Genomic DNA, 45,096 nt, shown 5'->3' on the forward strand with positions numbered 1-45,096 from the left:
GAATTCGGCACGCGCATTGCCGAGGGCGTGCCCGAGGAAGTGCAGAAGAACCCCGCGGTGCTGGAAGCCTACCTCGGCGGCGTTGAGTAAGGAGCAACGATGGATGCAATTCTTGAAGTGAGCGACCTGCGTGTTTGCTACGGCAAGGTCGAGGCCGTACACGGTGTGAATCTGCGCGTGGAAGCAGGCCAGATCGTGACGGTCATCGGACCGAACGGTGCGGGAAAGTCTTCCACGCTCAGTGCGCTGATGGGTGCATTGCCCGTCAACGGGTGGGCAGGCGGGGGCGTCCGCTATCTCGGGCAGGAGATGTCCGGTCTGCCCGTTGAGGCCCGCGTCGCGCGCGGCATGTGTCTGGTTCCCGAAAAGCGCGAGCTGTTCGCGACCATGAGTGTCGAGGATAACCTGTTGCTAGGCGCGTTTCGGCGCAAGAAGGCCGGAGAAAAGCACTACCTTGACCAGATGGATGTGGTGTACGACCTGTTTCCGCGCCTGAAAGAGCGGGCGAAGCAGGCGGCGGGGACGATGTCTGGTGGCGAGCGGCAAATGCTGGCTGTAGGCCGGGCACTGATGGCCAAGCCGAGTCTGCTGATGCTGGACGAGCCAAGCCTGGGACTGGCGCCCCTCATCGTCAAGGAAATCTTCCACATCATCAGCAACCTGCGCAAGACCGGGGTCGCCACCCTGCTCGTCGAGCAGAACGCCCGTGCGGCACTGCATGTTGCCGACTATGGCTACGTCATTGAAACCGGCGATCTTGTGTTGGAGGGGCCGGCAAGCCGCCTGTCGGCTGACCCTCGAGTTATCGAGACATACCTTGGGCTGGCAAGGATGGCAGCCTGACGCCTTATTGCTCACACGTGTGGAGCGTGCGGATTCACGACCAGAATCGAAAGCTGGTGTGCGTGTCGCGCGCGACCCTCGCGGTGTTGGAGCGTCCTTCCAATTACTAGCTGTGGATTGAGCCAGGTAGGACATGAGTCAATGTCCTTCCTCGATATTGAGGATTCTCCCCAAGCCCAGAAAATAGTTCGCAAAGGCAAGCACGCTAGCGGTCACGGCGATATAGACGACTGACAGCGCGGCCAGCGTCGGATCGGCAAACTCCCGGACATAGTTGTACATGGAAACGGGCAGTGTCTGCGTGTCTTGCGTTGTGACGAAAAGCGATGCGGTGAATTCACTGAACGACATGATCGCCGCAAACAACCAGCCGCCAAACAGCCCCGGCGCGAGCAGCGGAATCGTAATCGTGAAAAGGACCTTCAGCGGCGACGCGCCGAGGCTTGCTGCCGCCTGTTCCAGCCTTGCGTCCAGGTTTTCCATGGAGACATAGACGCTCTTCAGCACGAACGGCAGCACCAGCATCACGTGACACAGGATGACGACGTCATATGAGCGGTGTATGGAGGCCTGTGACACCAGGATGAGCAGGCCCAGCCCCAGCGTGAAGTGCGGCACCACGAGCGGAGAATGCAGGATGGCCAGCAGCGTCTGCTTGCCGGGGAATTCCAGCCGCTTGACGGCAATCGACAGGCAGGTCCCGATCACCAGCGCAATGAACGAGGACCATCCGGTGATGACGAGGCTGGCGCGGAATCCATCCCGAAAATCCGGATAACTGAAGACGCGTGCAAACCATGTCAGCGAATAGGATTCAGGCGGGAACGTGATGATCGCCTTTTCATTGAAGGCGGCGATCGTCACCACCACGACCGGCAGCAGCACGAATGCAAGCAGGATGGCGACGAGCAGCGGGCCCGCGACACGCAGCGGCAAAGGCAAAGCGCTTTTGATTCTCATCTTAGTGTCCTCCAACGGCTTTCAGTCGCTTGGTGAACAGCCCCAGGGAAAAGAGCGCTGCGGCCGTCAGCAGCAAGCCCATCACACTCAGGCTGGCCGCCAGCGGGAAGTTCATGGAAGCAAAGCCAAGCTGGTACACCAGCGTCGAAACCGTCGGCACGCGGCCTCCGCCAATCATCTGAGGCGTCGCAAAGGCGCTGAAGGTCCAGGCGAACGCAGTTGTGATGCCAGCCAGAATACCCGGCATCGAAAGCGGAAGCGTGACCGTGAGGAAGGTCCTGACCGGGCCGGCACCCAGGCTCTGGGCCGCTTTTTCGTAGTCCCGGTCGATATGCGAAATTGCCGTGGCAAGCATCAGCACCACGACGGGAATCGTCACGTGCACCAGCGCGACCAACACGCCCAGGTGTGTGAACATGAGTTCCAGTGGCCAGTCGATCAGGCCGAGCTTTCGCAGCGTGCCATTGATGAAGCCATTGCTGCCCAGGACGGCGATCCAGGAGTAGGTACGGACGATTTCCCCCAGAAACAGGGGCGTGATGGATACCACGAGGATAAAGGACTTGAGCGCCCGGCTCCTGACGCGCACCAGGGCATAGGCCAGCGGGTACGCAACGAGCAGCGAAAACACGGTCGTCTCCACGCTCAGCCACAAGGTGTTGGAGAACGCGTCGAGATAAATCGACTTGGTCAGGTCGCTGAAGTTGGCGAACGTGAATCCCCCGACATCGAGGGAGCCGGGCACATACGCCCGGAAGCTGAACTGCAGGACCGCAATCAACGATACTGCGATGCACAGCGCGACAAGTACTGCCGGGGAGACCAACCAGGCTCGTGAATCGGGGCGCATTCTTAAACCTTATTCCAGATGCTCAATCGGCGAGGGAGGATCGGCGCGGTGCATGGCCGCGGCGACCCTCCCTCAATACTCTTACTATCGGGTTCAGTTCATGACGTTTTCAGTGAACCACTTGCGCCATTCCGCAGTCTTCTCGGCGCGCAGCTTGTGGTCCACGAGGATGGCCTTGTCCCACTGCTCCTTCGTCGTGAACACGCCGGGCAGCTTGGCGTCTTCAGGCGAAACCTTGGCGTCGTCGACGACAGGGCTGGCCTTCTTCAAGGCCACGATCTTCGACTGGACTTCCGGGGACAAGGCGATGTTCATGAACTTGTAAGCCAGATCGGCCTTGGTGGAGCCCTTCGTGATGGCCATGGTATCGATGCCGAGCACCGCGCCTTCCTTGGGCGTGACCAACTTGACGGGCACACCCTGGCTGATCATGTGATAGGCGTTGATCGACAGGATGACCTGCACGGGCGTTTCGCCGGTGGCGATCAACTGCTGCGCATTGGCGTCATTGGTATAGAACGCCTTGAAGTTGGGCTTGAGCGCCTTGAGCTTGTCCTGCCCCTTTTCCCAGCTTTGCGCATCGCCACCCGACAGCATGGCGGAAACCGCGACCACATGGCTCGGATCGAAGTCAGGCACGCCGATCTTGCCTTTCAGGGCCGGGCTCCACAGGTCGTTCCAGCTCTCGAACTTGACGCTGGGCGGCACCAGGTCGGCGCGATAACCGATGGTGTAGACATAGGCCCAGCTGCCGATGTGATACGGGCTGATCCTGGCGCGCTCGACAAGATGCTTGTAATTCGGAATCTTGCTCGTATCCAGCTTTTCAAAGAGATTGCCGTTGGCGTAGAGCCAGCCGACGTGGGAAGTCGTGAAGGTAACGTCGCTCTCGGGCTTGGAGGCAAGCTTCGCCTTGTTCAGGCGGTCGATGGTGCCGCCCGTGATGTACTTGACCGGCACGCCGGTTTGCCGCGTGAATTCCTTGCCGATGCTTTCCTCGATGAGGTCGCGGAAACTGCCGCCCCAGGTGCTCACCACCAAGGCTTCCTGGGCCCATGCCGCCGTACTGCCAAGCGTCGCGGAGAGCGCGCAAAGTGCCAAAAGCTTGCGAATCGTCATTTACTAACCCCCAATCGAAAAGATAAACATCTGATAGAACTGGAAATACGCTTGAACGTGCCACCGGGAAATGCAATCACAAGCAGCGACGCGTTGCTGACGCAACGAGGTTGACGCAATGACTTCGAATTACGGAGCCTATGATGTGAAAGTCGTACCAGGCGGCCAAGTCGGCTTTTTCGTAGGGGTGCCTCACATTTCCCGATGGGGTTGTGGATGGTTCCGCCGTCTGGAGCAGGTTAGCGGCCGTGTGAGGTTCGGTGGTATTCGGAAATTCCTAAACGGCCGGCAGGAAAATACAAATGGCGCCGCCAGCGGCTGCACATGACCATGCAGTCGGGTGCATCGCCCCCAATCTCCCGCCACCTGCCGAATCGATCCGAATCGACCATGAAGCATACCCGCATCCGCACCTTCAACACCAAATTCACCTACCCAGAACAGAACCTGGACAACGACCTTTGCCAGGCCGTTGTCGCGCGAGGCCGTACCGTTTTTCTGCGAGGGCAGATCGGCCAGAACCTCGACACCTCGGAGAGCGTGTGCATCGGGGACGTCGCCGGACAGGCGGAGCAGGCCATGGCCAATATCGCAATGCTGCTCAAGGAAGCCGGCGGCGAGATCGAGGACATCTGCAAGATCACGATCTACATCATCGACCCGCGCTACCGCGAGGCGGTCTATCGCGTCGTGGGCCGCTGGCTGAAGGGTGTCTTCCCGGTCTCGACCGGCATCGTCGTATCGGCTCTGGCCCGCCCCGAGTGGCTGGTAGAGATCGACGCCACCGCTGTCATCCCCGACTGAGCTGCCATGACCTTTTCCATCATTGCACGGTGCGCCGCCACCGGCCAGTTCGGCGCCGCCGTGGCGTCGTCGTCACCGGCGGTTGCCTCGCGCTGCATCCGCGGCCGCAAAGGGGTCGGCGCAGCCGCGAGCCAGAACATTACTGACCCGGATCTGGGGCCCCTCGCCCTGGACCTGATGGCCAGCGGCCTGACGCCGGAACGCGCCCTCGCGGAACTGCAGAAGCGCCCCCATATAGAGTATCGCCAGCTCATGGCCATCGACGCGCACAACCCGCCAGTGGTTTTCACGGGTGCCAAGGCGCTCGGCACCCTGGCAAGCGTGGTCGGCACCCATGCCGCATGCGCGGGCAACATGCTGGCGACGCGTGAAGTGCCCCAGGCCATGCTGTCGGCCTTCGAGCAGACCGAAGGCGCGCTCGCGGAACGGCTGATGCAAGCCATGCTCGCCGGCCAGGCCGCAGGCGGCGAGGAGGGTCCGGTGCACTCGGCAGGCCTGTTGGTGTACGACGCGCAAAACTGGCCTGTCGTGGATCTGCGCCTGGACTGGGTAGAAAGCGATCCGGTCGAGGCCCTCCATGCCGCCTGGCAGATTTACGCGCCGCAGCTGAAGGACTATGTCAAGCGGGCGCTCGATCCCCGTGCGGCGCCCAGCTTCGGCGTTCCCGGAAACCTGTGACCTGACCGACGCATCGAATGACAGCGGACAGCGCCGGTCAGGCGGCCGGCACTCGAAAAGGCAAACCTTCTCCAGTACACTGGACCGTTCCCCTTTTCCTGATCTCGACATGCTCAATCGCATTTCCCTGCGCCAGATGGAGTATTTCGTCGCAACGGCGAAGCATGGCAGCATCGCCGCAGCGTCGACGCAAATCCATATCTCCTCTCCCTCGATCTCCGCAGCGATCGCCCATATCGAGGCCGAACTGGGCGTGCAGCTGTTCGTGCGCCATTCTTCCAAGGGCATTGGACTGACCACCATCGGCAAGCTGGTCCTGCATCACTGCGAAGACATGCTCGGACGGTCGTCCCGACTCTATGAAATCGCCTCCGATTCGAGCGACGTCATCCAGGGCACCTTGCGGGTGGGAAGCTTCCAGTCGCTCACGGCAATGATTGCGCCCGAGGTCATCTTCGGCTTTTCGCGCGCCTTCAACAAAATCGAGCTGCAGATGGTCGAAGGCGATCAGGAAGTCTTGATGAACAAGCTCCATGCGCTTGAGATCGACGTGGCGATCACCTACGACTTGCATCTTGAGGACGACATCCAGTTCGAGAGCCTGGCGACGATGCCGCCCTATGTCCTGGTGAGCGAGGTCCATCCGCTGGCGCAGCAGAAAGTCGTCTCCTTCGAAGAGCTGGCGCCCGAACCCTACGTCCTGCTCGATATGCCGATGAGCCGGGACTATTTCACCTCCCTGTTTGAAAAGGCCGGCGTGACGCCGAACATCGCGGCGCGTTCGCAGTCCACGGAAGTGGTCCGGTCCATGGTCGCCAACGGAATTGGCTACGCACTCTTCAATGTGCGCCCCAAATCTGATCAGTCGCTCGATGGAAAGCGCATGGTGCGGGTCCGCCTTGCCGGTACCCATCGGCCCATGCTGCTCGGCCTGGCGACTTACAAGCCGATGAAACAGTCAAGATTGACGAGAATCTTCATGGAACGCTGCCGCGCTTATATCTCCGACCAATACATCCCCGGAATGAGCGCTCCAAGTTTCTTCGATCCCCATATAGCAGCGCCGCTGAAATCGGCGTCCTGAAGCGCCAGCCGCATCGGTCATGCCGTTGTTTCGGCAATGCCCCTTGACATCCTCCCCTCCCTCAGCCTGCGGCCACCGCCTGACGGCGGAAAGGGAGGGGATTCCTTCGGCGCTACGCGATGAGTTGCGCAGTCGCTGCGGTGGGTTCCTGCTTCACCGAGCGGCCCGACTGCACCGACTCTCCACAGGCTGCAACGCGGTGTCCCCGCGCCAGAATGTTGATCGCTCCGACCACATCCGCGTTTTCCTCGAATCCGCACTCGACGCAGCAGAATCTTGCCTGCGTCGTACGGTTCTGCGCCGACACCTGACCGCAGCGCGGACACGTCCGGCTCGTGTTCTGCGGTTGCACAGCGATAAGCCAGCCCCCGTTCCACGCCAGCTTATATTCCAACTGCCGGCGGAACTCGTACCAGCCTGGTCGAGAATGGACTTGTTCAGGCCGGACTTGGCCCGAACATTCGCGCCTGGGCTTTCGCCTGTGCCCGCCGCCGACCTGGACATGTTCCGTACCTGCAAGTCCTCGATACAGACCATCGCGTGGTTTTTGCTGATCATGGTCGTGGCCTTGTGCAGGTAATCGCGGCGGGCGTTGCCGATGCGGGCGTGGATGCGCTGGACTCTGGCTTTCGCCTTCCTCCAGTTGGTGCTGAACTTCGTCTTGCGACTCATCGCTCGCTGAGCGCGGCGCAGTCTGGCTTCGTGCCTTTTGAAACTGTTGAGCGGAGCGAGGAAGGTACCATCGCTGAACGTAGCGAATCGGGTGATGCCAACATCGATGCCGACTGCGCTGGTTGCTTGCGGCACGGGCTTTTCCACCTCACGCGCGGTCTGGATCGAGACAAACCACTTGCCCGCATGCAGAGATACCGTGGCGTTGCGCACCTCGCCAAGCACATCCCGGCTGCTGCGGTAGCGAATCCATCCGAGCTTGGGCAGAAAGATGCGACTGTTGGCCTGATCCAGCTTGATCTGCTTCGGGTCGGGGTAGCGAAAGCTGTCGCGCTGGCTCTTCTTCTTGAAGCGAGGATGTGCGGCCCGTCTAGCGAAAAAGTTCTTGTAGGCTCGCTCCAGATCCTTGAGCGCATGTTGCAGCGGGTGCACCGGGGAGTCCTTGAGCCAAGGTGTTCCAGGTCCATTGCGCCACTCGGTGAGACGCTTTGCCATCGCCACGTAGCTGATGAACTTGCCGCCAGCCCTGTAGTTTTCGATCTGTAGCGCCAGCGCCTTGTTGTAGACGAACCGGCACGATCCGGCGAATCGGCGCATGTCGCGCTGCTGCTCACCGCGCGGCATCAGTTCGAACTTGAAGGCCTGGAGTCGTTGCATCTGGCCAATGTACAGGTAGCCGAAGAGCCCAAACGTGAAACTCTGTAAGGTCGCCACTGTGTCTGTACTGTCGCACGATCTCGATGATTGCTCCGCCACAACTTCCGGCGAAGTGGGAGGGCGACCATAGCGCATCACCGCACAGTTTCCGGCGGATACGACATCGAGCAGAAGAGGATGCCACATTAGACTGCTACTGCGGCATTGAGCCGCCTCACCGTCGCGCTATCCTTCCCCGCCATGAAGGGCGGAGTATGCCGCGCATCTCGATCAAAAAGGGCCAGAGATGGAAAATCAAGCCTCCTCAGCAAGCGTCTCTCTCCTGGAAACGCTCATTTCTTTCGCATCGGTTTCCCTGACGCCAAACATCGCGCTCATCCACAAGGTCCAGGACATCCTGGCGGAAGCCGGCATCGAATCGATGCTCGCGCCCGACCCGCAAGACCCCGGCCGATCCAATCTGTTTGCGACGGTCGGTCCGGTGGGCGTTCCGGGCGTCCTGCTCTCCGGCCATACCGATGTGGTGCCGGTGGAAGGCCAGCCCTGGACTTCACCCCCTTTTGAGGCAACGCACCGGGATGGCCGCATCTATGGACGCGGCACAGCCGACATGAAGGGCTTCGTGGCCTGCGCCGTGACCGCCATGGTGGCAGCCGCCCGGCAGCCGCTCCAGCGCCCCTTGCAGCTAGCGCTGTCCTTCGACGAGGAAATCGGCTGCGTTGGCGTGCGCCACCTGCTGCGCCGCCTGGAGAACAGCCTCCCCGCACCCTACCTGTGCATTGTCGGCGAGCCGACCCTGATGCGGATCGGCACCGGTCACAAGGGCAAGGCTGCCTACCGGGCGGTCTGCTGCGGCCAGGCCGGCCACTCAGGCCTGGCGCCCAGGTTCTTCAACGCCATCCACATGGCCAGCGACCTCGTCGCATCCCTGCGGGACGTACAGCGTGAACTGGCGGAAAGCGGCCCGCGCGAGGAGGGCTACGGCGTGCCCTACAGCACGGTCCACGCCGGCGTCATCCACGGCGGCCGCGCCTTGAACATCGTGCCCAGCGAATGCGAAGTCAGCTTCGAGATTCGCAACGTCTCGGAAGATAAACCCGAGGAGATCCTGAAGCGCGTCCTGGAACGCCTGGCCGAGCGCGTCAAAAAAGAGGCGCTGGATCCTGCGGCGCCCCTACCAGAAATCCAGATGACGAACAGCTATCCCAGCCTGAACACCCGCGAGGATTCGCCTGCTGTCGGCCTGCTCGCCTCGCTGCTCCCCGCGGGCACCCCATGCGCCAGGGTGGACTATGGCAGCGAGGGTGGATTGTTCCGGCAGAGCTGGAACGAAACGCCAGTGCTGATCTGCGGGCCCGGGAGCATTGAAGTCGCACACAAGGCCGACGAGTATGTGGAGCTGGCGCAGATCGAAGCCTGCGACCGCATGCTGGCCGGCCTCGTCGAGTTTCTCTGTCAATAAGTCCTGGCGTCCTGGGCGGCTTCGGCCCGGGCGCCTCAGGGGCGCTGTCAAAATGAAGTCAGCAGGATGCTGCGGTCGACCGACTGGATATCCGTCTTGCCGCAAAACGCCATGGAGAGATCGAGCTCGTTCTGAATGATGTTCAAGGCAGTGGTCACGCCTTGCTCGCCGAGGGCGCCCAGGCCATACATCATGGCGCGACCGATATACGTGCCACGCGCCCCGAGCGCGATGGCCTTGAGCACGTCCTGGCCCGAGCGGATGCCGCCATCCATATGGACTTCCACCCGATCCCCGACCGCTTCCACGATGCGCGGCAATGTGGAGATCGATGACGCGGCGCCGTCCAGCTGGCGCCCGCCATGGTTCGACACGATGATGGCATCGGCGCCGCTTGCCAGCGCCAGCCGCGCGTCCTCGGGGTCCTGGATGCCCTTGACGATCAGCTTCCCATCCCACCGCTTCTTAATCCATTCAATATCCTGCCAGGACAGACGCGGATCGAATTGCTCCTGAGTCCACTCCACCAGCGACCCGATATTGTCGACGCCCCTGGCATGCCTGACGATATTGCCGAACTGACGGTGTCTGGTACCCAGCATGCCCATGCACCAGCGCGGCTTGCTCGCCATGTTCACAAGGTTGCGCAGGGTCGGCCTGGGCGGCGTGGACAGACCGTTCTTCTTGTCCTTGTGCCGCTGGCCGAAGACCTGCAGGTCCATCGTGACCACGAGCGCCGAACAATTGGCATTCCTGGCACGGTCGATCAGGCTTTCGACAAAGGTCCGGTCGCGCAGCACATATAGCTGGAACCAGAACGGATGGCGCCCGGTCGCTTCCGCCACCGCCTCGATCGGGCAGATGCTCATGGTGGACAAGGTGAACGGGATGCCGTGCCGCTTCGCCGCGCGCGCGGCCAGGATTTCTCCATCGGCGTGCTGCATGCCGGTCAACCCGGTGGGCGCGACCGCCACCGGCATGCTGACCGGCTGGCCCACCATGGTGCTGGCGGTGCTGCGCTCGGTAATGTCCACTGCCACGCGCTGGCGGAATTCGATACGCTGAAAATCCGCCTCGTTGGCACGGTAGGTATATTCGGTCCACGAACCGCCGTCGACATAGTCATAGAACATGCGCGGCACGCGCTTTCTCGCCAGCCTGCGCAGGTCTTCAATGCACGTCATCTCGGCCATGGGAACTCCCTTGGAAAAAAACAAAAAGCTGCCGGATCACCCGATCCGGCAGCTCGTCCGTGCAACCTCGTTACCAATGACAGGTCACCGTGCAGCCTCAAGACCAGGCTCAAGACCGCTCATACGTCATATAGCCGTTCTGGAGCACGATATGGTCAGCGATGTATTTCGCATCGTGCCAGACGCCATAGATGAAGGACGACGCCCGGTTGACCAGATTCGGCAGGCCCAGGAAATAGATGCCGCCTTCTGCGGAGATGCCTCGCTTGTGGAACGGATCGCCCTTCTCGTCGAAGGCATTCTTCACGTTCAGCCAGTTGAAATCAAACTTGAAACCGGTCGCCCAGAGAATCGTGGTGATGCCGGCTTCAGCCAGGTCGAGGCTGAGGATCGGGTGCTTGAGGCATTCCGGGTCCGGCAGCAGCTCCCAGGCGTCAGGTTCCGGCGGAAACGGCAGGCCATTCTCTTCGATATAGGCATCCGCTTCGCGCAGCACGTCGAAGTAGGCGCGGTCGCCTTCGGCGATGTTCTCGGGCAGGCCTGGCTCGAACGTCATGACGCCATCCTTGTAGGATTGGGTCAGGCCAACCAGGTTGATGCCCGCGTGCGCCAGGCGCCGGAAATCGACGGTCTTGCCGCCTTCATAGCCGCTCACGGCGAAAGCAACGTGCGCCTTCTTGGGCCGGATCCTCACTTCATCCCACAGGCCGAGGGCGCCCAGCCACCAGCAGTAGTCACGGCCACGGTACGCGCGCGGCGGGCGGTAATGCTCGCCGACCGAGAGATAAACCGTCTTGCCGGCCTGGCGCAGCTCTTCGGCGATCTGCGAGCCGGAAGCGCCCGCGCCCACCACGAGCACCCCGCCTTCCGCCAATTGGCCCGGATTCTTGTAGGCCGAGGAATGCAGCTGCCGGATGTTTTCGCTCTCAGGCACGATCTTCGGATAGGCCGGCGTCTGGAACGGGCCGGTTGCGGCAACGACGTTGTCTGCCTCGATGATGCCGTCGGAAGTCGTCACCCTGAAGCCGGGACGCCCTTGATGCCGTTCCACCTGCCTAACTTCCACGCCGGTACGGACCGGCGCCTTCAGCATGGCGGCGTAGCTCTCGAAATACTGGGCCATGCGCTCTTTCGACGGAAAGGTCTCCGGCGAAATGCCCTCGAATTTCATCCCGGGAAAACGGTCATGCCAGGCCGGTCCATTCGCGACCAGAGAATCCCAACGTTCCGAGCGCCAGCGTTCTGCGATTCGGCTGCGTTCCAGCACGGCATGCTGCACACCCATGTGCGCGAGATGCTCACTCATCGCGATGCCCGCCTGGCCAGCACCGACCACCACGGTGTTGATTTTTTCCACTGACATTTGAATTTCCTAAGAATAATCGCCCCGGTCAGTCGCCCCGGCACGGAAGCTTCGACGGCAAGGCGTACTGGCGCCCTGGAGACATCGCTCATCGACGGTGGCCAGTTTGATGAAGCCCACCTCGTTTGAAAATCACGTTTTTCAAACTCAGGACTTAGGAAAAAGTAAAGCGCCGGCCTGAGGGTGCCGCAGCGCCACCCCGCACCCGTGCACCACAAGGCGTTCCCGGCCATCGCATCCGCGCCGCCTGCGCCTGAAAACGGGCATTTCGTTTTTTCCGAGGGACCGCATCAGTTTCGGCAAAGTCACGATACTGGCTGTTTGACTTATCCTGCTTGCCAGTACCAGCTCGGCCTCGATGTCATTGGGCCCAAGCCTGGAGCACGGCATACTCCTCAATCTCTGTACACCTATGAACGTAGCCAACTCCGAGCCTGCCGCACAGCAACACAACGCACAGCCCGATACCGCAGTCAGCCTGGAACGTGTGGTCAAGAAGTATCACGACCACACCGTGCTGCACGAGCTCTCGCTGAAGATACGACGCGGGGAATTCCTCACCCTGCTGGGCCCGTCCGGCTGCGGCAAGACGACGCTTCTCAACCTCATCGCCGGCTTTGCGGAAGCCGACACTGGCGAGATCTTCATCGATGGCCAGCCGGTGACCTGCGAGCCGCCGCACAAGCGGCAGATCGGCATCGTCTTCCAGAACTACGCGCTCTTTCCCCACATGACCGTCGAGCGCAATATCGGCTATGGCCTGCGCATGCGGGGCGTGGGCAAGGATGAAATCGCACAGCGCGTGAAGCAGGTGATGGACTTGGTGAAGCTGGGCGGCCTCGGGCACCGCAAGCCCCGCGAACTCTCGGGCGGCCAGCAGCAGCGCGTGGCGCTGGCGCGGGCGCTGGTGATCCAGCCCAAGGTACTGCTGCTGGACGAGCCTTTCTCGGCCCTGGACAAGAACCTGCGCGGCTCCATGCAGGTAGAGATCCGGGAAATCCAGCGCCGCTTGCGCCTGACCACAGTATTCGTCACCCACGACCAGGGCGAGGCGCTGGCCATGTCCGACCGGATCGCGGTGATGTCGAACGGCATCATTCGGCAGATCGCGTCGCCGGCCGATCTGTATCAGAACCCGCAAGACCCGTTCGTGGCGTCCTTCCTGGGCGACGTGAACATCCTGCCGGCGCATTATCACGGCCAGACGGCAACGGATGTGCAACTGCGCCTGGGCTCGGGGCTCATCAGCTTTCCGCATGCCCGCCTGGCCGATGCATCGCACGACGGGGAAAGGCTGGACGTGTACGTGCGCCCGGAGCACATCAGGCTTGAGAATCTGCATTCCGAATCGGTGTTGAGCGGCACGGTGATCAATCACGTCTACCAGGGCGATCACATCAATACGTTCATCGACGTGGACATTCCGATGACGGCCCGTCAGGTCGTCACGGTGCGCAGTGCGGGCCTGGGCGCCATGCAGCAATGGCCCATCGGCTCGGTCGCGGGACTCGCGCTGCCCGATGAGGGCGTCAGCATTTTCAGTCCGCAGAAGCGGACGTAAGAACAGATGCAAGAGCGCAACGCGAAGGCATAACCCAACGCGTCAGACAACGCTGCCTGAGAGAACACACCCATGACCAGTCTTCCCCGCTCCATGCAAGCCATCATCGCCCGTGAACCCGGCGACGCCGGTGTGCTAACGCTGGCCGAGCGCCCCATGCCCGAGCCCGGTGCTGGCGAAGTCCTGCTGCGCGTGCTCGCCGCCGGCGTCAACCGGCCCGACATCATGCAGCGTCAAGGTATCGCCAAGCCCGCGCCCGGCATCACTGACGTGCTCGGCCTGGAAGTCTGCGGCGAAGTGGTCGCCTGCGGCCCCGGTGTGGACAGCCAGCTGATGGGCCAGCGGCTGATGAGCCTGGTGCCCGGCGGCGGCTATGCGCCGTGGTGTACGGCGCCGGTCGATCAGTCCTTCATCGTGCCCGGCACGCTTTCCGATGCCGAGGCAGCCGCCTTGCCCGAGGGGCTGTTCACCGTGTGGCACAACCTGTTCGAGCTGGGCCGCCTGGCCATGGGCGAAACCGTCCTGATCCACGGTGCGGCCGGCGGCATCGGCACGCTCACGATCCGCATGGCGCATGCCGCCGGCGCAACCGTCATCGTCACGGACAACGATGAAAGCCGTTTTCCAGAACTGCGCGCCATGGGCGCCGATGCGACGATCTGCTGGCCCACCACCGATTTCACCAAGGCCTGCCTGGAGTACACCGATGAGCGCGGGGTCGACGTGGTAATCGATATCGTCGGCGGCGACTATGTCCGCCGCAATCTTGCCGCCATGGCCTTCGGCGGCCGTCATGTCAGCCTGTCCTTCATGCAGGGCTCGGCGGTCAATGTCGAACTGCTGACGCTGATGCAGCGCCAGGTGAGCCTGCACTCGTCCACCATGCGCCCCCAGAGCCATTACGAAAAGACCCGGATGGCCCAGAGCATTGCCCGCCATGTCATCCCGCTGCTGAAAAACGGACGGGTCAAGCCGCGCATCCACGCCACCTTCCCGCTCGCGGAGGCGGTCGCGTCCCACCAGATACTGGAAAGCGGCAAGGTCTTCGGCAAGCTGGTCCTGATCCCCTAGAATCCAATAAAGCATGCCGAAACTTCTTTTCGCTCCGACCTCGCCATTCGTGCGCAAGGTCATGGTCTGCGCACACCTGACGGGGCAGGCCGAATCCATCGAACTGCTGGACAGCGCCGCCCATCCGGTGCAGCGCGACCCGCGCATCGCGGCCCACAACCCGCTCGCCAAAGTCCCGACGCTGATCCTGGAAAACGGCCAGGCCATCTATGACAGCCGGGTGATTTGCGAGTACCTGGCCAGCCGGGCAGACGCCGCGGACATCTTTCCCGCCTCCGGCCCCGCGCGCTGGACGGCCCTGACCCGCCAGGCGCTCGGCGATGGCCTGCTAGACGCCGCGCTGCTCGCGCGCTACGAACGGACGGCGCGCCCCGAGGAAGTCCAGTGGCCCACGTGGCGCGAAGCGCTGCTGACGAAAGTCAGCGCCTGCCTCGACTCAATCGACGCCATCGCACCGGACCTGGTGGAAGAACAGCCCACCATCGGTGAAATCACCATCGGCTGCGCGCTGGGGTATCTGGACTTCCGCTTTCCCGAACTCGATTGGCGCGCCCAATACGGCAACGCGGCACGCTGGAATGAGGCTTTCCAAAGCCTGCCCGCCATGCAGGCCACGCGCCCCCACGAAGGTTGAGATACAGAGGTCAGAACATGAGCGCGAAGATCACTATCTGGTTCCTGAACGGCCCCAACGCCAATCTTTATGGCCTGGACGCCAACAAAACCTACGGCAGCGACAGCTTTCCGGTGCTGCAGTCACGATGCGAGCAAAAGGCCGCGTCCCTGAATGCCGACCTGCGCTTTTTGCAGTCGAACTACGAGGGACAGCTGGTCGACTGGATCCAGGAAGCGCGCGGCGTGGCGGACGGCATCATCATCAATGCGGCCGGCCTGACCTACTCGTCGATTCCGATCCTCGATGCCTTGCTGTCTTTCCCCGGCAAGATCATCGAAACCCATATGAGCAACATCTGGAAGCGCGAGCCGTTCCGCCACCACTCCTACATCTCCAAGGTGGCGGATGGCGTGATCGCCGGGTTGGGCGGCGACGGCTACGAATTTGCCATCGAGGCCGTCACGCGGCTGGTGCAGAAGGGCAGAGCAGCGGTCTGATTTCCCATGCGCACGTGGAACGGCAGCAAGATGTACTCTCGCTGCCGTCCTTGCCATTATTCTCAATGCAGTTGCCAAGATGCCAATTTCTGAAGACACCCCCTCGGGCGCGCTGGCCTTCTACAGCGCATTCGACGATTTCGACACGTGGAAGCGCGCGCTCCAGGCCCAGCTGCCGAATCTGAAGGTCATTCACTCCAGCGAAATCACCCGGCCGGCCGACATTCACTACGCGCTCGCCTGGAAACCGCCGGAGAATTTCTTTGCCGAAATGACGAACCTGCGCCTGATCGTCAATCTGGGGGCGGGGGTTGATTCACTGGTCGAGCGGCAGGATCTTCCCCAAGGCATTCCGATCACACGGCTCACGGACCCGCAGATGGCGCGCATGATGGCGGGGTACGTGTTGTTCTCTGTGCTGCGGCACGCCCGGGACATCCCGTACTTCGAGCAGGCGCAGCGGCGGGGTGAGTGGGCCTACCGTCATCCCCGTTCTCCGGAAGACATCCGCGTGGCGGTTTTGGGGCTCGGTCAGCTGGGCGCGAAAGCGGCTCACGAACTGCAGCGCCAGGGGCTCAAGGTGATCGGCTGGTCGCGCAGCCCGGCGCAGATCGAAGGCGTGGAATGCTTTGCCGGACTGGAAACGCTCGACACCGTGCTCGGACAGGCGGACATTGTCGTCGTGATGCTGCCGCTCACGCCGCAGACGGCTGGCATCCTGGATCGGGCGCGACTCGAGCGGCTGCCGCGAGGCGCGGCCTTTATCAACGTTGCGCGGGGCGCACTGGTCGATCAGGCGGCGCTTACGGACCTGCTCCAAAGCGGCCACATCGGGGGGGCAACCCTGGACGTTTTCGAGCGCGAACCTTTGCCTGCCGGGGATCCGTTGTGGAGCATGCATAATGTGCTGATCACACCCCACCTGGCTTCGGTGGCGATTCCGTCGTCTGCGGCGAGGCAGATTGCGGAGAGTATTGTTCGCGTTTCTGCCGGCGAATTGCCGGACAACATCATCGATCCAGCACGCGGATATTGAGGTATGGACTACGTTTGGCGCAATGCGCCGGACGCGAGGAAGGGACGGGAGGCGCGATCAGAATGAAGCGAAGCGGTTCTGGCTTGGCGGCGAAGGAGGGGACTCGGATCGCGAGGCGAATTGTTCCAATGTGTCAGGGTGGCCGAGACAGTACAGGTAGTACGGCAAGGCCACGCAACGATGCCAGAATCACAGGTCGACGGAGAACGCCTCCGTGACACCGGTCGCCAGGAAATGGCTGTGCGCGTCGACGAAGCCGGGAATCAAGGTTCTTCCGGCTGAACGATTCCATACAAGCTGTTGCATCGACCGGTTGAATCCGCAACCCCTCGCGGTCGTTTGACTCGGCGCCCAGTCGACGGCCGTTCTCTAAGTCCAACGGTCATCCGCTGACGCAGGGCAGATCCCGAACGGTGCTGCCTAGCCGCCTGACTGCACGCCGACCGCTGTCACCGAGCGCTTGCGTCCACTGCCTGCCAACAGAATCACGAGCAAGGCCGATCCGATGACCGGTAGGGCAGCGACCTGAAAGAGCGCGCCGTTGCTCCACTGCAGTGCGATCAACTGTCCGCCGACGAGCGGCCCGAGGACCGAGCCGATGCGGCCGACACCGAGACTCCAGCCGATGCCAGTCGAGCGCAAGGCTGTGGGGTAGTAGTGGCCGGCCAGGGCGTTGACCGCCGGCTGGCCCCCGACGACACAGAATCCACCCACGAACACGGCCAGCAGCAACCATGGCAACGCGTGTGCCACTGTACCGATCAGGCCAACGGACACGGCGGCCACCGCAAAGCAAACTGACAGGACCCGGACGAAGCCGAATCGCTCGATGAACTTGCCCAGCATAAGCGTACCGATAACACCGCCTGTCTGAAGCATCGTTCCGACAATGACTGCCGTGGCAGGAGCATAGCCCGCATCGCGCATCACGGTGGGGAGCCAATTCGAGAGGAAGTAGAGGTCGATGAGGTTGAGGAAACTGATGGCCCACAGGATCAGTGTGACAGGCGCGCGGCCGGCACGAAATAGTTCGACCACAGGCGCTCCGGAAGCCGGCTTCTCTCTTACGACGAGGCGCGCCGAGGGATCGATCGGCTGGCCGCGTGTACACTTTGCAAGCCAGCGCCGGGCCTGTCGCTGGCGGTCTTTCAGTGCCAGGAACTGTAGGGACTCCGGCAAGGCCACAAGCATCGAGAGCGCGAGCAGCAGGGGCGCTGCCCCGCCGACCCAGAAAACAGAGCGCCAGCCGAAGGCGGGAATCAGCGCCGCGCTGACGAAGCCACCGATGGCAGCGCCGACCGTGAAGCCGCACGAGACAAGCATCATTCGCTTGACCCGGTGGTCCGGAGCAGAATACTCGCCGACAAGTGCCATGGCGTTCGGCATGATGCAGCCCAAGCCAAGGCCGGTGACGAATCGCACAACCATCAGCGACGGAATGCTGCCGGTTAGCGGCGTGACCAGCATGGCAATTGCAAAAAACAGGGTTGCGCCAATCAGCACCGGGCGCCGACCGATGCGGTCGGCCAGGATGGACAGGCACATGGCGCCAACCAGCATCCCGACCAGGCTTGCGCTGAACACGGGCCCGAGCGCCGTCTTGGGAACATTCCACTCGGCGAGCAGGCTCGGGGCAACGTATCCCATGGCCTGGGCATCGAAGCCGTCAATGATCAGGCACATCCCGCACAAGGCGAGCAGGAGAAGCTGGAATGCGGGGTGGGCTTTTCCAAGCAGGTCATCGACGTCGATGGCGTTGGCGTTGGCGGGGGCGGCTGGAGTGCTCATTGATCTGTCTCCTATTGGTGTCCTTTTCTACGGGTTATTGGGTGGCGCGGCCATCAGCGACCGCTACCGCCGATGACGGAGTCCAGGCCATGGCAAGCAGCGCACCGAACAAACCAACGTTCTTGAGAAAGTGGTTGAGCTGGTTGCTGTAGCTCGAGGCGTCGGCAGCCCAGAAGGCGTGGAACAGGAACGTGGCGGGGACGACGAACATGGCGAGCACTGCCGCAGCCCAGCGGGTCTTCCAGCCCAGGATTAGCGCACAGCCACAGCCCACCTCTACACAGGCAACCAGCACGCTCAACAGCGGTGCCATGGGCAGTCCCATAGCTGCCAATTTGGCGACCAGGCCGGCGAAGTGCGTGGCTTTCAATACGCCGGAGACCAGGAACAGCAGCCCCACCAAGGCGTATCCGAGACGGATGCCTGTACGGCTTTTCGTCAGGCGATCCAAATCGGGTGACATCGAATCCAAGCGCATTTGAGTCCTCATTTCCATCAAAGTAATGCCATGGCTCAGATAATAGTCATCTCGCTTACGATCAGATATCATCGGTCGGCACTTTATTTGTGCCATATAGGCACTAATCAATGTCTCGTGCGCTAGAGGACATAAGCATGAAGGGACCGAACAGCGTCCGTCTGGATGCCGTGGAAATGTTCTGTGTGGCGGCTAGGACACAGAGCTTTACCGCCGCAGCCGTCTCGCTGGGGACAACGCCGTCGGCTGTCAGCAAAGCGGTACAACGGCTGGAGACCCGGCTGGGACTCAGACTATTCGCCCGAACGACGCGGGCCGTGCGCCTGACCGACGAAGGCCAGCTCTACTACGATTCGTGCCAACAGGCGCTTGATCGCATCAACGAGACTGAAACGGCATTAACGCTTGAACAGATTCCGCGCGGCGTGTTGCGTGTGAGCCTTCCCTACAGCTATGGCATTAAGCGCGTGATCCCATTGATTTCGGAATACATGGCGCGCTATGGCGAGCGGGTCACCGTGGAGGTATCGCTTAGCAATGCGACCGTCGACTTCGTCCGGCAAGACTTCGACATGGCGGTGCGCATCGGTACGGTGGCCGATTCCCGCTTGGTTGCCCGTCCACTGGATCAGACGGGACGGATCGTGGTGGCAACGCCGTCCTATCTAAGCAAGTACGGGCATCCCCGGCAGCCAGGCGACCTGGTCCGACATCAATGTATCGGCATGCTGATGCCGGACACCGGGCGCTGCTTGCCCTGGTTGTTTCGCACCGAGGGTGACCAACTCAGCGAAGTCGCGATTCGTCCGGCGCTTGCCCTTGACCATCCCTTGGGCACCTTGGCCGCAGTTACCAGCGGCGCGGGCATTGCGCAACTACTCGACTTCACGGTACAGGAGGATCTAGCTAGCGGGCGTCTGGTCGAGCTGCTGGGCACATACGCTCCCCCGCCCCAAATGGTTTCGGCGGTTTACCCAAGCCACAGGTATGTGCCGGCCAAAGTACGTACCTTCATTGATTTCTTGCTGGAAAGACTTTGAGCTTCAGCCCCTTCCGAGCAGCATCCGGACCGCATATGAGCACTGGGCCAGTTTGGCGTTTCACCACTTGTTGTTAACGACTAACAGTTCGTGCAGCTAGCAGGTCTTGCAACTTTTCACCAAGCGAGGCTGTTGGCGCAATGGCCGGTCAGGTGACAATCGACCGACTGCACGCGCGTAAATGTCCCTTATAGGAGCCCCGCTGACCTTCGAACGTCCGTGGTGAGTACGGTGTCGACGTCTGTAGATGGCCGATATGCGTCAGTCCAAGCAGCAGACCAACCAGCTCTGTACCAGCCCCAAAAAAATAACCGCAGCCGAAGCTGCGGTTATCCCATCCCGCCGGAGCAACTCCCCGGCCACATCAGCACCCCCACTCACTCCACCGGACAAATCTCCCCCGCCGTCCGGTCAAACTTCGCCTTAATCATCGCCACCAGACACCGGATACCAAAGCAGGCATCCGAACATTCGCTTTCCACTTCCAACAGCACCAGCACCCTGTCCAATCCAGCACTGATGCAATTCAGCGATTCGCGACAATCTTCCGGATTGGCGATCAAGGCGGTTTGTTGTTTCGACGCGGTTTGCTCTTCCATTGCGAACTCCTATCAAAGTTGGAAGACCCGCCTGATGGATAAAAATGAAGGGTGGCGGGCCAGACAGCGGGGGTACCAAACCGGTCCTCACAGAGTAATCCGGCCAGCCTTTCGGCTGCCCCGCCCGGCCCGCCAAAAACTGAGGAGACGTGGACGCGCGAACTTGGCCGTATGAGACGGCCGTCTGTAAAGATCCGGGTTGGTACGCCCGATCACCGTTGTTTCGGTGATGGCTCTAGTGTTCCCATCTCTGTCGTCTGTGACGATCAGACGATTCGCAATCTTCCGGCGCTTCGTTGTCAGGCAGTTGCCTAGCGAATCCTGTCGAACCCACCAGCAGCCCAGCGCTCGGCGCTGTCTCGCGTCAGCCGAAAGTCGGGCCGCACCTTCACAGTCGCCAGCACATCGCCGAAGGAATCCTCAGCCGTGAGCGTGCCAAAGGGCTCGAATTCATCCGGCGTAATGACGAGCTTCACAATCACAGTGCCGGATTCAGACTCGATACTGACCTGCTTGTTGAGCTGCGCATGCAATTGCTGCTCATGCCGCCGGATAACCTCTGAAGCCGTCTTGACCAGCGTCTGGTGCGCGGTGGCATCCAGCGGCTTGGGATCGACCTTGTTCCGCCCCATGGTCCAGGGACCGACCAGCGCGGGCTCGGCGCTGCCGTCGCGGATCATTTCGACTGCCCAGCCGTCGCCGTCCTCATTCTTGATGACGCGGGCGGTCCAGCCCTTGTCGCGCCAGAGGCGGGGCTCGTGGATGGCGGTGGATTCGTGCTCGGGAAGGGCGTCGTCGGTGTGGTGCATCAATCTCGTGGTACGGGTCGGGGAACCCGCGAGGATACTATAGGGGCCGGCAGGCAGCGTTCAGCCGGCCCCGCGCGCGCTCACGGACGGCTGAACATCGACTTCCTGATAATCGCATGCACACCCCAGTTGCCATTCACCACCTGCGTGATACCAAAATCCACCGCAACCGAGATCAGCGCGACCGCCTCATCTTCACTCAGCCCCTTGACCGACATAAGGAAGCGGCGTGTCTTGCGGAAGGCGTCGCGCATGGCGTCGTCCAGGGTGGACTTCAGGTAGATATGGCTCTGCGCCATCTGGCCCAGTTCAGCCAGGTGGTTTGGCGAACTGAAGCCATGCAGGATCCATTCGTCGGCGGTTTCCACCAGCGGGTAGCTCAGGTCGGCGAAGGGAGCGTCGCGATCGATCATGGTGCTCTTGTGCAGGATGAGCTGGAAGTCACCGGTCAGCGAGCATTCGATGGCCGTGCCGCACAGCTCGGAGTCTCCCTGCGAGGCATGGGGATCGCCAATCGACAGCAGGGCGCCCGGTACGGCTACCCTGAGATAGACGCTGGCGCCCCGGGTGACGCGCCAGTTGTCCAGGTTGCCGGCGAAGCTTGAGGGCGGGATGGAGTCGATCAGGCCGTCCTGCGCCGGCGCCACGGCGATGACGCCGAAGTGGGGGCGGACCGGTATCTCGATATCGCGCAGCACGTCGTAGTTCTTGACGATGGTGTCGTGGTCGACTGGCACGCCGGGATAGTCGATGGTCGGATGCAGCACGCCGAACGGATCGCGCTGCGGCGTCCAGCGGAAGTTGTAGACCGCGCGCGCACGGCTGTCGGCGCGTTCGCAATCGATCTCGAAGACGGTGACCACTTCGCGCTCGCGCGGCTCGGTCAGCATGTCGCGATAGTGAAAGCCCCACCAGGTCGCCGCGTTGCTGCCGAAGGCCCTGCCGGCAAAGCGCGGGTTGCAGCACGGGCGCGGGCGCACGTCCAGGATGCGCACCTCCAGCACATCGCCGGGCATGGCGCCGCGCACCGCGACCGGGCCGGTGCAGATATGCACGCCAAAGCCTTCGCCGGCGCCGCGGCCATAGACCGAGGCGTCGATGGGGCCCGCGCCGCGCCGGTTGACGTTCTTCTGCTCTGCGGTCCAGTGAAAGACGCTTTCGGCGCCGGCGTCGCCGTCGATCATGCGTTCCCGGTCGTCAGAGGCGTGCTGCGTCAGTGTTTCGATGGTGACGGTGTCGCCGGGCATGACCTCGAGCACGGGCGGCAGGTCGTGGCTGAGATAGCCCCAGTGCACGGTCTTGTCCGTGGCCTGCAGCCAGTGGTGCCGGCATTCCGGGCGGGCGGCGTGCGAGCGCGCCTGGGTGATGGGGACGATGGTGGGCGCCGCTTGCTGGCGCGCAGCAGAGCCATCGTTCGCGGGCGCGCCAGGACTGGCGGGAGCGCGTTTTGCATTGGCCGGAAGCCCGCGGGAGACATTCTGCGGTGGGCGATGCTCGGGCGTGTTCGCGGTCTGCTCACGGTAGGCGCGGGGCGAGATCCCGAACTGTTCGCGAAACGCGTGGCTGAAGTGCGAAGGGTCGTTGAAGCCCCAGCGATAGCAGATGTCGGAGACCGAGAGCTTGTCGTACTGGTGGTTGGCCAGGTCGGCCCGGCATCGCTCAAGCCGGCTGGTGCGCAGGTAGGCGGAAAAGCTGCTGCCGGATTTCTCGAAGAGCTTCTGCAGGTACCGGGCCGACATGCGCTCGTCCGCGGCGATGGCGGCGAGGCTGAGTTCCGGCTCGGCAAGGCGTGCGTCGATGCGGCTGCAGACGCGCGCAAAGACGGCCGCGCGCGAGGGCGTCATGTCCGGCGGTGCGCTGGGCTGGCTGTCGGCCAGCGCGGCGTCAAGGCAGGCGGTGATGGTGTTGTCGAAGGGCTGGATGGCCTTGGCGTTTGCGGACACGATGGTGTCGAAGCTGGCCGCCATGGACTGGAGCAGGCGGGCAAACAGTTCCGCAGCGTCGCCGCTCAGCACCAGCGCGGAGCGAGGCAACGGGGCCGTGATGCGTGCGCTGAGCAAGGCCTGGCCGATATGCACGATCAGCATGCGGAAGCTGGTGGCCAGGGCCAGCCTGCGGGCGGCGTGTTCCGGCACGCAGACCACCTGCCCCGGCCGCAGCGGTTCACGCAGTTCCGGCGCAGCGAGGTGCGCTTCGCCTTCGGTCAGCATCAGCAGCATCAGGCCGCGGCCGTCGCCGCTGGTGATGGCCAGCGTCTGGGGGACCGATGCAATGCAGGTCAGCTCGATGCCCGCAGGGGTGGTCCGCGACTCGATCGTGCCGTGCAGGGTGTGATCGGCGCACAGGCACTCGCAATGCAGGCGTGCGGCGCGGAGTTCGTCACGCCAGGCTGCGCCGCGCCGGTTGCGTGGATAGGCTTCGGTGGAAAAACGCAAAAGGTGCAATTGAACCTCCCTGGCATCATGCTGCAACAGCGAAAACGGGCGGACATTGCTGTCCGCCGCGCATCCAAAGCATTTCTTGCGAAGGCCAGGCCCTCCGCTAGCCGAACAGCAACTGCCCCCGCATCGCGGCCACCAGTACGAATCCCGCGAACGTGCCAAAGATGGCGAAGATCCCGCCGAGCACGTTCGGGGCCGGTATCGGCGCACGTACCGCAGTGTAGATAACGCCAGTCACCAAGCCAACGGCTGCGGCCTGCAGCTCGGTGCTGCCCAATGCAATTTCCACCATGTCATTCCCCAATCTCATGAATTGCGCGTGATTCAGCGGCTTTCCGGCGGCCGCCCGAAGGCGATGGTCCTGCGCCACGCGTGCACGATCAGATAGCCGATGTAGGTGAAGAGGATGGCGCAGATCCCGCCGGTGACGTTTGGCGCGGGGATCGGCAGGTTCAGCCAGGAATACAGGGTGCCGGTGACCAGGCCGACAATCAGTGCAACCAGTTCGTTGCGTCCTATGTAGACGTATTGCATGTGGCGCTCTCCCTTTGTTGTCGCGTTGACGGCTCAGCCCTTGTCCTTGGGCGGGAAGATCGAGCGCGGCATGGTGCAATGGATGCCCTGGGTGCCATCGACGACCTGCGTCACGCCGAAGTCAGCCGAGACGCTCATGAGCGAATAGGCATCGTCGCGCGAGAGTCCCTGTTGTTCGGTCAGCAGGTGGATCATGTCGCGGGCCGCGTTCTTGCCGGCTTCATCCAGGTCCTCGTGGAAGCCATGGACGACCCAGCAATCCGGCGTTTCCAGCAGCGGCGACGGGAAGTGGAAGTCCTTGCGCAGGACCACCTGGAACAGGACGTTCAATGAGGCCTCGATGGCGGTGCCGCTGACTTCGCCGTCGCCTTGCGAGATATGCGGGTCGCCGATCGAGAACAGCGCGCCGTCGACTTGGACCGGGTAGTACATGGTGGCGCCCGCGCCGATGCGCCAGTTGTCGATATTGCCGCCATGCAGGCCGGGCTCGACAGTGGTGACGCGGCCACGCGCATCGGGCGCGACGCCGGCCGTGCCAAGGTGCGGCCGCACGGGAACGCGCACGCCGGCCAGCGCGGGCTGCCGGCAGCATTCGCGCTCATCCACGACCTTGCCGGGGATGGTCAGCTTGCCGGGATAGTCGAAGGCATACAGCGCGTGCGCGGTGTTGGAGGCCTGGTCCAGCTCATAGATGGTGACCCGCTCCTTCTCGAACTCCTGGTAGAGCTGGCCCCAGTGCGCGGCGACATTGGCCCCGAAGCGGAAGCGGGGGATCATCTGCAGGTAGCGAACCTCAAGCACATCGCCGGGTTTGGCGTCTTCGACAAAGATGGGCCCGGTCATGATATGCACGCCGGGGTTGCGGTCTTCGTGGGGAATCTTCTGGTAGAGCTGGCGGATGGCGTCGTCCATCATCAGGTCGGGGGCATCGCCGGCATGGTGGGTGACCGCTTCGGCGCGAATGAGGTCGCCGCTTTTTACGGTCAGGGCGGGCGCCTTGGCGGCATCGAAGTAGCCCCAGTGGACGGTCTCGGGGCGGGCGGGCAGGTCGTGCAGCATGTTGTCTCCTTTGTTTTTTGCAGCCGTATCCGCAGCCGTTCACCCGGTGAGCGGCTGGATTGATTGAGGTAATCAGGGACACTGGCTATGCGTGATGCTCATGAACCGCCGTGATTGAGAACGGCGGTTCGTGGCCAGGCAGGGTATGCCTGGTACCGCACGGCAGTCCTTCACGCGCCGCGCGGTGAGTCAATACTAGGAAGAGGGCGTTGCGGGGAAGTAGGGCGATTCACCCCAAACTCTTGTGTTGCTGCGTACCAAGGTAAACCCTCTCAGGCGACAGCCTCAGTTCATTCCGCTTCAGGCCATTTCCCCTTGCGGGGAAAGCGCATATCGAACTCGGTGAACACGTGCTCCTCGGAGCGGCAGCTGATGCTCGCCCCCCAGCTGTTCAGCACCTTCTGGCAGAACGCCAGTCCGATGCCGGTGCCGCGATGCGCCGGGTAAGAGAAGAAGGGCTGGAACATCCGGGCCAGCACTTGCGGCGGCACGCCCGTGGCAGTGTCGCGGAACACCACATGGACGGCGTCGGGCCGGACCTCGCAGCGGATATGGATCGTGCCCTTGCCGGCCCGCTTGGTCGCTTCCAATGCATTCTTCAGCAAGTTGGTCGTGACCAGCCCGAACAACTGGGCGTTGCCCATCACGTAGGCGGGGCCAGGCAGGTCGACGGTGACCAGTTCCAGATCGCTCTGTTCGAACGGAAACCGGCCGACAGCGTCGCGGATCACGCCGCCCAGTTCGAACAGCTCCTGCGTGGCGTTGTCCGGGTTCTTGGAGTTGGCGACCAGCAGTTCAATGCTGTTGCTGATATGGGCCAGGTCTGATTCCATCCGGGCCACGGCCTGCATCAGGCCGTCGCGCTGCGGCGTGTCCTGGTCCAGGGCCGCCGGCAGCCGCGCCTTGAGGCCCCTGGCAGTCATGGCCAGGCTGGTCAGCGGCGTGCGCAATTCGTGCGCGACGGTGGCCAGCGCGGCGGCCATCCCGCGCCGTTTCTGTTCGGCCAGCAGCTGGCGGTCCATCTTGATCACCACCAGCACCGCGATGACAAAGCCGATCACCGGCAGCTGCAGCAGTATCGGCTCCCACGGGATTCCGCCCATGGAGTTGCCCGCCAGCACGAACAGCGCGATGGCTGCCGCGGCCCCTGAGAACAAGGCAATGGTCGCGAACGCGGTGTTGAAGTGATACAGGATCACCACCGCGATGATGACCGATTCGGCCCACACCATGGAGCCGCCATTCTCCAGGTAGAAGAAGATAAAGGCGAATGGCAGGCCTATGGTAATCGCAAAGAGCGCATAGGGCGGCAGCCAGCGCCGGTCCGAGAAGGCGGAGGCGAACAGCAGCGGCACGAACAGCGCGGTGCAGACCAGGCGCAGCCAGAGGTTTTCATAGGGCTGCGGGAAGATGTAGGACCAGATCACGTAGTACAGCGGGTGTCCGATCACGCCCAGCGCGCCCACCATCTGGATCCGGCGCAGCCGGATGACGCTCTCCTCGTCCAGCAGGGTGGCCCGCGCGGCGGTCTCGAACACGGCCTGCCACGCATGGCGGGCGACGCCGGCAAGGGAGGTGCGGCCGTCTTCCGCTTGCGCTACCTTTGCATCCATCTCCAGGACTACTCCTCGCGGGAGCCTGCCAGCGGCCCGCTTGTGGGGTTTTGAGACTTGCGCCGGGCCCGGCGCGTCGAGGACCATTCATCCAGCCGGACTTCGTCGCGGATGCTGGCGAGCACGCCGACCAGGCGGTCGATTTCATTGGCGGCAAGTTTCGCATGCAGCGTAAGTCGCATCAATGCCCGATTCTTGGGTGTTGCCGGCGCACAGAATACCGCGCCGAAGATCCCGCGGCTCTGCAGCGCATCGCGCAGCACCTTGACCTGCGGCTCGGTTCCCGCCTCCAGGCCGATGATCTGCTCGGAGCCTTCGCTGATGTTGTAGCCCAGTTCGGCAATCGCAGCCCGGGTGTCGCGGGTGATGGCGTGCAGGCGCGCACGGCGCTCATCCGCCGTGGCGACGAAATCCGTCACGGCATCGAACCACGCAACCTCATGGCGCAGCAGCCCGGAACTGAAAATGGCCGGCCGGGACTCAACCGCGAAGAAGTCCTTGAAGTCGGTCGAACAGGCAACATAGCCGGCGCGGCCGGCGAACGCCTTGGCCAGCGAGGCCGTGCGGAAGTGTACGCGCTCAGACAGCCCGAGCGCGCGCACCAGGCCGCCGCCAGACGGCCCATGGGTGCCGAGCGAGTGCGATTCGTCCACCACCAGCACGCAGCCAGACGCCTCCGCCAGGTCGACATAGTCCTCCAGCGGCGCCACGCTGCCCGTGGTGCTGTAGACCGAGTCCACCATGATCACGCCCGGGCCGAAGCGCTCAAGCTGGCGGCGCACGTGCTCGCAGTCGTTGTGGCGCACCGGCACTGCCTGCGCACCCGCGGCGATGATGCCCTCCCACAAGGAGGCATGCCCGTTCATGTCGATATAGACCGGAATGCCGGGGCCGGCAATGCACTGCACCAGGCCGACGTTGGCGGCCCAGCCGGACTGGGCGATCAGCCCGTCCTCGGCCTGCATCAGGTCTGCGATCTTGCGCTCGACCCGCCGCTGCGGGGTGTCGCCATGCCGGAACACGGACGACATCAGCAACTCCGGCTCTTCATTGAGGAAGGCCCGCGCCTGCGCCTGTACCAGCGAGGACTCGCCGAGCAGGCACAGATAGTCGTTGCTGCTCAGGTGCAGCGCATCGGGCCCGGGCGTGCGTCCGTGAAGCAAATGATCGCCGCCCCAGAGCTTGCCCATCCGCTCGTCGAAATGTTGTGCCATCCGCGCCGTGATCCATGGCGGCAGCGTGGGGGCTTTGGCGCGAGAGGCGTGGCGCATCGAGTGCGGAGGCTCGGCTTCGGAGAACATCGGCTTTCCTTCTACAGGTCGGGTAATAGTGAGATCGGTGGCAAGGCTCTGCATGGCGGTGGCGGCAACAGTTGCCGTCCGCGCGCGAGGCGGCCGCACGCAGTTCTTCCGGCGAGGTGCCATTGCTGACAAGTCGGGGGAGTCCTGTTGACGTAGCGACCACTGTGCCAGCCTTAATCAGCGATTGTGACCGGACTTCCACCAATCCAACGTTTGTTTGGAGTGGGGGGTGCCGGGTTGAGACAGCCGCGTCGTGGCCACATCCTTCGCTGGCCGATTGGCCGATTTCTCACTAAAAAATGCCTTTATCATCACTTATGTGATGCTTGCGCTACCCGTTGCGCCGGTCCTTGAGCCCTGGACCGGGCATGGCTTGCGCTTGGCGGGACCTAGTCAGGCCCGGGACTGCCGAATGCTCATCATCAGTCTTGGTGAAGAACGCCCTTTTTGCACGCCCTGTTTCCAGGCAGGCGGCTGCGGCAGCGCGCCATAGCCAAGACGAGGGGCAACATGGGACTTGGCACCAAGGGTGGGAAACAAGAGGACTGCCTGGTACGCAGGTTGCGGCCGGCGGCAATCGCCGCCAGCGTGACGTGGCTGGCGGCGTGTGGGGGGGAGGGGATGGGGTGGCTTCGGAGAGGGGGGCGCTGCCCCTGGCGCTTCCAGGCTGGTGCCTTTGGCGCTCGGGTACAGGAGCGTGCTGCGCGTGTTCACCTACGCGCCGGGCCTGCCGGTGCCGGCGCGCTCGGCGATGCTTGAATCGGGGGCGTCTTACGCCTGGCCTGCTTTGTCAGTCTGGTACTCGGACTTCTTATAGTCGAAGGTGCCTTTGCTCAAGGCGCCGTGCGCAAGCGCACAGCGCCCGCCATCGGTAGAACTCAAGCCGCGCTGCGGCCCTCCAGCGCCGCCCCCCGCGCCTCCATCGTCCTGCGCGCAATATTGAGCTGATGGATCTGCGTCGTGCCTTCATACAGCCGGAACAGCCGCACATCGCGATAGAAGCGCTCGGCCACGGTGCGCGCCATATACCCGCTGCCGCCGAACACCTGCACCGCGCGGTCGGCCACGCGGCCGGCCATCTCAGAGGCGAACAGCTTGCACATCGACGCCTCCATGGTCACGTCCTCGCCGGCGTCGCGCTTGCGCGCGGTGTCGAGCACCAGGGCGCGGGCGGCGTGCAGTTCCGTATTGCTGTCGGCAATCATCTGCTGCACCAGCTGGTAGTCCGCGATCGGCTTGCCGAACTGGCGGCGCTGCGCCGCGTAGCGGACCATCTCGTCGACCAGCCGGATGGCGGGCCCCACGCACAGGCCGGCCAGGTTGATGCGCTGCTTGTTGAGCGCCTTCATCGCCGTCTTGAAGCCGACATTGGGTTTGCCGCCGACGATGGCGCTGGCCGGTACGCGGCAGTCCTTCAGGTAGACATCGCCGACTGGCGAGCCGTGCTGTCCCATCTTGCGTTCCGGTTCGCTGGTGCTGAGGCCCGGGGCGCCGCGTTCGATCAGGAAGGCGCTGATGCCATGGGCGCCCGGCGTATCGGGATCGGTGCGGGCGAACACGGTGAACAGGTCCGCGATCGGGGCATTGGTGATGAAGCACTTGCTGCCGTTCAGCACGTAGTGATCGCCGTCCTGGCGTGCGGTGGTTTGCAGCGATGTCGCATCGGAGCCGGCTTCGGGTTCGGTCAGCGCAAAGCAGCCGGTCACCTTGCCGGAGGCCAGTTGCGGCAGGTAGCGCTGCCGCTGTGCTTCGGTGCCGTCGGCCACCAGCGATTCGGAGGCGATGCCGGTATTGCCGCCGAAGCGGGCACGGAACACGGTGGCGGCCTGCGAGACCTCGATGTTCACCAGCGCCAGTTCCTCGGTGGTCAGCCCTGCGCCGCCGTACGCTTCGGGGATGCTGTGGCCGAACAGGCCGAGGCGGCGCATCTGCTCGACCACCTGCTCGGGTATCACATCGGTGCGGTCGATCTCCGCCTCGAGGGGAATGCAGGTGTCCAGCACGAAGCGGCGGATATCGGCAAGCAGCGCTTGCTGGCGGGCGGAGTCGCGGATCATGGAAGGTTTCCGGTTGGTTGGATGAGCGGGAGCGTGTGCGGCTACTGTGCCGTGATGCCGGCGGTCTTCAGCACGCCGGTCCACTTCTTGGTTTCGGTGTCCAGGAAGCGGTCGAATGCGGCGGTGGATTGCGGTGCCACGTCCATGCCGAGTTCGGCTAGGCGGCGTGCCGTGGCAGGGTCCGATGTGGCCTGCGCGGCGGCCTCGGCCAGCTTGCGCACTACCGCGTCCGGCGTGCCCTGCGGCGCGACCAGGCCGAACCACGCGCCCACTTCATAACCAGGCAGGCGCGCGGCCTCGGCCACGGTGGGCACGTCGGGCAGCGTCTGCGAACGTTTTGCCGAGGTCACCGCCAGTGCCCGCAGCTTGCCGCTTTGCACCTGCTGGCGGGCAATGGCCGAGGTCAGCGCCATCATCGAGACGCGCGCGCCCAGCAGGTCGCTCATGGCCTCGGGCTGGCCCTTGTAGGGCACGTGGGTAAGCTTCACGTGCGTCATCTGCGCCAGCAGTTCCGCCGAGAGATGGTTCGAGGTGCCGACGCCCGCGCTGGCGTAGATCAGCGTGCCGGGCTTGCTGCGCGCGGCGTCGAGCAATTCAGGCAGCGTGCGCAGCGGCGACGCGGCCGGCACCACGATCACGTTAGGCACCGCGCCGATGCCGGCCACCGCGCGGAAGTCTTTGCCACCCTTGCCCTGGACCGACGGGTTGAGCAGCGGCCCGACCACATAGCTGGGGCTGACCGCCAGCAGCGTATAGCCGTCGGCGGGCGACCTGGCGACGAAGTCCGCGCCGATGGCGCCGCCGGCGCCGGTCTTGTTCTCGACGATGACGGGCTGCTTCAGTATCCGCGCCATGTTCTCCGCGGTGATGCGGGTGACGGAGTCGACCACGCCGCCCGCCGAGAACGGCACGATGATCCGTATCGGGTGGTCCGGGAAGCGCGCCGCATTGTCAGGGGCGGCCAGCGCTGGCAGCGGCATCAGCGCGGCGCAGGCCAGCATGCCGGCGGCGAGCCGGCGCAACGGTTGGATGGCATCCATCTTGTCTCCTTGGGTTGCCTGCGCCGGGGGATTTCCCGCGGCGCGGTTTCATGCGGGCCTCTGGCGGGCCGCTTGTCATTGCCGGCGACAACACCGGCAGACTGCATTGCTGCGTCCTGTCGGCTAGCGCGCGCAGCTCAGTTCGATCTGCCGCACCGCCTCGCGCAGCCTTGGCGCCACCTCGCGCTCCAGCATGTTGTCGCGGTTGCGCGATGCGGCGATGGTGCAGTTCAGCGCGAACGGGTCTTCGTGCAGCGACTGGCGCACGGGTGCCGCGATCGCGTGGATCTCTGGCCGCCACTCGCCGCGGCTCAGGCAGTAGCCGTGGGCGCGAAAGTGCTTCTGGTCGTCCGCCCACATCTGGCGCTCAAGGTTGAAGCGCTCCGGATCGTCCACGCGCAGCCGGTTCAGCAGCGCCGTGCGCTCGTCGGCGCTGCAGGCCAGCAAGACCGCGCGGCCGATCGCGCTGGCCAGCAGCGGCCGGGTGCTGCCGATGTCCGGCTGGTAGAGGTTGCCCGGATCCAGCCGGCAACTGTCCACGTACACCACTGACAGCCGCTCGCGCATGCCCAGGTTCACCGTGCAGCCGGTTTCCCGCGCAATGGCCTCCATATAAGGCCGCGCCACCTGACGGATCGCCAGCCCGGCCAGCATCGGATAGGCCAGTGCCAGCACGCCGGCGCCCAGCCGGTACTTCTGGTTGCCGGGCACGCGGCTCAGGAAGCCGAGCAGCCCCAGCGTGTAGGTCAGCCGCGACACCGTCGCCTTGGGCAGCCCGGTGCGCGCCACGATGTCCTGGTTGCCCAGCACCGGGCTGGACGGCGTGAAGGCACGCAGCACCTCCAGGCCGCGCGCCAGGTTGGTGGCGAACTGGCGGTCTGTGGCCAGGGCGTCCTCGCTGGCCAGGCCTGGCAGGGGCAGGTGTTCCGGGTTGCGGTCCATGCTGTGCGGTGGTTGCTTGGGTTCCATGCTGGGATCCGGGAATGGGGGCGTCAATGTTGTAGCACGACCGTTCCGCACAGCGAAACCGTACTTGCATCCGGGCCGGCCGCCTGCCACCTTGCAGCGGACGCCAATGCCGCCGGAGCCCCGCCATGCAAGACCAGGACACACACGCTGTATCGCCAGACGCACACTGCACGGGCCCGCTGGGCGGACTGCGCATCCTCGACATGGCCACCGTGGTGGCCGGCCCGTTTTCCGCCACGCTGTGTGCCGACATGGGCGCCGATGTGGTCAAGCTGGAACTGCCCGACGGCAGCGATCCGCTGCGCGGGCTGGAGCCGGTTACCGAGGACCACGCCCTGTACTGGAAGGTGACCAACCGCGGCAAGCGCGGCATCTCGCTCGACGTGCGCACGCCGCGCGGGCGCGAGATCTTCCTGCGCTTGCTGCCTCAGTTCGATGTGCTGGTCGAGAACTTCCGCACCGGCACGCTGGCGCGCTGGGGGCTGGATCTCGACACGCTGCACGCGGCCAACCCGAAGCTGATCGTGCTGCGGCTGACCGGCTTCGGCCAGACCGGGCCCGATGCGTCGCGACCGGGCTTTGCCCGCATCTTTGAAGCCAGGAGCGGCTTCACCAACCTGGCGGGCACCGCGCGGAGCGGGCCGATGCATATGAACTACCCGGTGGGGGACATGATCGCCGGGTTGTTCGGTGCGTTTGCGATTGCCACTGCGGTAGCCGAGCAACGCGCCAGGCCCGGGCAGCCGGGCCGCGAAATCGATCTGGCCGCCACGGAGGCGCTGTTCCGCTTGCTGGATCCGCTGGCCATCGAGTATGAACAGCTGGGGCTCGTGCGCCAGCGCGCCGGCAACCGCACCACCTATGCCGCGCCGTCCAATATGTACCGCACCGCGGACGACGTCTGGGTCACGGTTGTCGCTTCGTCAGACGCCACCTTCCGCCGGCTGGCCGAGGCCATGGAGGCGCCGCAACTGGCACAGGCGCCGGAATACGCCACCAACGCCGGGCGCGTGCGCAATATCGAGGCGCTGGACGGCAGCATTGCGGAGTGGTTTGCCGCGCAGCCCTATGCCGCCGTGGCGGCCCGGCTGGAGCAGTGCCAGGTGCCGTTCAGCAAGGTATTCAGCATCGCCGATATCGTCGACGATCCGCAGATGGCGGCGCGCCAGGCCATCGTGCGGCTGCCTGATCCGGACCTGGGCTCGGTGCCGGCGCCATGCGTGGTGCCGCGCTTCTCGGGCTATGCGCCGCCGTCACCGCGTACCGGGCCGGATGTGGGCGAACACAATGCCGAGGTCTATGGCCGGCTTGGTATCGGGGATGAGGAGCTGGCCCGGCTGCGGGCAGAGGGGGTGGTCTGACACACCGGGCGCGGGGCTACGCCGTCCGCGCTAGCCCCGGCGCCTATATCGGCATCGGCGCCGGCGAGAGCGCGGACGATCCGCCGCTGCACAATCCCAAGTACGACTTCAACGACAAGATCCTGCCGCTGGGCGCGGCATATTGGGTGGCGCTGGTCGCGCAGCAATTGCTGGCCAGATGATCCGCGCCCGTCAGGACATGCGGGCCGCTTGCGCGAACACGTTCAGGAAGCCCAGCGCGGGCTGCGCGCTGGCTTGCGCTTCGATGCTGGCAGCCAGCACCGGCGCCGGCAGCCAGGGATAGGGCAGTGCCGCCTGCAGGCCCGTTAGCGTGACCGCGCCGGGATCGGCGATCGTGTCCATCCGTTCGATATGGATATGCAGGCTGGCGATACGGTACGTGCCGTCATCGCCGGCGCCAAAGCCCCAGCGGTAATAGCCCTTGCCGACGCGCAAGGCGCTGGCCGCGGTTTCCCGCATCACCACCAGCCAGGGGATCGTCATGGCGTTGCCGTCCAGCGCCGCCGCAACGTCACCGATGTAGTAGGTCCGGCAGCGGTCGAACGTCTTCGCAAACTCGCTGACCAGCGTCGCGGCGATGGCATCCGCGCCTTCGGCCTTGGGCGGGAAGCTGATGGAGTCGGTATCGATCGAGAAGGTCAGCGACGCATCCGGAGCGAAGGCTTCGTGGATCAGCGTCGGACGATTGTTGTCCTTGGCCTCGACGTATTGGGCCAGCCGGGCTTTGGCGGTGGCGAGCGGGATTGTGTTCATGCTGGACTCAAGGGTATGGGTTGAAAGCGGGGGGCGCCGGGGTGTTGCGGCGAGTTTGTTAGAATTTGGCACAAAGCTTGTATCAAAAGCTAAGTGGACATACCGCCGATGGCAACGACTCCTGCAAACAAGAACCTGACCGTAACGCATCCGGCGTGCCTGGTCGACGGCTCGGACCGTGAGTTCCGGCACCTTGTGAATGGCCTGCTGCCATTTGCCGCGCGCCTGCTGTCCGTGCGCGACGGCTTTGGCTGCCTGATCGGCCTGACGGGGGTCCAGTACTCGCTGATCCGCTCGATCCTGCACCTGTCGCAGCAAGGCGAGGTGACGGTCAACCAGCTCGCCGACCATCTGCACCTGAGCGGCCCGTTCATCACCATCGAGACTGGCAAGCTCAAGAAGCTGGGGCTGATCGACAAGAAGGCCCATCCCGAAGATAAGCGCAAGACGCGACTCACCATCACCGCCGCCGGGACGCGTCTGCTCAATGAACTGCTGCCGGTGCAGCAGCAGATCAACGACGTATTGTTCGACGGCGTTTCCCGCACCGAATTCAAGGTGCTGTGCTCGGTGGTCGACCGGCTGGTCGCCAACGGCGATCGCGCCGCGCTGGATCTCGAACACCTGCAGGCGCGCCGGCAGAAAGGCTAGTGCGCGGCCCACTGCACCGTGCCGACATCGATGCCCTCCTGGTGCATCTCCCATAGCGGGCTCAGTTCACGCAGGCGGGTGACGGTCTCGCTGACCTGCCGGATGACTTCGTCTACCTCTGCCTCAGTGGTGTAGCGCCCCAGCGTAAAGCGGATCGAGCTATGCGCCAGCTCGTCGCTGCGGCCCAGCGCCCGCAGCACGAACGAGGGCTCCAGCGAGGCCGAGGTGCAGGCCGAGCCCGACGACACCGCCACGTCCTTGATGCCCATGATCAGGGACTCGCCTTCGACATAGTTGAAGCTGATGTTCAGGTTGTGCGGGATACGGTGCGCCAGGCTGCCGTTGACGTAGACCTCGTCCAGCCGCGACAGCCCCGCCAGCAGCCGGTCGCGCAACGCGCCCACGCGGCGCGCTTCCTCCGCAAGTTCCAGCTTTGCCAGCCTGAAGGCCTCGCCCATGCCCACGATCTGGTGCGTCGGCAGGGTGCCTGAGCGCATGCCGCGCTCATGCCCGCCGCCGTGGATCTGCGCCTCGATGCGGATGCGCGGCTTGCGCCGCACGTAGAGCGCGCCGATGCCCTTGGGGCCATAGACCTTGTGCGCCGTCACGGTGAGCAGGTCGATCTTCAGGGCTTCCAGGTCGATGGCGATCTTGCCGGCGGCCTGCACCGCATCGCAATGGAATACCACCCCCGCCGCGCGGCAGAGCTCGCCGATCTGCGCGACCGGCTGGATCACGCCGATTTCATTGTTGACCATCATCACCGACACCAGGATGGTGTCCGGCCGCATGGCCGCGCGCAGCGCGTCAAGGTCGACCAGGCCATCGGTGCCGACGTCGAGATAGGCCACCTCGAAGCCCTGCCGCTCCAGTTCGCGGCAGGTATCGAGCACGGCCTTGTGCTCGGTTTTGACGGTGATGATGTGGTTGCCCTTGCCGCGATAGAAATGCGCCGCGCCCTTGATCGCCAGGTTGTTGCCCTCAGTGGCGCCGGAGGTCCAGATGATCTCGCGCGGGTCCGCATTCAGCAGCGCCGCCACATGCGCGCGCGCGGCCTCGACTGCCTCTTCCGCCTGCCAGCCGTAGTAATGGCTGCGCGATGCGGGGTTGCCGAACTGCTGGTGCAGGTAGGGAACCATCTTCTCGACGACCCGGGTGTCGACCGGTGTCGTCGCGCTGTAGTCCATGTAGATCGGAAGGGTCTTCGGCTCGGATTGCATAGCGCTCATTCCTGGAGGCGGATGTGGGGACGACCGTGGGCAAGGCGTACCCGCTGGTCAAGGAAAGTGGGGCCGAGTCTAGCACCGGGTAGCGGCCGTGCGCGGCGGTGCCATGCTGCCGGTAGGGTTGCTTGACGCGCGGACAGCTGCAATTCCGCCCGCGTGGCGGCATCTGTCCGCTAGCCGGAAAACCTTGTCCGGCAACGGTTTCCGGACTTCATTGAGTCGCCTCGGGAGGCTGTCCGGCTCCGCACTCTAGGGTTTCCACCAACTTGAATGGCGTTGTTTTATAGCATTCAATAAAACCTAATTTACAAAGGTAAATAAGAAAAGTAACAGGCTTGGTGAGAACACTTGCGTAGGAGTCGTGATGGCTGAGTCATCTGTTGGTCAGGGCGTCAAAGCGGACGCCGAAGCGGACGCAGAAGCGCACCGCCGCTTCAGGAATGCGTTGGCGATGTTTGCAACAGGCGTTGCCGTGATTACCGCGCCGCGCGAAGAAGGGCTTCCGGTCGGCATCACGGTGGCGTCGTTCAACTCGGTATCGCTGGACCCGCCGCTGGTGCTGTTCTCGGTGGACCGCCGCTGCCTGAGCCTGGGCGACCTGCGCAGCGCGCGGCGCTATGCCGTCAACGTGCTGGCCGAGGCGCAGCAGGATATCTCGAACCGCTTCGCCAGGGCCAATTCCGGCAAGTGGGAAGGCATCGGTTTCAGCAAGCGCAACGAGGACAGCCACGTGCTGCTGCCGGACGCGCTGGCCACCTTCGAGTGCGAGCCCTATGCCATGCACGACGGCGGCGACCACGTGATCTTTATCGGGCGGGTGGTCCGTCACCAGGCCCGCCAGGACGGCCGGCCCCTCATCTTCTTTGGCGGCAAGTACCGGGTACTGGAAGACAGCCCGGCCGCCGCCTGAATCCACAAGAACAGACAGTCAGCACAGGAGAACGACATGATCAAGACCGGTAACCAGCACATCGCCATGCTGCGCGATGGCCGCGAGGTGTACCTGGACGGCAAGCGGGTGACGGATGTCACCAGCCATCCGGCCTTCCGCAACTCGATCCGCAGCTACGCCAACCTCTACGACTTCCAGGCGCAGCCCGGCAATATCGACAAGATGACCTTCCAGCCGGCGGGCACCGACCGGCGCGTCAGCCGGATCTGGGAGCTTCCGGCCAGCTACAACGAACTGGTCGAACGCCGCCAGATGCTGGAAGCCTGGACCGAGCTGCACTACGGCTTCATGGGCCGCTCGCCCGACCACGTGGCCTCTTGCATCTCGGGCATGTACATGGGAATCGATGTCTTCGAGCAGGCCGATCCGGCACGTGCCGGCGCGCTGCGCGACTACTACCGCTATGCCCGCGACAACGACCTGTTCCTCACCTATGTGATCGTCAACCCGCAGGCCAACCAGTCCAAATCCGCGCACGAGCAGGAAGACAAGTACCTGGCGGTGGGCATCGTCGACCAGGACGCGGAAGGCATCACCGTGCGCGGCGCCAAGATGCTGGCCACCAGCGGCATCATGGCCAACGAGGTCTTCTGCAGCTGCATCCAGCCGCTGCGCGAGGGCGACGAGATGTATGCGCTGTCGTTCGCGGTGCCGATGAACACCAAGGGGCTGAAGGTGATGTCGCGCAAGTCGTATGAAGCCAATGCCACCTCGGTGTTCGACAACCCGCTGGCCAGCCGCTTTGACGAAAACGACGCGGTGCTCTATTTCGACGACGTCAAGGTGCCGTGGGAGCGCATCTTCGTCGCGGGCGACGTGGGCTTGTGCGCCAGGCAATTCCACGCCACGCCGGCGCACGTCTACCAGAACTACCAGTGCCAGGTGCGGCTGATGGTGAAGCTGCGCTTCCTGGTGGGCCTGGCGCACCGCATCACCGAGATCAACGGCACCAACAGCTTCCCGCAGGTCAGGGAAATGCTGGGCCAGCTCGCCGCCGAGGCGGGCATGGTCGAGGCCTGGGTCTACGGCATGGAAGCCAAGGGCCAGGTCGGCAAGCACGGCTACTTCGTGCCGGACCGCAGCATGCTGTACGGCTCGCAGGTGGTGACCCAGCAGCTCTACGGCAAGGTGCTGGCCACGCTGCGCGAGCTGGCCGGCGGCGGCATGATCATGCTGCCGTCGAGCATCGAGGATTTCGCCAATCCGTCGCTCGCCGGGATCATCGCCAAGACGCAGAAGTCGCCGGTGTGCAGCCCGGAAGAGCGCGTCAAGTTCTTCAAGCTCGCCTGGGACGCGGTCGGCTCCGAGTTTGCGTCGCGCCACAACCAGTACGAGATGTTCTACGCCGGCGCCACCTTCGTCACCAAGGGGCATGCCTACCGCACCTACGACTGGCAGAACGCATCCGGCCTAGTCGACAACATGCTCGGCAGCTATTCCCTCGAAAGCGAACTGGCCAAGCTGCCGCAGGCCGCCTGACTTTCCACACCTTTCCCATCCCGCATCGAACACGGAGATCGACATGGCAATCACCAAACTTCACGACGAGTTCCACACCCTGGACCTGGAGTCCGGCTGGGAGGTCCCCCACGGCTATCCGTCGGGCATCCAGCAGAAGATCCTGTCCGGCTCGCTGGACGAGGGCGGTCGCAGCGGCAGCCGTACGCGTCTGCTGCGCTTCCAGCCCGGCGTGTTCACCACCTCGCCCTTCGTGCATGAGTACTGGGAAGAGGTCTACCTGCTCAGCGGCGACCTGACCGTCGGCAACGACGCCAATGGCAACGGCGGCGAAGCGTTCGTCCCCAACACCTACGCCTGCCGCCCGCCCGGCGCCGTCCACGGCCCGTTCAAGTCCGACGGCGGCTGCATGCTGCTGGAGATCCACTACTACGACCCGGCCTGATCATGGAAGCGACCATCGCAACCGCGCAGCGCCAGCTTGCCGCGGGCAGCGCCAACGCGCTGTCCCTGCTGGCGTCATGCGTCGAACGTATCTGCAACCCCAGCGGCGAGGGCGCGCGCGTATTCCCGCATGGCGTGAGCATGGCGGCGCGCAAGCAGGCCCAGGCCAGCGACATGCTGCGCGAGCAGGGCGTGGCCGGCCCGCTGGCGGGCGTGCCGGTGTCCATCAAGGACCTGTTCGACGTGCAGGGCGACGTGACCCGCGCCGGCGCACGTGTGCTGCCGGAGCGTGCGGCCAATGCCGACGCGCCGGCCATCGCGCGCTTGCGTGCGGCGGGGGCGGTGTTTGTCGGGCGTACCAATATGACCGAGTTCGCCTACTCGGGCGTCGGCATCAATCCGCACTACGGCACGCCACGCAATCCCTACGACCGGCAGGCGGGCCGCATTCCCGGTGGCTCGTCGTCGGGGGCCGCGGTGTCGGTGACCGACGGCATGGCCCTGGCAGCGATCGGCTCGGACACCGGCGGTTCGTGCCGGATCCCGGCCGCGTTGTGCGGCATCGCCGGCTTCAAGCCCACGGCGCGCCGCGTGCCGCTGCAGGGCACGGTGCCGCTGTCGCCCAGCTATGACTCGGTGGGCTGCCTGGCCAACACCGTGGCGTGCTGCGCCGCCATTGATGCCGTGATGGCGGGCGAGGCGCCGCCCGCGGGACCGGCTCCACTGGCCGGGCTGCGCCTGGCGGTGCCCGCCGGCCTGGTGCTGGAAGGCATGTCGGACGAGGTGGCCGAGGTCTTCAGCCGCACGCTGCGCCGGCTGTCGGCGGTGGGCGCGCTGCTGCAGGACGTGAGCTTCGACAGCTGGGACCAGCTGGCCGGCATCGGCGCGAACGGCGGCCTGGTCGCCGCGGAAGCCAGTGCCTGGCACGGCAGCCTGCTGGCTGAGCAGGCCGATCGCTATGACCCGCGCGTGCTGTCGCGCATCCGGCTGGCTGACGGGCAGCGTGCCGCCGACTACCTGCGCATGCTGCAGCGCCGGGGCGAGCTGTGCCGGCAGGCCGATGCCGAGCTGGCGGGCTTCGATGCCGTGGTCCTGCCCACCGTGCCGGTCGTGGCGCCGCGCATCGCGGACCTGGACGACGACGAAGCCTTCTTCAGCACCAACCGGCTGCTGCTGCGCAACCCGGCCATCGCCAACATGCTCGACCTGTGCGCGCTGTCGGTCCCATGCCATCGCCTGGGCGACGCGCCGGTGGGACTGATGCTGTTCGGGCGCCACCTGTCCGACCGCAGGCTGCTGGCCATCGGCATGGGCATCGAGGCGGCATTGCGGCACGAGCGGGGCTGAGCCCCCGCAGCAGTACAGAAGTACCCATAACTACAGTGGAGACAACAATGCCTGATATCCGTACCGGCGCCGCCGTACTGGCCTGCGCCACCCTGTTCGCGGCGACTGCTTCCGCAGCCGACCCGGCCCCCATCAGCGACGGCGTGGTCAAGATCGGTGTGCTGACCGACATGTCGTCGATCTTCTCCGATATCGGCGGCAAGGGCTCGGTGGTGGCCGCGCAGATGGCCGTGGACGATTTCGGCGGCAAGGTGCTGGGCGCCCCCATCCAGGTGGTCAGCGCCGACCACCAGAACAAGACCGACGTCGCCGCCACGCTGGCGCGCGGCTGGTTCGACAACCAGAAGGTCGACGTGATCCAGGACGCGCTGCCGTCCTCGGTCGCGCTGGCCGTGTCCAACCTGGGCAAGCTCAAGCACAAGATCGTCATCGCCAGCGGTGCCGGCACCACGCGCCTGAGCAATGAAGACTGCTCGCCCTACACCATCCAGTACTCGTACGACACCTACGCCTTTGCCGCCAACACGGTCAAGGCGCTGGCCCGGCGCGGCGACAACAGCTGGTACTTCCTGACGGTCGACTACGCCCTGGGCGCGTCGCTGGAGAAGGACGGCACCGAGGCGCTGTCCAGTGTCGGCGGCACCCTGAAGGGCAAGGCCAGGCATCCGATCAACTCCGCCGACCTGTCGTCCTACCTGCTGCAGGGGCAGTCCTCGGGCGCGAAGGTGATCGGCCTGGCCAACGCTGGCGCCGACACGGTCAATGCGATCAAGACCGCCGCGGATTTCGGCATCAACACCGCGGGCAAGCAGAAACTGGCCGGGCTGCACATGTTTATCAGCGATATCCACAGCCTGGGGCTGCAAGCCGCGCAGGGCATGACGCTGACGACATCGTTCTACTGGGACCGCGACGATGCCACGCGCGCCTGGTCGCAGCGCTTCTTCGACAAGACCGGGCGCATGCCGACCCTGGTGCATGCCGGTGTGTATTCGTCGACCATGCACTACCTGAAGGCGATTCAGGCCGCGCGCACCGACGACAGCGATGCCGTGCTGGCGCGCATGCGCGAGACCCCGGTCAATGACTTCTTCGCCAAGAACGGGACGATCCGCGCGGACGGCCTGATGGTGCATGACATGTACCTGGTCGAAGTGAAGCGGCCACAGGAGTCCAAGCGCCCCTGGGACTATTACAAGATCAAGAGCGTGATTCCGGCGAGCGAGGCGTTCCGCCCGCTCAGCGCAAGCACCTGCCCGCTGGTCAGGAAGTAAGCCCACATCCCTCACCGAGGCCGGCATTCCAGCCGGCGCTCCACCCCATTGCAGAGAGCAACCGATCATGAAGACCCTTACCTTTGAACTCGACAGCCGCCAGGGCAAGTCGCAACGCACCGTCACCATCCACCAGCTCATCGTGGCGGGCTGGACCGGCCGCGACGTCGAAGCCATGGAAGCCCACATCCGGGAACTGGAAGAACTGGGCGTGAAGCGACCGCCCTATACCCCGGTGTTCTACCGTGTGGCTGCGCAACGCCTGGGGCCGGCCCCGGAGATCCAGGTCAGCGGCGAGGCCAGCAGCGGCGAAGCCGAGTTCCTGCTGGTCCGGGACGGCGATGACATCCTGGTGGGCATTGCCTCGGACCATACCGACCGCGAAGCCGAGACCTACGGCATCACCGAGTCCAAGCAGATGTGCGAGAAGCCCTGTGCGTCGGCCTTGTGGCGCCTTTCCGAGGTGGAAGGCCACTGGGACCAGCTGGTGCTGCGCTCCTACGCCACCATCGACGGCGAGCGCGTGCTGTACCAGGAAGGCCCGGTGACCGCCATGCGCTCCCCGGCGGACCTGCTGCAGCGCTTCAGCGGCCATGGCGGTGACTTTGGCGAAGGCTCTGCGATGCTGTGCGGAACGCTGCCCGCGATCGGCGGCATCCGCCCGGCCGAGCGCTTCGAGATCGAGCTGGAAGACCCGGTGCTGGGGCGCACGCTGCGCCACGCCTACGCGGTCGCCGCGCTGCCCGTGGCGGGCTGAGCATGCCGCGCCATCCCCACTGCCACGGCAGCGCCACGGAGTCACGGCCATGCACCACGACCTGATACTAGAGACCCGCAACCTCGGCAAGGCCTTCCGCGGCTTTACCGCGGTGAGCGACGTCAACCTGCGGGTACGCCGCGGGTCGATCCATGCCTTGATCGGCCCCAACGGCGCCGGCAAGACGACCTGCTTCAACCTGCTCACCAAGTTCCTGGAGCCGACCACCGGCACCATCCTTTTCAACGGCATCGACATCACCCGTGAAAAGCCCGCGCAGATCGCGCGGCGCGGCGTGATCCGTTCGTTCCAGATCTCGGCGGTGTTTCCGCACCTGACGGTGATGGAGAACGTGCGCATCGGGCTGCAGCGGCAGCTCGGCACGGCGTACCAGTTCTGGCGCAGCGAGCGCTCGCTGGACGTGCTCAATGACCGCGCCATGGAGCTGCTCGAACAGGTCGGCCTGACCGAGTTCGCGCAGACGCTGACGGTTAACCTTCCATACGGCCGCAAGCGCGCGCTGGAGATTGCCACCACGCTGGCGATGGAACCCGAGCTGATGCTGCTCGACGAACCCACGCAGGGCATGGGCCACGAAGACGTGGACCGCGTCACGCAGCTGATCAAGAAGGTCTCGGCGGGCCGCACCATCCTGATGGTGGAGCACAACATGAGCGTGGTCTCGTCGATCGCCGACAAGATCACCGTGCTGCAGCGTGGCGCGATCCTGGCCGAAGGGCCGTATGCGGAAGTTTCGAAGGATCCGCGCGTGATGGAGGCCTACATGGGCACCGTCGACGCGGAACTGCAGGGCGCGCACTGAGACGGCCGGGGGAACGATATGACGACATCCAACACACCCGCGCTCGAGATCAGGGACCTGCACGCCTGGTACGGCGAGTCGCACATCCTGCACGGCGTGGACCTGACCGTGAACCGCGGCGAAGTGGTCACGCTGCTGGGCCGCAACGGCGCTGGCCGCACCACCACGCTGCGCGCGATCATGGGACTGACCGGCGCGCGCAAGGGCTCGATCAAGGTCAATGGCCACGAGACCATCAGCCTGGCCACGCACAAGATCGCGCACTACGGCATTGGCTATTGCCCCGAAGAACGGGCGATCTTCTCCAGCCTCTCATGCGAAGAGAACCTGATGCTGCCGCCGGTGCTGAAGGGCGCCGACACCAGCAAGGGCATGAGCGAGACCGATATCTACGAGATGTTCCCGAACCTGAAGGAGCGCCGCCAGAGCCAGGGCACGCGTCTTTCCGGCGGCGAGCAGCAGATGCTGGCGGTCGGGCGCATCCTGCGCACCGGCGCCAACCTGCTGCTGCTCGATGAAATCTCGGAAGGGTTGGCACCGGTGATCGTGCAGGCGCTTGCGCGCATGATCCTGATGCTCAAGCAGAAGGGGTATACGGTGGTGATGGTGGAGCAGAACTTCCGCTTTGCCGCGCCGCTGGCGGACCGCTTCTACGTGATGGAGCACGGCAGCATCGTCGAGCGCTTCGCGGCCAATGAGCTGCAGGCCAGGATGCCGGTGCTGCATGAACTGCTTGGCGTATAAGGAGCGACTCATGAATCTGTTTGAAATCCCGCTCCCGGCGCTGCTGTCGCAGCTGTTGCTCGGGCTCGTCAACGGTGCCTTCTACGCCATGCTGAGCCTGGGCCTGGCGGTGATCTTCGGGCTGCTGAACGTCATCAACTTCGCGCACGGTGCGCTCTTCATGCTGGGCGCGGTGCTGGCGTGGGCCGGCATGACCTATGCGGGGTTCAGCTACTGGGCGATGCTGCTGCTGTCGCCGCTGGTGGTGGCCGCGCTGGGCGTGGGGATCGAGAAGACCATGCTGCGCTGGATCTACAAGCTCGACCATATCTACGGCCTGCTGCTGACACTGGGCATCACACTGGTGATCGAAGGCATCTTCCGCTCGGTCTATGGCGTGTCCGGGCTGCCCTATGCACCGCCCGAGGCGCTGCAGGGCGCCTCCGACCTCGGCTTCATGCGCTTGCCCAATTACCGTGTGTGGGTGGTTGGGGCATCGCTGGCGGTCTGCCTGTCGACGTGGTACGTGATCGAGAAGACCAAGCTGGGCGCCTACCTGCGCGCCGGCACCGAGAACGCCAAGGTGGTCGAGGCGTTCGGCGTCAACGTGCCGCGGATGGTGACGCTGACCTACGGCTTCGGCGTGGCGCTGGCCGCGTTTGCCGGGGTGCTGGCGGCGCCGGTCATGCAGGTGTCGCCGCTGATGGGGCAGAACCTGATCATCGTCGTGTTCGCGGTGGTGGTGATCGGCGGCATGGGCTCGATCATGGGCGCGATCCTGACCGGCCTGGGGCTGGGCGTGATCGAAGGGCTGGCCAAGGTGTTGTACCCGGAAGCATCTTCCACCGTTGTCTTCGTCATCATGGTGGTGGTGCTGTTGTTGCGCCCGGCAGGGCTGTTCGGAAAGGAGAAGTGATGAGCGGACAATCTATCGCCGCAATCGGCATGCGGCAGCAGCAGGTGGCGGGGCGCCTGCCAAAGCAGGTGATGTACGGCGTGGTGCTGGCGTGCCTGCTGGCCGCGCCGCTGGCCGGCGCGTATCCGGTGTTCGTGCTCAAGGTGCTGTGCTTCGCGCTGTTTGCGTGCGCCTTCAACCTGCTGATCGGCTATAC

Annotated in this window: 43 protein-coding genes and 3 pseudogenes; 24 read left to right on the forward strand and 22 right to left on the reverse strand. The window is 64.2% G+C overall.

Features of this window, described 5'->3' with window-relative positions; all coding sequences use genetic code 11:
• Positions 1-90, forward strand: a 90-nt coding sequence (locus AC07UK_RS35935) for an ABC transporter ATP-binding protein C-terminal domain-containing protein (protein WP_494687986.1), incomplete at its 5' end; no start/stop codon positions are given.
• A 9-nt stretch (positions 91-99) separates the two neighbouring features.
• Entirely contained in the window at positions 100-843 is a 744-nt protein-coding gene (locus AC07UK_RS35940; RefSeq protein WP_436224124.1) for an ABC transporter ATP-binding protein, read from the forward strand.
• A 138-nt stretch (positions 844-981) separates the two neighbouring features.
• Here AC07UK_RS35940 and AC07UK_RS35945 read toward each other — a convergent pair whose 3' ends face one another.
• From AC07UK_RS35945 to AC07UK_RS35955, 3 genes are all read right to left on the reverse strand, one after another.
• Positions 982-1,803 carry an ABC transporter permease gene (locus tag AC07UK_RS35945; protein ID WP_436224123.1) on the reverse strand — a complete coding sequence of 274 codons (822 nt, stop codon included), beginning with the start codon at positions 1,801-1,803 and terminating at the stop codon, positions 982-984.
• Position 1,804: 1 nt separating this feature from the next.
• Positions 1,805-2,653 carry an ABC transporter permease gene (locus AC07UK_RS35950; protein WP_026163914.1) on the reverse strand — a complete coding sequence of 283 codons (849 nt, stop codon included), beginning with the start codon at positions 2,651-2,653 and terminating at the stop codon, positions 1,805-1,807.
• 93 nt (positions 2,654-2,746) lie between these two features.
• Complete coding sequence (locus AC07UK_RS35955; RefSeq protein WP_494687975.1) at positions 2,747-3,772, reverse strand: ABC transporter substrate-binding protein; 1,026 nt, start codon at positions 3,770-3,772, stop codon at positions 2,747-2,749.
• A gap of 390 nt (positions 3,773-4,162) precedes the next feature.
• On the opposite strand from AC07UK_RS35955, the gene AC07UK_RS35960 reads away from it, so the two are divergent.
• From AC07UK_RS35960 to AC07UK_RS35970, 3 genes are all read left to right on the forward strand, one after another.
• On the forward strand, positions 4,163-4,576 hold the full coding sequence (locus AC07UK_RS35960; RefSeq protein ID WP_494687976.1) for a RidA family protein: 414 nt from the start codon (positions 4,163-4,165) through the stop codon (positions 4,574-4,576).
• A 6-nt stretch (positions 4,577-4,582) separates the two neighbouring features.
• Complete coding sequence (locus AC07UK_RS35965; protein ID WP_494687977.1) at positions 4,583-5,254, forward strand: DUF1028 domain-containing protein; 672 nt, start codon at positions 4,583-4,585, stop codon at positions 5,252-5,254.
• Positions 5,255-5,363: 109 nt separating this feature from the next.
• Positions 5,364-6,338: a LysR family transcriptional regulator gene (locus tag AC07UK_RS35970; RefSeq protein WP_354681834.1), complete on the forward strand. Its 975-nt coding sequence runs from the start codon at positions 5,364-5,366 to the stop codon at positions 6,336-6,338.
• Between the two features lie 112 nt (positions 6,339-6,450).
• Here the strand turns inward: AC07UK_RS35970 and AC07UK_RS35975 are convergent.
• Positions 6,451-7,667: pseudogene (locus tag AC07UK_RS35975) on the reverse strand (RNA-guided endonuclease InsQ/TnpB family protein).
• 64 nt (positions 7,668-7,731) lie between these two features.
• Positions 7,732-7,824 (reverse strand): annotated as a pseudogene (locus AC07UK_RS35980) (IS200/IS605 family transposase); the annotation flags it as partial.
• A 129-nt stretch (positions 7,825-7,953) separates the two neighbouring features.
• On the opposite strand from AC07UK_RS35980, the gene argE reads away from it, so the two are divergent.
• Positions 7,954-9,129 carry an acetylornithine deacetylase gene (argE, locus tag AC07UK_RS35985; RefSeq protein WP_436224119.1) on the forward strand — a complete coding sequence of 392 codons (1,176 nt, stop codon included), beginning with the start codon at positions 7,954-7,956 and terminating at the stop codon, positions 9,127-9,129.
• Positions 9,130-9,176: 47 nt separating this feature from the next.
• Here the strand turns inward: argE and AC07UK_RS35990 are convergent, their stop codons facing one another.
• Entirely contained in the window at positions 9,177-10,322 is a 1,146-nt protein-coding gene (locus AC07UK_RS35990) for an alpha-hydroxy acid oxidase (protein WP_494687978.1), read from the reverse strand.
• A 109-nt stretch (positions 10,323-10,431) separates the two neighbouring features.
• Positions 10,432-11,685: a flavin-containing monooxygenase gene (locus tag AC07UK_RS35995; protein ID WP_436224117.1), complete on the reverse strand. Its 1,254-nt coding sequence runs from the start codon at positions 11,683-11,685 to the stop codon at positions 10,432-10,434.
• Between the two features lie 412 nt (positions 11,686-12,097).
• On the opposite strand from AC07UK_RS35995, the gene AC07UK_RS36000 reads away from it, so the two are divergent.
• The 5 genes from AC07UK_RS36000 to AC07UK_RS36020 all read left to right on the forward strand — a co-directional run bounded on the left by AC07UK_RS36000 (position 12,098) and on the right by AC07UK_RS36020 (position 16,466).
• On the forward strand, positions 12,098-13,246 hold the full coding sequence (locus AC07UK_RS36000) for an ABC transporter ATP-binding protein (protein ID WP_436225332.1): 1,149 nt from the start codon (positions 12,098-12,100) through the stop codon (positions 13,244-13,246).
• 72 nt (positions 13,247-13,318) lie between these two features.
• Entirely contained in the window at positions 13,319-14,317 is a 999-nt protein-coding gene (locus tag AC07UK_RS36005; RefSeq protein ID WP_494687979.1) for an NAD(P)H-quinone oxidoreductase, read from the forward strand.
• 13 nt (positions 14,318-14,330) lie between these two features.
• Positions 14,331-14,951, forward strand: coding sequence for a glutathione S-transferase (locus tag AC07UK_RS36010; RefSeq protein WP_436224115.1), 621 nt, complete (start codon positions 14,331-14,333; stop codon positions 14,949-14,951).
• Between the two features lie 17 nt (positions 14,952-14,968).
• The gene (locus AC07UK_RS36015) at positions 14,969-15,430 is read left to right on the forward strand and encodes a type II 3-dehydroquinate dehydratase (RefSeq protein WP_436224114.1); all 462 of its coding nucleotides are present in this window, start codon (positions 14,969-14,971) and stop codon (positions 15,428-15,430) included.
• A gap of 79 nt (positions 15,431-15,509) precedes the next feature.
• Positions 15,510-16,466, forward strand: a complete 957-nt coding sequence (locus tag AC07UK_RS36020) for a 2-hydroxyacid dehydrogenase (RefSeq protein WP_436224113.1) — start codon at positions 15,510-15,512, stop codon at positions 16,464-16,466.
• A gap of 420 nt (positions 16,467-16,886) precedes the next feature.
• Here AC07UK_RS36020 and AC07UK_RS36025 read toward each other — a convergent pair whose 3' ends face one another.
• Together AC07UK_RS36025 and AC07UK_RS36030 are read right to left on the reverse strand one after the other, a co-directional pair.
• Positions 16,887-18,254, reverse strand: a complete 1,368-nt coding sequence (locus AC07UK_RS36025) for an MFS transporter (RefSeq protein WP_436224112.1) — start codon at positions 18,252-18,254, stop codon at positions 16,887-16,889.
• A 34-nt stretch (positions 18,255-18,288) separates the two neighbouring features.
• Positions 18,289-18,732, reverse strand: a complete 444-nt coding sequence (locus AC07UK_RS36030; protein ID WP_436224111.1) for a DoxX family protein — start codon at positions 18,730-18,732, stop codon at positions 18,289-18,291.
• Between the two features lie 137 nt (positions 18,733-18,869).
• Between AC07UK_RS36030 and AC07UK_RS36035 the strand changes: the two genes are divergently transcribed.
• On the forward strand, positions 18,870-19,772 hold the full coding sequence (locus AC07UK_RS36035; protein WP_436224110.1) for a LysR family transcriptional regulator: 903 nt from the start codon (positions 18,870-18,872) through the stop codon (positions 19,770-19,772).
• A gap of 377 nt (positions 19,773-20,149) precedes the next feature.
• On the opposite strand, the gene AC07UK_RS36040 is transcribed toward AC07UK_RS36035, so the two are convergent.
• The 11 genes from AC07UK_RS36040 to AC07UK_RS36090 form a co-directional block, all read right to left on the reverse strand.
• A complete protein-coding gene (locus AC07UK_RS36040) occupies positions 20,150-20,371 on the reverse strand; it encodes a hypothetical protein (RefSeq protein ID WP_436224109.1) in 222 nt (73 codons plus the stop codon).
• Between the two features lie 311 nt (positions 20,372-20,682).
• Positions 20,683-21,180, reverse strand: a complete 498-nt coding sequence (locus AC07UK_RS36045; RefSeq protein WP_436224108.1) for a hypothetical protein — start codon at positions 21,178-21,180, stop codon at positions 20,683-20,685.
• An 80-nt stretch (positions 21,181-21,260) separates the two neighbouring features.
• Positions 21,261-23,624, reverse strand: a complete 2,364-nt coding sequence (locus AC07UK_RS36050; protein ID WP_436224107.1) for an acetamidase/formamidase family protein — start codon at positions 23,622-23,624, stop codon at positions 21,261-21,263.
• A 97-nt stretch (positions 23,625-23,721) separates the two neighbouring features.
• Positions 23,722-23,913 carry a DUF1427 family protein gene (locus tag AC07UK_RS36055; protein WP_010812533.1) on the reverse strand — a complete coding sequence of 64 codons (192 nt, stop codon included), beginning with the start codon at positions 23,911-23,913 and terminating at the stop codon, positions 23,722-23,724.
• 32 nt (positions 23,914-23,945) lie between these two features.
• Positions 23,946-24,155 (reverse strand): XapX domain-containing protein, encoded by a 210-nt coding sequence (locus AC07UK_RS36060; RefSeq protein ID WP_010812532.1) that lies wholly within the window; start codon positions 24,153-24,155, stop codon positions 23,946-23,948.
• Positions 24,156-24,188: 33 nt separating this feature from the next.
• The gene (locus AC07UK_RS36065; protein ID WP_436224106.1) at positions 24,189-25,214 is read right to left on the reverse strand and encodes an acetamidase/formamidase family protein; all 1,026 of its coding nucleotides are present in this window, start codon (positions 25,212-25,214) and stop codon (positions 24,189-24,191) included.
• A gap of 290 nt (positions 25,215-25,504) precedes the next feature.
• A complete protein-coding gene (locus AC07UK_RS36070) occupies positions 25,505-26,827 on the reverse strand; it encodes a sensor histidine kinase (RefSeq protein ID WP_436224105.1) in 1,323 nt (440 codons plus the stop codon).
• 8 nt (positions 26,828-26,835) lie between these two features.
• Positions 26,836-28,128: an alpha-hydroxyketone-type quorum-sensing autoinducer synthase gene (gene cqsA, locus AC07UK_RS36075; protein ID WP_436224104.1), complete on the reverse strand. Its 1,293-nt coding sequence runs from the start codon at positions 28,126-28,128 to the stop codon at positions 26,836-26,838.
• A gap of 878 nt (positions 28,129-29,006) precedes the next feature.
• A complete protein-coding gene (locus tag AC07UK_RS36080) occupies positions 29,007-30,185 on the reverse strand; it encodes an acyl-CoA dehydrogenase family protein (RefSeq protein WP_436224103.1) in 1,179 nt (392 codons plus the stop codon).
• A gap of 41 nt (positions 30,186-30,226) precedes the next feature.
• On the reverse strand, positions 30,227-31,225 hold the full coding sequence (locus AC07UK_RS36085; RefSeq protein WP_436224102.1) for a Bug family tripartite tricarboxylate transporter substrate binding protein: 999 nt from the start codon (positions 31,223-31,225) through the stop codon (positions 30,227-30,229).
• Between the two features lie 123 nt (positions 31,226-31,348).
• Positions 31,349-32,194 carry an IclR family transcriptional regulator gene (locus AC07UK_RS36090; protein ID WP_414437086.1) on the reverse strand — a complete coding sequence of 282 codons (846 nt, stop codon included), beginning with the start codon at positions 32,192-32,194 and terminating at the stop codon, positions 31,349-31,351.
• Between the two features lie 125 nt (positions 32,195-32,319).
• Here AC07UK_RS36090 and AC07UK_RS36095 point away from each other — a divergent pair, with 125 nt between their 5' ends.
• The gene (locus AC07UK_RS36095; RefSeq protein ID WP_436224101.1) at positions 32,320-33,555 is read left to right on the forward strand and encodes a CaiB/BaiF CoA transferase family protein; all 1,236 of its coding nucleotides are present in this window, start codon (positions 32,320-32,322) and stop codon (positions 33,553-33,555) included.
• Positions 33,556-33,747: 192 nt separating this feature from the next.
• Here the strand turns inward: AC07UK_RS36095 and AC07UK_RS36100 are convergent, their stop codons facing one another.
• Positions 33,748-34,329, reverse strand: coding sequence for a hypothetical protein (locus tag AC07UK_RS36100; protein ID WP_436224100.1), 582 nt, complete (start codon positions 34,327-34,329; stop codon positions 33,748-33,750).
• 108 nt (positions 34,330-34,437) lie between these two features.
• Between AC07UK_RS36100 and AC07UK_RS36105 the strand changes: the two genes are divergently transcribed.
• Positions 34,438-34,980: a MarR family winged helix-turn-helix transcriptional regulator gene (locus tag AC07UK_RS36105; protein ID WP_436224099.1), complete on the forward strand. Its 543-nt coding sequence runs from the start codon at positions 34,438-34,440 to the stop codon at positions 34,978-34,980.
• Here AC07UK_RS36105 and AC07UK_RS36110 read toward each other — a convergent pair.
• Positions 34,977-36,200, reverse strand: coding sequence for an IscS subfamily cysteine desulfurase (locus AC07UK_RS36110; RefSeq protein ID WP_494687980.1), 1,224 nt, complete (start codon positions 36,198-36,200; stop codon positions 34,977-34,979). The two genes, AC07UK_RS36105 and AC07UK_RS36110, sit on opposite strands and share 4 nt — an antisense overlap.
• 370 nt (positions 36,201-36,570) lie before the next feature.
• On the opposite strand from AC07UK_RS36110, the gene AC07UK_RS36115 reads away from it, so the two are divergent.
• The 10 genes and pseudogenes from AC07UK_RS36115 to AC07UK_RS36160 form a co-directional block, all read left to right on the forward strand.
• Positions 36,571-37,116, forward strand: coding sequence for a flavin reductase family protein (locus tag AC07UK_RS36115; RefSeq protein WP_436224097.1), 546 nt, complete (start codon positions 36,571-36,573; stop codon positions 37,114-37,116).
• Between the two features lie 36 nt (positions 37,117-37,152).
• Entirely contained in the window at positions 37,153-38,637 is a 1,485-nt protein-coding gene (locus AC07UK_RS36120; RefSeq protein WP_010812511.1) for a 4-hydroxyphenylacetate 3-hydroxylase family protein, read from the forward strand.
• Between the two features lie 43 nt (positions 38,638-38,680).
• Positions 38,681-39,061, forward strand: a complete 381-nt coding sequence (locus AC07UK_RS36125; RefSeq protein ID WP_494687981.1) for a cupin domain-containing protein — start codon at positions 38,681-38,683, stop codon at positions 39,059-39,061.
• Positions 39,062-39,063: 2 nt separating this feature from the next.
• Positions 39,064-40,407 carry an amidase gene (locus AC07UK_RS36130; protein WP_494687982.1) on the forward strand — a complete coding sequence of 448 codons (1,344 nt, stop codon included), beginning with the start codon at positions 39,064-39,066 and terminating at the stop codon, positions 40,405-40,407.
• A gap of 47 nt (positions 40,408-40,454) precedes the next feature.
• Positions 40,455-41,681 (forward strand): ABC transporter substrate-binding protein, encoded by a 1,227-nt coding sequence (locus AC07UK_RS36135; RefSeq protein ID WP_436224094.1) that lies wholly within the window; start codon positions 40,455-40,457, stop codon positions 41,679-41,681.
• Between the two features lie 67 nt (positions 41,682-41,748).
• Entirely contained in the window at positions 41,749-42,438 is a 690-nt protein-coding gene (locus tag AC07UK_RS36140) for a DUF2848 domain-containing protein (RefSeq protein ID WP_494687983.1), read from the forward strand.
• Between the two features lie 49 nt (positions 42,439-42,487).
• A complete protein-coding gene (locus AC07UK_RS36145; RefSeq protein WP_013952150.1) occupies positions 42,488-43,261 on the forward strand; it encodes an ABC transporter ATP-binding protein in 774 nt (257 codons plus the stop codon).
• Positions 43,262-43,279: 18 nt separating this feature from the next.
• On the forward strand, positions 43,280-44,005 hold the full coding sequence (locus AC07UK_RS36150) for an ABC transporter ATP-binding protein (protein WP_494687984.1): 726 nt from the start codon (positions 43,280-43,282) through the stop codon (positions 44,003-44,005).
• Positions 44,006-44,015: 10 nt separating this feature from the next.
• Positions 44,016-44,900: a branched-chain amino acid ABC transporter permease gene (locus tag AC07UK_RS36155; protein WP_494687985.1), complete on the forward strand. Its 885-nt coding sequence runs from the start codon at positions 44,016-44,018 to the stop codon at positions 44,898-44,900.
• Positions 44,901-44,929: 29 nt separating this feature from the next.
• Positions 44,930-45,096 (forward strand): annotated as a pseudogene (locus AC07UK_RS36160) (branched-chain amino acid ABC transporter permease); the annotation flags it as partial.

The organism is Cupriavidus sp. GW821-FHT07C08 (genome assembly GCF_059419025.1).

Excerpts from the sequence above, each read along its gene's own strand:
- AC07UK_RS36120 (WP_010812511.1), top strand. The coding sequence starts at position 37,153 with ATGATCAAGACCGGTAACCAGCACATCGCCATGCTGCGCGATGGCCGC.
- argE (WP_436224119.1), top strand. The coding sequence starts at position 7,954 with ATGGAAAATCAAGCCTCCTCAGCAAGCGTCTCTCTCCTGGAAACGCTC.
- AC07UK_RS36020 (WP_436224113.1), top strand. The coding sequence starts at position 15,510 with ATGCCAATTTCTGAAGACACCCCCTCGGGCGCGCTGGCCTTCTACAGC.
- AC07UK_RS36135 (WP_436224094.1), top strand. The coding sequence starts at position 40,455 with ATGCCTGATATCCGTACCGGCGCCGCCGTACTGGCCTGCGCCACCCTG.
- AC07UK_RS36130 (WP_494687982.1), top strand. The coding sequence starts at position 39,064 with ATGGAAGCGACCATCGCAACCGCGCAGCGCCAGCTTGCCGCGGGCAGC.
- AC07UK_RS35995 (WP_436224117.1), bottom strand. The coding sequence starts at position 11,685 with ATGTCAGTGGAAAAAATCAACACCGTGGTGGTCGGTGCTGGCCAGGCG.
- AC07UK_RS35950 (WP_026163914.1), bottom strand. The coding sequence starts at position 2,653 with ATGCGCCCCGATTCACGAGCCTGGTTGGTCTCCCCGGCAGTACTTGTC.
- AC07UK_RS35945 (WP_436224123.1), bottom strand. The coding sequence starts at position 1,803 with ATGAGAATCAAAAGCGCTTTGCCTTTGCCGCTGCGTGTCGCGGGCCCG.
- AC07UK_RS35940 (WP_436224124.1), top strand. The coding sequence starts at position 100 with ATGGATGCAATTCTTGAAGTGAGCGACCTGCGTGTTTGCTACGGCAAG.
- AC07UK_RS35960 (WP_494687976.1), top strand. The coding sequence starts at position 4,163 with ATGAAGCATACCCGCATCCGCACCTTCAACACCAAATTCACCTACCCA.
- AC07UK_RS36085 (WP_436224102.1), bottom strand. The coding sequence starts at position 31,225 with ATGGATGCCATCCAACCGTTGCGCCGGCTCGCCGCCGGCATGCTGGCC.
- AC07UK_RS36060 (WP_010812532.1), bottom strand. The coding sequence starts at position 24,155 with ATGCAATACGTCTACATAGGACGCAACGAACTGGTTGCACTGATTGTC.
- AC07UK_RS36105 (WP_436224099.1), top strand. The coding sequence starts at position 34,438 with ATGGCAACGACTCCTGCAAACAAGAACCTGACCGTAACGCATCCGGCG.
- AC07UK_RS36045 (WP_436224108.1), bottom strand. The coding sequence starts at position 21,180 with ATGCACCACACCGACGACGCCCTTCCCGAGCACGAATCCACCGCCATC.
- cqsA (WP_436224104.1), bottom strand. The coding sequence starts at position 28,128 with ATGTTCTCCGAAGCCGAGCCTCCGCACTCGATGCGCCACGCCTCTCGC.
- AC07UK_RS36025 (WP_436224112.1), bottom strand. The coding sequence starts at position 18,254 with ATGAGCACTCCAGCCGCCCCCGCCAACGCCAACGCCATCGACGTCGAT.
- AC07UK_RS35990 (WP_494687978.1), bottom strand. The coding sequence starts at position 10,322 with ATGGCCGAGATGACGTGCATTGAAGACCTGCGCAGGCTGGCGAGAAAG.
- AC07UK_RS35955 (WP_494687975.1), bottom strand. The coding sequence starts at position 3,772 with ATGACGATTCGCAAGCTTTTGGCACTTTGCGCGCTCTCCGCGACGCTT.
- AC07UK_RS36065 (WP_436224106.1), bottom strand. The coding sequence starts at position 25,214 with ATGCTGCACGACCTGCCCGCCCGCCCCGAGACCGTCCACTGGGGCTAC.
- AC07UK_RS36030 (WP_436224111.1), bottom strand. The coding sequence starts at position 18,732 with ATGCGCTTGGATTCGATGTCACCCGATTTGGATCGCCTGACGAAAAGC.
- AC07UK_RS36000 (WP_436225332.1), top strand. The coding sequence starts at position 12,098 with ATGAACGTAGCCAACTCCGAGCCTGCCGCACAGCAACACAACGCACAG.
- AC07UK_RS35970 (WP_354681834.1), top strand. The coding sequence starts at position 5,364 with ATGCTCAATCGCATTTCCCTGCGCCAGATGGAGTATTTCGTCGCAACG.
- AC07UK_RS36070 (WP_436224105.1), bottom strand. The coding sequence starts at position 26,827 with ATGGATGCAAAGGTAGCGCAAGCGGAAGACGGCCGCACCTCCCTTGCC.
- AC07UK_RS36155 (WP_494687985.1), top strand. The coding sequence starts at position 44,016 with ATGAATCTGTTTGAAATCCCGCTCCCGGCGCTGCTGTCGCAGCTGTTG.
- AC07UK_RS36150 (WP_494687984.1), top strand. The coding sequence starts at position 43,280 with ATGACGACATCCAACACACCCGCGCTCGAGATCAGGGACCTGCACGCC.
- AC07UK_RS36010 (WP_436224115.1), top strand. The coding sequence starts at position 14,331 with ATGCCGAAACTTCTTTTCGCTCCGACCTCGCCATTCGTGCGCAAGGTC.
- AC07UK_RS36095 (WP_436224101.1), top strand. The coding sequence starts at position 32,320 with ATGCAAGACCAGGACACACACGCTGTATCGCCAGACGCACACTGCACG.
- AC07UK_RS36055 (WP_010812533.1), bottom strand. The coding sequence starts at position 23,913 with ATGGTGGAAATTGCATTGGGCAGCACCGAGCTGCAGGCCGCAGCCGTT.
- AC07UK_RS36035 (WP_436224110.1), top strand. The coding sequence starts at position 18,870 with ATGAAGGGACCGAACAGCGTCCGTCTGGATGCCGTGGAAATGTTCTGT.
- AC07UK_RS36090 (WP_414437086.1), bottom strand. The coding sequence starts at position 32,194 with ATGGAACCCAAGCAACCACCGCACAGCATGGACCGCAACCCGGAACAC.
- AC07UK_RS36015 (WP_436224114.1), top strand. The coding sequence starts at position 14,969 with ATGAGCGCGAAGATCACTATCTGGTTCCTGAACGGCCCCAACGCCAAT.
- AC07UK_RS36100 (WP_436224100.1), bottom strand. The coding sequence starts at position 34,329 with ATGAACACAATCCCGCTCGCCACCGCCAAAGCCCGGCTGGCCCAATAC.
- AC07UK_RS36140 (WP_494687983.1), top strand. The coding sequence starts at position 41,749 with ATGAAGACCCTTACCTTTGAACTCGACAGCCGCCAGGGCAAGTCGCAA.
- AC07UK_RS36040 (WP_436224109.1), bottom strand. The coding sequence starts at position 20,371 with ATGGAAGAGCAAACCGCGTCGAAACAACAAACCGCCTTGATCGCCAAT.
- AC07UK_RS36115 (WP_436224097.1), top strand. The coding sequence starts at position 36,571 with ATGGCTGAGTCATCTGTTGGTCAGGGCGTCAAAGCGGACGCCGAAGCG.
- AC07UK_RS36110 (WP_494687980.1), bottom strand. The coding sequence starts at position 36,200 with ATGCAATCCGAGCCGAAGACCCTTCCGATCTACATGGACTACAGCGCG.
- AC07UK_RS35965 (WP_494687977.1), top strand. The coding sequence starts at position 4,583 with ATGACCTTTTCCATCATTGCACGGTGCGCCGCCACCGGCCAGTTCGGC.
- AC07UK_RS36080 (WP_436224103.1), bottom strand. The coding sequence starts at position 30,185 with ATGATCCGCGACTCCGCCCGCCAGCAAGCGCTGCTTGCCGATATCCGC.
- AC07UK_RS36125 (WP_494687981.1), top strand. The coding sequence starts at position 38,681 with ATGGCAATCACCAAACTTCACGACGAGTTCCACACCCTGGACCTGGAG.
- AC07UK_RS36005 (WP_494687979.1), top strand. The coding sequence starts at position 13,319 with ATGACCAGTCTTCCCCGCTCCATGCAAGCCATCATCGCCCGTGAACCC.
- AC07UK_RS36145 (WP_013952150.1), top strand. The coding sequence starts at position 42,488 with ATGCACCACGACCTGATACTAGAGACCCGCAACCTCGGCAAGGCCTTC.